Genomic DNA, 55,629 nt, shown 5'->3' on the forward strand with positions numbered 1-55,629 from the left:
AAACTTTCCAGTTCCGTAGAAAAAAGGCGGAAAATCTGATTTTTGGCTTGGTCAAGGTGACTGGGGGAGTCTAAGTGTTGTTTTTGATCAACTTTTTTACTTATACAATAATAAATCCTAAAATATTGAAGTGAGAGTTTGGTTTCAACTAAAAATGTTTCAAACAACCTCTTTTCTAACTCTCCTGAAAATTTCAAGTCAATCTGACACGTAGAAAAGAGCCAGTAAGCTAAAAACTATTACCCCCTGAAAAAAAATAATATCAAAACTTTCCGTAAATCTATGACATAATAATATGATATCCAATCAAATTAGCCGATTTACCTTTGTCAGCGTTTTTCGGACTTCACATAAGCGACTTCCATTCAGTGGAGTGCGCACGTTTTTCTAAAAATCATTCTCTTTCAAGAGAAAGTTTAGAAGCATGCAAGGAAGGAAGAACAGATGAACTCATGGAAATTACTTGTTGTAGATCTTGACAATCATGAAGTAATGATTATATAAAACTAATCAGATCAATTCTGTGGGTTTGACTTTGCTGATACTACAGACACTTGAAAGAATTCCTATGTTTATTCTCCAGATGAAGAAATAGAATTTGTGGAAATGCTTAGAAAATAACTATGTATTTTTGAGTAGTAAAGTTGGTCATATCTGCTTCAGAAATAGTTTTATTTAAACCTGTGTTATCAAAAACTTCTCACCCATTAAAAATACTATTATTTATCTTCTTTTTCCCCAAAAATATACATCATAATGTGTTCAAAAAGTGTTGAATTGAATTACAGATTTTGAATTTTGCTAAATTTGTTCAAAAACTGATTATAATTTGAGCCTTGAGAAGCAATCTTTATGGTTAAATGTGTAGCTAAAACACTTGGCTTTCATCTCCTTTTTACAGAATTTAAAAATATTAATTTTTTCAAAAGTTATGACATTTTTAGTATCTGCATGTCTCTTTTCTGGTTTTGCAAACTTCGCTTCCGATCGTAACGGCCGTGGGTGCTTAGGGGTGACGTCCATACTCAACTTGCCATGAGAAACGGCCATTGGCCGTTTGTGGGAGGGTGTCTTTTTTTAGTGACTGTTTTTAGTGTGGCATTAATGTTCAAATCAAATTTATCCTTCTCTTCATTTTTTTCCTACATAACATCCAACCAAAAAGCTTCTTCTTGAGCCTCTTCTTACACGACCTGACGGATGACCGTACACAAGTATGGTAGCATATGGTCGTGTACAGTCGGGTGGGTTTTAATTCGGAAAAATGTACCGAATTTTTGCGGACTTTCTTTGATGGAGGGGGCAGAGAAATAAGAAGTACATGTTTGTACATGTATGGTAAAAATCTCAAATTCATTTCGATAATGGACCGTACATACATTAAATTGCACTATATTTCATACACTACCGAATTTAATTAAACCCTTTGCGTGCAGTGCACTTTTTGAAAATGGCTGTTTTTAACCCCTTTCCTGTCAAATTATCTCTTGTCGTTTTAATTTTATAGAATTACAAAACTCGATTAATTGTCTTCACAATCAAAAAAATTTGAATTTGAAAAAAAGATTTGAATACACAGGATTCATAACGTATAAATATTATTTCATAATTGTAATGGTTTAAATTTTCCTCGTGCGTGAAATTATTTCTTGTACGGCCCTTGTACGGTCGTTTTGTCAATTTTAATTCCAGATTACGACCGTACTCGACTGTAAATGTACAATTGACAATAAAGTTAGGAAAAAAATTTAATTCAGACTTGCTTGGAACTTAAAAACCGAAGAATTAATTTTATCATTGTTCTTTATAAAAGTTTTTTTTTTTGCAGAGTTGAGGATTTGAAAGAGTTTTATTTCCAAATAGCGAAAAAAAATTTTCTCTTACGACGGTCTTTTTCAAGCACCATAAGCATAAACAAACATCATTATATTAAAGTTTGAATTAAGTCTCGTCTTTTTTCAGAATTATAAGTGTTGCCATAGGAAACCATATGCAAATATTGCCAATTCATCGCAAATTTGTGATATCTTTCACATGAAGTAACCTCACAATTAAATTAGACAAGGCAAAAAATAGGTGCATAAAGCAACGTCAACTTTTTGTCAAATTTATGAATTAAATTAGACACAACCTCTTGAGTTTAATTCAAGTTGCTGCAGATAATTCAGTTTTGCTTTTTTCACCTGTTTTATGTCGTGTCTAATTCAAATACATAGAAATTTTTCGGAAAAAAATTAAATTAGACAAGGCAGAAATTTGGTGTATAAAGTGACACTAAATTGCAGATTGTAGATTGAGTACGTATCAGACAAATTACGGACTTTTCAACCGGACAAAATGAACTGTGTGTAATAAAATATTTGATCCCCCATGAAAAAATGTCCCCCTCCATTGTTTTGAGCAATTAAAGTAAGATTTCCGTTAACGGAAATCTTACGGAAATCTTACTTTAATTACTCAAAACAACGGAGGGGACAGTTTTTCATTGGGGATCATATATTTTATTACATGTGGCTTTAAGATGGCAGTTTAAGAGACAAGCATTAGGCTACAATTTTAATTTTTGGCTTCTATATCTAGTTACCACAAGAGGCCGTTTATAGTATTAGGTGGGTGGGTCTTAAAAGAAACGGCCAATGGCCGTTTCTTGTGGCAAGTTGAGTATGGACGTCACCCCTTATGATCCTGATAATTTACAATACTTTAGCTAAATTCAATTAATTTTTGCTAGCAATTTAATTCATTTTAATACTATGGGGAAAGATATTGAAACCTTGCAAACCTTCATCTTGCTGTCTCACTGTTTAGTGAGTGTATAAGCACTCTATATATCTCTCTCTCACTGTTTTAGTCATTGCTAATGTGAAAGTTACATATTATTTATAATCAGTGATTCGATTTCAGTAATAAAAAGGGGGTACAATAAGGAACACAGTATTTATATCAGTGTTAATGTTTCATCTTATCATTACATTTGTATTATATATATCTTTAGACATAGACCTCATTTTTCAAAAAAATGACACAGCCTTGTTGAGCAAATATGTACTCTATATAATATTCTAAACTATGCTTAAACTAGTCATGTAAATTTTTTTCAATCTGTAGCTACATAATTAAATAGTTTTAAGATTTCAGTGTGAAGTAAGTAGCAGCCTATTACTGTCATGTCATGACTTTTTTTTTGTTTTAAAGTTTTGTAAATAGAAAGCTTTTTCCAGCATAGCAACTAAATCTTTTGTAGCAACTCTACAGAATTCACAAAACTTTTTCCATTTTCACTTTTCTGATTTTTACTGTTTGCTTCCCTAAGAAGCACTCTTCCAGCATTTTTGTTGGGAATGTGCTTCTTAGGGCATCTTAAAGTATCTTTATAATTTAATTTTAGACATGACCCAATCCAATGATAGCATTTAAATTTCTCTCGATTTTTAATACAGATTACAATGTTAGCATATCTTATTCTTAGATTTCAATGTGCTTTTTCAATCAATATATAAAGTATTTCCACTTATGACCCCTTCATTGACAAAAAAGAGTTAAAATTATGTTTCCTTTATTCCATTTAAATAAGGTTTTTGATTAAAAAACCAGTGTGCTATTGAATAAACTCATTATAGTGACACATGAACCTCCATGTTGGGTGTTTTTTCATAGTGTATGTTTTCGTAGAGTGTGTTTTGTAAACTAAGGTGTGATTGTGCATGATGCCATAGTGTTAACATTACATTAATACAGTTCATTTAAAAAAGGATTGTTAAATTTTTCTTCTTCAGCTTTGTTTTCTTTTAATTTTCAGTTGAATAAAATAGATGAAATTATATATAAGCTTACATAAGAAGCAAACTTTTGATCATAATCTCAAACCTATTTTTAAAATACAATAAGTATTACAATGTTTGTCTCAATACAAATAGTTGTAAACCATCAAAACTCAATTTCTTGGTTATCACATACACTATTTTATATTTAGACTTCGAATTAAACCACACTGTGAATCGCAAATTACAATAATACCAAAGAATACTATTTCTAAAACAAAGCATTACACCCTGCAAGAAAAGGAAAAGGGGAAACAACCTACTCTCTTTACGCTAGTTTGCAAAAAAAAGTACTGACATAAATGTCACATCAGGTTTTATGAAATTAAATTGTACATTAAATTTGTATTCTATCAAAATTATTGTTAATTTGGAATTACATGTGAACAAAATTACATTAACAATTATCTTTTGAAATTCTACATGAAAGAATGGGGTTCCTTGTGATTCAAGTATATTCTAGTGACGCGTATTGAAGTTTCCGTTGAAATATCTTTATTTGAGAAGTAAAATACCATTTTAGTTAGTTCTAAATCAAGAATGCAGCCAAAATGTCTTCTTTTGAAGTATTTATGGTACGTGATACATAAATTTATAACATTTAGCAAAAGAAAAAGAAAAATTTAAAAATAGGTCGGCTATGCCGGCCTTAAAGTCTCTTCTTCCCGACATGCCAACCTTGGAAAAAAATGTGACATTAACTTGGCACAGTTTTAGACCGTTTATGTTATTTTCTTTGGCTAAAGATTTTCATCAAAATCTCGGGACGCAAAGGGTTAAAGTTTTCCGTGAGTTATGAACGTAAGAAACCTTATAATATGTAAACATAATAATTCTTGGTAATAATATATAAATAACAGTATATCACTGACATCGCGGAAGACTGTTTAAAAAACAAAAAAATTTTTACTTTACAGCAGGAGGTCACATTCTTTTTTCGCGAAATTTTTGTTAATTTGAGACCTGATACTTTTCAATAAATTTCTAATATTCAACTGGCAATTCAAAGACGGCCTTTGCAAAACGAGCTTTTCAAAAGGCGTGCTGTTTCTTATAAATGTGATATAGTATTTTTGACAATTCAAAACCGCACAAAACTAGAAATGTCCACTAAAAATTACACTCTCTTGTAATTCAAAAATCTTGTTATAAGTATTTTTAGCTTATAATTTTGTTTCATTCAACAGTTTACGGAAGATAAAAAAAGGTAGCAAAACAAGGACGGTTATTAGCAAGTATGTTACAAGTGCAAGAATCTGTGAATGTATTCTATTTAAACAAGAAGCCTTACGGCGTAAAAATTTTGCTTGGCCGGCATTTAAATTGTATAAAAAAGAAAAGCAGAGAAAAGAGACGAAGCGATTAAGATAACATATTTTTTCCATACACTTAGTATAAGTAGAAAAACCTAATCATAATATCATAGGTGTAGCGAGAAACAATAAATTGGTCAGTCAAGTATCCAAGGAGGAGTGTCTGAAATTGAGAACAATGAAGCAATAAACATTAATTTGATCTATATACCATACCCATTCTTGAAATTACAACTCTTCTAAACTTCATAAAAAGTAAAAGAAAAAAAAACAAGGAAGTATAATTTAGTGCACACAACTGTTAAAAATGCCTATAAAAGGAAGACAGAAATTTGTAGGCTGAAAATAAAAGCAATAAAAATGCTGTCAGGTGCTAATTTAAGATATGAGCTTAAAATTAAATATTCTCGTATGAAATGGGAAGATATACCCATAAGCGTACAGAATAGAATACTCAAAGGATTTTATTAATTATGTGTTATTTCACAAAATCAGTAAAAACACCAAATGATAATTTAATTATCTATTGTGATACTAGTTTTTGTTTAAAATATGGTTGTATAATTCGCATAAAATCCCGCGAATGATTTATAATAACTAACTATTAATTATAATTATGAGAATTTGGGATCAAGTAGACTTTAGTAAATTATGTAAGTCTCATTTAACTGGTATGCATAGAGAAATGTTATCAATGGCGAAATGTTTTGTATATGGTACAGGATACCAAAATCACCCCGAAATGGTAAGATTTAGAAATAATATTTCGGCATTTATTAAAACACATGTTTATCTAGTCAAAGAAGCAAACAAACGCGGATATAACTTTAAAAATTTACCCGCATATATTTACACAATACAGGATTTTAATTTTAATATGCCTAATCCTTGGGATGATCAATTAAACAAATTGAAATCTAAAAATTGTAATTGTCAAATATAACACTTATATAATATAAAACCTGGGGAATCTGGTATATAACAGTTTTGTTATATAACAAATTTGTTATCATAATCTCCTATATTATGGATATTATAATATAAAATAGGTCATAAATACGGTTCTCATTATGTCCCCGCATTTATCGGCCTATGGTAACATGTTAGGACGTAAATCCTTTTTTCTTTTTGTTAAGTGGTGTTTCACTACTTTTCACCATTTCCCGAATCCTTTAAGGCCTTCGAGTGTTTTATTAGTGTTATAAACTAACTTAACATTATTATAATATTCAATACCTTTTATAAATGTTTGTGTCATTTTATAATATATTTAAAAGTTCTATACATTTATAAATCTCTATAACTATTTACTAATCATGGAAAACCTAGTTAAAACATTAAGAAACGGGGATCAAGTACTGGAAATATTTTATGATACAAATCCAGCAAGTCCCCGAGAATGGGACAATTTAGGCACAATTGTCACTAAAAAGAATCATCATTATACAATTGGTGATCAACAAGTCGAAGATATAGACGAATTTTTACAAAGTCAAGGCGATATAGTCAAAGTACCAGTGTATATGATTGATCATAGTGGTATATCCTTGAGCACCCGCGATTTTAATGATCCTTGGGATAGTGGAATGATAGGATATATTTTTGCCACTAAGGAAAAAATCAAAAATGAGTACAGTGTCAAAAGAATCACAAAAAAGACTTTAACAAAAGTTGAAAACATATTTAATGGCGAATTGGATACATATGATCAATATGTCAACGGTAATGTATACGGATTCGTATTAAGTAAAGTCTCAGAATGTGATCATAATGAAGAACATAAAAAGCATATAGACTCATGCTGGGGATTTTATGGAGATGATTTAATTTCCAATGGAATCGCTGATTATGTAGAAAACTTTGAGAAATTCAAAGAAATCTAAACACTTTTATTCTCTTTTTTATTTTATTAAACCATGTCTAAATTTACATTTATTGGTGATGATTATCTCAAAGTCCATGATTATATGAATGAATTAGATACAAGTGAACAAATAATGCTTAATCATACGCTCCAAGGCATGTTAATCAGTCCTAGAGAAATAGCTTACATGTCTGGTCAATGGAAGATGTTAATGGCTCAAGCTGCAAGTATTCACGGAATTAACAAAGTCTTAAAGAGTGATCCAAAATATGAAAAGATATTAACTGATTCAAAAAGAAGGCACCCAATACTTGTTTACAAACATGGTAAAGTTTTAGGCGGAATAGCTAATAAATTAGAAAAAAAGCCTAGCTATTTAGCCTAAAATAGCCAAGGAAATTCTTTTCTTACTTGTTCTATTGTTTGTTCTTTTTCATCAAGTAATTTTATACATTTCTTGATTAAATGTTCTGTAGTATTAGCCTCTTTTACGAGACATAATCCCATATTCATTTTTGTATACATGTTATCTGTTAATACAATAATGATTTATTCTAATGGGTGTAATTTTTTCAACACTTTTAGTTGTTCTTCCCAATTACATACAACACATAATATATCTAAATCATCGGTTTTACGTCTACCTTGTATAATATCATCATAAAATTTATCACCTTTTCTATTTTTTCTATCTTCTGAACCATTATTATTTGTATGATGAATTTCTAATATAGATAAATCATTTCTTCCACATTTACAAACTAATACTAATTTAATTTTTAACATAGCTCTAATTCTCCTAGATTCATTAGCATTTTTACTATGTATTTTGTATAATGGACTAGTTTTTCGATAATTTCTCATGTAATTTTTCATATATTCATTACGAGACATAGTTTTGTTAACATGTAACAGTTAATAAACATTAAGTAGTTTTATATTTGGTAAATAATATTAAACTAACTATGAAACACCTAGATTATTTATGGGTACAAGCGTTTTATTTATTGTATTCATACACTAGATATATTCAAAGCCATTATAATTATAGGCATTTGACTGATCTTGATCCTCATAGATACCCCGATATTTTTTAATTCGGGATTCGCCTGGGATTATCATATATAATAGTTTTGATTTTCTCCTTTTAAGGCTTTCTAACCTTTTATAAATCTCTAAAAGAATTACTAATCATGGAAAAAACAATACTTGACAAAATAATAGAATTGTCAAAAGAGATCAAGGAATTAGACATGCGATTAACTCACATGTTTTATAATGACTTGATTAGCAACAAAAACCATACTAGACTAAGTAGTAAAATATTTGATCTTGATATGGATACAAAACGACTATTATTCAAAGTGGAGGAATCCATTTGAATACTTTTTCTTCTGAAACTAGAGATATGATTGAATTATGTAATTTTTGTAAGGAGGAATTAGGTTTATGACATGTAAAGGAATATGTGACAGGTACAAAGCCAAAAAGCCTGTAGGCACGGGTAGATACGCAGCTGGACAGAAACGTTGTCAAGTTTGTGAAATATTCATAAACTGGAACGGTCTTAACTGTCCATGTTGTAATTATAAGCTCCGTGGTAAGCCCCGAAATCTCAAGTACAAAAAGAAATTTAATGATCTTGAGAAAGAAGGCAAAGTCGAAACATTTGGTATCAATATGGAGAATGACGATAAAGAATGAGTTCTCCTTCCCTACTTTTTTCTAATGAAATTATGGAAAATGAAATTAAAATAAGAGAATTAGATCATTTAGCATTTCATTATATGAGAAAAAGAGATTTTAAAAATGAAGATAAAATTCAATTAAAAATAAATGAATTACTACGTAAAAGATATTTTTATAAAATATTTGGTGAAAAACTACCAACGATTATAAGAGGGATACAAGGGAATATTAATTGTGAGATAAATGTATAAAGATATTAAAAATGCATACTTGACAGTTTTATTTAATCAACCAGACGGTTACGTAGAATGTCCATGTTGCTTACAAAATGCGGAAGAGCTAGCAAAGATTGAAAATAAAACCCTAGATGAAATAGGATACAAGCCAAACATGTTCTATAGAAACTCACAAAATTACAGTACTCATATGTTGTTTAGTCATGGTATGTTCATGCCTCAATGTCAAACATTTATGTCCAAAGTCCTAGAGAAAAACTGTATAATTGGCTTTCAATTAAAACCAATGGGCAAGAAACTAAAAGGTCTTTATCGAAGTATGATAAGAAACAGAAAAATAGCATTGTGGAGAAATGGAAAAATAATCAAGTGGTTTAACTATGTTGATTCACAAGATATCAAAGTGAGTTGGAGTAGTTCAAATTGATCAAGGCTCGAAGGTTATTTCTATTACCAAGTCTAACAGCTTGGCTTTGTATAATTCCATTTGGTATATTTGCCTGGATCATGATAGTATGTTATTGGTATATCAAGAATCAAAAGGATATTCACAGTTATTTTCGCGGTCAAAATTACAGATATGATGAAGTAGAACCAGAGTATGATAAGTTATTAAGATAATTACCAAGTACCACTACATATTTGATATATTTCAGAATCAAACTTTGATTTTCTAGGATCTACATGATACTTGTGTGCATATTGTTTAATGTATAGTTGACAGATAGGAGAATGACAAGCTTGCCCGCATTTCTCCTTCATAAGTCCACAAATAACACATTTGCTTATTCCACACATTTTAAAGTACCATAAAAATTCCTCTAGATCCTTCAACGATTAATACCTTAAGTCCCCCTGTCAAGGTAATCTTTTCAATAATTTCAGTAATCTTACTACCCTTTGTAGCAAAGTTATATCTCCTTTGAGAATCTGGTTTGCCTATGATTATGTTAACTAAACCATTCATGTAAGAACTTCCCTTTTATTTCATTGTTAAAATGTGTACCTCTACTTCCCGAATCTCTAAATGCTTCAAAATCTGCCAGGGTTACGCCTTGACATGCATACTTGTTTTTAGTTCCGCCTTTCATAGTAACTACCATTTCATTAGTTTCATCATCATGTTTTACATGGGTGATCCATGAATCATTATAAAATTCTCTAATCATTATAAAATAAAAAAAGAAGAAAGTATTTAAAGGTTTGGAATAACCTTTGATAACTCTCTAATTTGTTCAATGTTAAGATTATGCAAATTAATATTGAAATTTTTATCATATTCATCTGCATATAAATCACCTTCAACGTTTCCAATTAATTCTTTTCTTCGTCTTGGTGCATCTTCCTCTCTAACATTGAGTATTTTAAATGCTTCTTCAACTAACTTATCAAAGTCTTGTGCTTCAGCATCCTCTTTCATAGCTCTTGCGTAATTCTCTTCAAAGATTTTCTGCATATTTGCCAAAGCAATCTCAAACTTACCAACATTTTTGTTATTAAATGTGATATTTGAGCCACCACGACACATACCACAATTTTCAGCATGTGCGTTAATTGCTTTAACTTGCTCCATGTTTTGACATGATTCTGTTACTGATATACTTAAAGAAGGTGCGTTAATTGCATTACTTTTAGAAATAGGTACAAAGATGAGTTTTATTCTATTATTTTCTTCATCTCTATCAACTAATTCTACTTGTGGCAATTCTACAAATTCTTGTACAGCCTCTTTGAATTGAACGAAACATGAATCAATCTGATCATTATTCAGTGATTTTCTAGTACGCTCAAGCAAGGAATTGTCTTGTTTTGTCATTAAAAAATAAAGAATGGTTTGGTTTTATAAATCTATGCTTCTACTTGTGCTAATAGAGTAAACCAGTACCAAATCAGTCCTATATACCATACCGATACAATCAGCAAGTGTACTAGTTGACTAGCTAACATTCTACCATTAGGTTTTTCTCCTTGTGGTATTGCCTTCATTTTCATAGACACATTATTGGCTATAAAAACTATGACTATACTAAGTAGTGATGAAGCAATAAGCCCATACAGTATCTTAGCAATTAATGGATCTGTCATAAATAACTTGATTTTGATACCTTATTTATGTCTATCTCGGTATCTTTCTGGTACATGTGGAAAATACATTTCAATGTCCAAGCCGTCTGCAAATGGAGCTATGGGCTTTTCACTTTCTTTCTTATTCCTATTAATATATACTTCCTTTGGTACATAATGTAACTGTATTGGCCTTCTATAACCCTGATAAGCTGACAGTATCTTACTATAGCTTTCTATTGGTATTCCATATTCTTCCCGCAAAAATTCCTCAATTGTTACACGCTTACCAGATTCCCAATACTTTATCATTACTTTAGAATTATCTTTATAGGCGATAATGACAAGTCCACTATTCGTTTGTTGTAAATAGTCAAGATGATCTCTTTCAAAAGGCTCAATATAATCCTTGGACTTTTGATGTTTGCATTGTACAAGTAATGCTCTGTTATTTCCACATGGATTCCAAGGAGGCGTAAATACCAAGTCTGCCACACCCATACTTGAGTAAGCTCGGATCGAGTAAAACCCAAGCATTTCAAGGACATGTTGGAAATCATATTCAAATCTTGTACCTTTCGCCTTGTTCTTGTGCATCCTCTAATATGAATATGTAATTGACTTCAATTCCTTCATATGTATCCTCTATCCAGCATACTCTATCATCATCGGGGCATATGTAAGGGAAATCATTTCTGTCGTCTATAAGTATGATAATGTATTTTTCACCAGCAAACCAAAAATCAGTAAAATCAATTACTTCCCCGAAACCTGGCGAAATCATACCAGCCAAAATTAGGGCTATAAAAATGTATCTCATATATTTCTAAAATTAGTTACGATATATAAAGGTTTATTAGTAGGACGAATACCATACAAACACATGAAAGGATCACCTGTAGAACTATGTTGTAGAAAATGTGGTGATGAAGGTTTTTATAAGGAATACACAAGCTATCCTACGTGTAGAAAATGTCTAAACAGTTAAAATGTATATTATTATCAGCAGCTTATCAGAATCGTCAAGCTATACTCAAGTTCTATCATCCTGACACTAACAGAGTTATCCTAGTAAAAGACAGAACTAATCATCTTTCTCATTGTTACGTACTTCCTGATACTGCAAACCAGTTACAAGAATGGCCTGGTATTTCCAACATTGAAGAAGTAAAACTACTTAACACTATCAAAGATGAAGAACAAACCTTATTCAAGATATCAACTGACAATCCCCTAGTAATTGGAGGCAGAGATGAATCAATCAGAGAAAGATTCAAGACTTGGGAATCTGATATCAAATACTATCAGACATATATCTATGACAGAAAACTAGTAGTAGGCAAATGGTATATTCTTAGTAACGATGGTAACATACAACCGTTACCAAACGATAATGATACATTTGACCTGTCAAAAATAGACATGGATAGTGTGGTAGATACTGAAAAATTCAAGAAACAACTGAAATTATGGGCTGATATTCTCAGCGAACCCATACCAGAAATCAAAAGAATTGCATTTGATATAGAAGTTGAAAGTTCCAAAGACCAGTTACCAGATCCTCAGCAAGCCAATAACCGTGTTACTGCAATCAGTTTTCACTCATCAGACGGTATCAAGAAATGTTTTACACTCAATAGGCCTGAAATACCAAAGGGTGAAGAAGATAAGGAAAAGGATTATGATCTGGTGTGGTATGATTCTGAAAAGGAAATGCTTGAAGATAGTTTCAAGATCATAGAAAGTTATCCTGTAGTATTGACATACAACGGTGATATGTTTGATATGCCTTATCTGTATAACAGAGCCGTAAACCTTGAAATGGATCATAATCCGTTCAAGATGATGAAGAATACTGCAACCCTAAACCTTGGTATCCATATTGACCTTTATGGTGTGTTTAGTAATCGTTCCCTTAAGATATACGCCTTTAATGCTAAATATGTAGAAGAAGGACTAGATTCCGTATCTTCCGCACTACTTGGCGAACATAAGACAGAATATGAAGGTGACTTGCAACAAATACCATTGAATTTATTGTCAAAATATTGTTATAACGACTCTAGACTAACCTTTGAACTGTCACATTATGACAATAACCTAGTAATCAATCTCTTAATCATATTGTGTAGAATTGGTAATATGCCTATTGATGATATATCCAGGCTTGCTATCAGTAATTGGATTAAGAGCATGTTATACTTTCATCATAGAATTAATAATGAACTTATTCCTAGATCCGATGATTTCCCGCAAATTGAAGCCAGTACCACGGCAGACATTGAAGGCAAAAAGTATCAGGGTGCAATTGTATTAGATCAACAAAAGGGTATTCATTTTGATGTAACAGTTATGGACTTTGCAAGTCTGTATCCAAGCATTATCAAAACCAGAAACGTAAGCTATGATACCATATGTTGTCCTCATGAAGAATGTAAGACAAACAAGGTACCATATACTGAACATTGGTCATGTACAAAAAAGCAGGGAGCAGTATCACTGTTAATCGGCTCATTAAAAGAACTCAGAGTAAACCATTTCAAGCAACTAGCCAAAAGTGCCAAAGATGAAAAGGAAAAAAACATTAATGATACTATTGCTCAGGCTCTAAAGGTATTTCTTAATGCATCTTATGGTGTTGTAGGATTCGAGAGTTTCCCGCTATTCTTCCTACCAGCTGCGGAGGCTGTAACTGCAATCGGTAGAAATATTATCTCAGAGACGGTAGAAGCTGCAAACTCCAAAAATCTTCCTGTTCTGGCGGGAGATACTGACTCCATTTTCGTCAAAAAGCCAACCAAAGAACAAATCGACTATCTTATTGATTTTTGTAGACAACATTATGCTATTGACCTAGAAGTAGATAAAGAATATCGTTATTTAGTTCTTTCGGGCAGAAAAAAGAACTATTTTGGTGTCAAGAAAGACGGATCATTAGACATTAAGGGACTATCAGGCAAGAAATCAAATACGCCTCCCTTTGTAAAGGAATTATTTACCAATGTATTAGATGATCTTAAGACTATTATGAAACCCGATGATTTCCCCGAGATTAAAACTATAATATCAAACAAAATCAAGGAAACGTATCAAAACTTTGAGGAATTACCATTGGAAAAATTGGCCTTTAAGGTAATGATTAACAAAGAACCTCATGAATACAAGGTAAAACCACAAGCATTAAAAGCAGCTGAACAACTTCCAGGCAAACCAGAAAAAGGTCAATTCATACAGTTTGTAAAGACATGGAAAAAACCATTTGTAAAACCAATATCCCTAGTTGAAAGACAGGATATAGACAAGAAAAAATATGTTCTAAGCCTAGAAAGTGTAATGGAACAAGTAGTAGAACCCATGGAAATTGACATTGATGTATTATTGGGTAGGGGTAAGGCACTCAAAATGGATTCGTTTTTCTAGAAACATATATTAACTGATATATAGATCAATTGATATATGAAAAAAGAGATCAATATATTAAAATTATTAGTAGCAAATTGTGGCAAGTTTCAAAACAGTAATGAATCATCCCAAAGAAAAATTAAAGTTCTAAAAGCTGTAAATAATCTGTTAGATTTTGTCATTGAACAAACCTCAAAATCAACAATAGACAGACTAGTTATGGAAATCTATAAGAAAAATAGACTAAAAAAACTTGATAATGAATTGTAGATGTGGTAAATTTCATTGTTGGAAATGTGACAAACATATACCATTAAAAGAAGCTCCTTATTGTCCTAAATGTAAAAAATTAATGACCAATCAAACTAAATTGGATACATCTCTTTAGCCTTTCTTATTGGTATATATGGAAATGATACAGGAAGCCAACCAATTCCCCAAGAAATCCATACTCTTATTCTTTCTTTACTACCATAATAATTATCATGAACAATTACTGTAGCAGCTGATCCCCTAGTTCCTATTCTGCCTTCGGGAGCTCCGTCATATAATCTGGTTACATGAAAAGTACCTACTTGTTGCTGATATAATACATGTAGTAATTCATGAACAAATGGCATAATATTTGATCTGAATATGAAACTGTTTCTGGAATCATTGATAAACATATAAACTTCATTTTGTCCAGTGACTCCCCAGGCAATACCTTCGGCAGTCTCAACATCTAAATGAGCAAAGAAATGTCTAAACTCGTCCAATCTGTCAGCTGGAAATACATGTAATGTGGTATTATCTTTGAAATGTTTCCAAGCTGCATAACCTGATAATCCTCTACCATTATCACCATTAAGCATTATAGCCCTACGCATAATCTTGTAATAATTCTGAATATTGATATTTTTAGTGTGCCAATTAATCATAGAATGAATTAAATTATCAGATATTTAAATTTATTTACCGTTTTCTATTGCTATTTTTATTGCCTCTTTTACAAGTTTAAGATTCTTTTGTGAAATTTTTACATTGTTTTTGGCCTTTTTGACCATATCTTTTTCATTAGGTAAATCAAATTCTTCCGCCATTTTTTCGGCTTCTTTCAATTGATTCTCAGCATACTCCAAATCCTTGATAAAGAAATTTTTCCATTTCTTTAATTGATTCAAACTCAAATCATCTTCTCTAACAAATTTCCATACCATTATTTTTTCTTCCTCTTCTTTTTTAATTCTATCAATTCCTCTCCCAATCCAATCATATCATCGGCTGTAAAATGTTTATCAAATTGTTTAAGACCTGTTTCCACACTTTTTAAATAAAAAACAATTATTTAAGTCTTTATATTGATTCTATTTCTGAGATTTAGTAATTGAGTTTTGTTTTTGATTATCAAAATACAATGAGATTTGATACATGAATATAACACTAAGAGGTAACATCATAATAAAACTAGAAATCATACCAATATTGATCAATTCATTAAACGAGTAACTTAGAGGAATATTCAACATAATTCCAAAAAAGAAACTCATGATTATTCGTGTTAAACTCATTACTCGTTTACCTCAAGTAGTCGCAAGTCAATCATAATAATCATATTTCTCCTCTAATTTTTTTCCACATTGAGGGCAAAACTTCCAATCGTCAGTCCAGCCAATCACAATCGTAAAATCACAATCTTCACATCTTTTTGCTATATTTTTACTCAATGCTTCGCTCCTTCATCTGTAGTTGGGAATGTTTCTTTGAATAATTCTTGTTCTAAATATTGAACAAAATGCCTAAAACTTGAATGTGTGTGGTATTCTTCCATATTTCTAAGTTTTTGCCATAAACTAAAATCTGCTTCAAACTTTGAAATTCCCATCGCTTTTAATCTATGATTTTCTAATGCCTGTACTGATTCTATAGTTGCACTATTTGGTGATTTACCATTGAATACAAACATACCTACTTACTACCTCCTTCTAATGGTGTCGGATTATCTACACATTTTACAGACATGTATAGCCTTTGTGGTAGTGTAATTTAAACCTTCGTTATTAAAAGATGCAACTCTCCCCAAATCCTCAAGATACACAGCACCAGTATGATAAGGATAAATAGGTGAAATATTGGAATCTCCCCACTTTGTAATAGACTTAATATAATTTCTCTTAATCATCCATTTTTCTATCTCATTAATTCGTTCCTGTATTTTTGGTATTCGAGGATCATCAGGCTCTAAAGAATCTAATTCATCAAATAATTCCTGGCGTTCACTACCCATTATGAAACATTCCTCTTATACAATTGTGTATCAGCATCAATAGTTACGGTAGGATAAATAACCTTAGTCCAAGCATCTATAGCCTTCATATGATCAAATCCTTCTTTCTCCGCCAATTTGTTAATGAAATCATCCTTGTCACCATATCCAGTTTCTTTGTCTGCAATCTCTCCCCAAGTTTCCAGAATTACAGTGTTTTTTGTTACATTTGCCTTGTCCAATGGCTTTGTAATTACACCAGTTTCAATGTTTAATCCGAATGACTTGAAAGACTGTATAACAATTCTCTCAATGATTTTAAAATCCTCATCAGTAACCTTGTCCCTCAAATGTGCAGCTGCACTAGCTGTCAACATTCTCTCTAGACCGTAATACTGCCTCCATCCGATAGGAATAGAATCAGGCTTGTTTAATGCTCTCATTTTTTCATGTAAAGCATCAACCTTGTCCCAAATTTCTTCACTCATTTCAGGCTTTAATGATCTAGTGTAACTGAAATATCTTTGAAGTTCCTCATCATCCATGAATTGATCCTTGTTCTTGCCATAGTTTCTGATAATTTTTCTAACTATCTTGTCAGTCTCAGGATCATTAATGTCAAGCATAAGCCAAAGAATATCAAATCTTGATACAAACGGAGTTTCCATACTGAAATTGTCCATCATCTGAAGTTTTGGATTATATCTACCGCCTTTGGGGTTAGCTGCAAACATTATCTCACAGCTTGCAGCTAATGACTTGCCAGGTTTTCCAGTACCAGACTTTACAAGCGTAGCGGTTTCCTGTTCCATACATTCAAGCAAGGAATTTAATACGGAATTGTCAGATTTGTCCCCTTCGTCAAACATTACAGGTTTTCCAGTATGTGTAGGAAGCAGACCAGCTTGAGGTACGGAAGTACCATTGAATAATTTAACCATACTCATAGTAAGACCAGCACCAGATACCTTGCCACCTACTGCCATACCTGAACCCAATACCAGAGTATGCATCTTCTTTAACAATTCTGATTTTCCAGTTTGTGCATCACCGAGCATGCATACATGTATCAATGCCCTTTTACCGTTAAACGAAGTACCACCAATTGCAGAAAGCATAAGGCTCTCCTTAATTGTAGGATTCAAATAAAGTTCTGGTGAAATACTGTCTCTAACCCTTGTAAATATGTCACCTTCAGTTTTCCATTTTTCAATTTCCGTATCATCGGGCATACATCCTTCCTTTTGATCCAAGTCACGCATACCCATAATCTCAATTATGATAATATTCTTACCTCTAGCTGGAATACTTCTGAATTTTGCAACAAATGTCTTTCTGTCAGAAATAAATGCCTTACCTATGCTTTTATCAATGATTTCCGCGTCATATTCCACTGGTGTATTATTAACTGTATCATCCAAAAATTCCTGTATTCTTAATGGCTGAATGAAACTGGTTTTCATGGTATCCCTGATAACTTCGCATTGTAACTTACATTTCAAACAGAATGGAATTACAGTGTTTCTGAACTGATCATGCCCACCTTTCTTTATCTTGTTACATTTGGGACACTGATAATCAGCCTCTACAGTATAGGTACCTCGTTCACCTACAGCTATAATCATGGCATCAAACTCTACTGGTATTCCTTCATGAACATCAGCCTCCAAGTCCCTTAGTTTTACCCTTTGTACTGTTGTTATTTTTATATCTGGTATGTATTTTTTAAGCATAGTAGTAACCGTCTCTTCCCCGAGTTGTTTTACATGATCAGGGAAATCCTTTGACAGATTAACAGAATCAGTATCTTTAGGAAGATTCAGTATCTTTGTCTTTAGTGTCTCAATTCCAATAATTTCGGGACTTTGTTCTATGTTACTTGACTCATATCTCATGGCCTGTTGGATAATTACATCTAGTTCAGTCTCATCAAGCGGAGGCTTGTGCCTTGCATTTACTTCTTCCAGCTTGTATCTTAGTGCCTCACCATGCAATTGTAAGTCCCTAACGTAATGACATGCCAATTTGAAAGTACCGTCATTTCTACCGCCTTCAGCCAAACCCTGTTCAATATCATCATAGGTTTTACTTTCAGTATTAAATCCCAAATCCTTTAATTTTTCTAGAATCTTGTTTGCATTTACTCTAAGTATCGACTTGTCAGAAATTAACTTGTATTCAAATCCATTCTCTTTTTCCTTGGGATACTTGCCAGCCTCTCTTTCCTTGTCTGTTGGAACATAAAATGAGCCAGGTGCAAGTACGTATCCACCCTCGGATTTCAAATCAATTGTTCTTCCGCGTTTATCCTCAAGCTGTCTGTTTGGAGGACAAAAGCCCAATGCTCTAAACCAGATATGGTATCCCTTACCAGTTTCAGTAACCCTAGTTCTGTCTACATAATCTTGCCAATCATCTAAGAGACTAGCATCATCAAGATCAACTACAAAAAGTCCACCAGAAACCTCACCACATATAATCGCTACGTTACAATTGTCAGGAAAATCACCAGTATATTTTTTTGACTGAAGTTCAGTCCATGAAGCAACCATGGGAACCTTTGTATCTTTTTTCAACGGCATTAAATTTATGCCAGCCTTACTCAGTCCTTCAATATCTATGTTAGTCATAACTGCTTCATTAATTTCCCGTGTAACTTAGTTATTAATCTATCCATTTCTAGAATTTCTTCCTTGTCCATTTTACTGATAATATCATTCCAAAACTTTTCATTAACAATTAAATTAGGTTCATTCTGTATATTATTTTTAACAAATTCTTGAACAGCCAAACAAATAAAATGACTGAAACTTTCATCCTTCATATTCTGATATACATTTAGTGTATCAAAACAATCTCTAAAGTCCTTACTGATAGATAAATCCATGCGTCTTTGCATATAGTTATCCCTCTACTTTGTTATGTAAAAGTGTTTGTTGAAAATCTTTTAATTTTTTCATTTTATCATATTCATCTTTAAATCCTTTATTACATAATAAAGCCAAAGCATATACAAAATCTATATCAATTATTAATTCTCTTAATTTCTGATTTTCTAAAATTTCTTGTTTAAGTTTTTCTGCTTTTTTTAGATCAGACCAAATAATTTCTATATTTGGTCTAATTCCTAAATTACATGCGGATGGCGTTTTAATATCTTCATTTTTTATTATATACATTAATTATCACCCTTTAGATATGGCTCTATCTTGTTATACATATCATCAAACTTGCTTACGGTTATATCCCGCTTGTTGGTAACTGTCAATGGCAACCTGGCATTTTCATACTGTTGATTTCTCTTCTCAGTATCAACTACATGTACATCATGAACTGATCCGTCAACCTCATGAATAACAATTGGTCTGACCTTCACCATTACATGTTTCTGATAAACTTTAGGAAATACAATCAAGTCAGGGTGCCTGTAATTTCTCTCTCCTATTGGCTGAGATTCCTGAGATCTAACATAGTTATCTTCTTGGTCAAATACTATAAACCAATCCCTTTTGACTGTTACGTTTGGAAATGCATCCCTGATAAATTGTGCAAGCTCTACTAGCTCTGCATCATCATGTTTTCCGCCTAGGAATTTTTTCTTATTGGGCTTGTATCTTCTCATGATATTTTATATTCCTCAGTATGTCTATTGCATGATACATATTATAAACCCTTTTAATTCCGCCAAATAACGGATTATTAAGTAGGCTTGACATTTCAATAACTCCACGATTCCAGGCATGGTTATAGACCAGAGCAATCTTGCCAGCATCATAAATTTTTTCTATATTACTTGGTGAATCATCAATAAATACATCATAGTCAAGATTCCATTTCTCAGAAGAAAATACCAAGTCATTGTAATGAATATTATGTTCTGCAAGCCACATCTTTAGATACTTTTCAGCCTCGGGACTTGCATTAGTTACAATATCAGTCTTACCAATATTGCATAACATCTTTGTCTTTTGCCACATATCTTGTTCCATTGGCTCTAGTTTCGTCCAATCCCGCCAGGTTTCAGAAAATATTTCCATACATTCGTTCAAGTCAATTCCCAATGGCTCATAAAATCCCCAACGATCTATTGCACGGGTAGTTATTTCTTCACCGTGTTTGTCATTGAATTTTTGAACCCATAATTTAGTAGTATAGGCAGTTACACCATCAAAGTCTAATGCTATTTTCATAATACACTATCTCCTGAAATTACAAAATCCTTAGTAAATCTTAAAAATGTATTTAATACCTCTCTATAATTTTTCATATAATTAAAATTTTCAATAATTCCAAAATCAAATTCATTATAACCTCTGAGTTTATCAAATGTTTCAATATTATTAACAAAATCAAAAGTAATAATTTGATCATCAACTGTCAATTTACAAGAATTGCCTCTACTACCATATTGAATCTTTGCAGAATTTGGGAAGAAATTTTGTTTTGATAATCCAAATATCATATTTTTAAGATTATTAATCATACTCAAATTTGGTGTCATAACCAATATATGATATTCATTTTGTTCTGATTCAAAAGCTCTAATAATTGAACCCATCATATTAGCAGTTGTCTTACCAGTTTGTCTATCACCAGTAACCAAATGTTTACCATCAGTACGAGAAACTTTTGTTTTCTCCAAAATATGATTAGAAATTACTGTTCTTGCTTTCATGTGTTACTCACCACATATGCCACATATAAACCTATCATCAAGGTAGCTGCACTAGTCCAAGTTCTGATATGTTCTAAAACATTATTCATTTAAATAACATCTCCACTACTTTCTCTAATCCTTCTTTAGTTTGATATTTATTTATAAATATATGGTATCCTCTATCATGATCCATATCATATTCATTTGGCTGAACTATCTCTACATCATCAATATTTACATCATCAAAAGTTTCAACTTTCTTTTTTGAACAATTATCATTATGATCATAATCATTATCAATAGTTTCTCTACATTCAAAACATCTATTAGAACATGTACAATTATCAACTCTAGTTTCCATTCTTTCCCCACACATACTACAAAAACATTTTCCTAATTCTCCCCATTCAACATATCTATCAACAGAATCTTTAATATCATTACTTCTATTATAAACATCATTAAAAAATGGCCATTCAGTAAGATTAAACGGTTCTTCCATTACCAGAACCTCCCCAGGCATTGAGGTACAATTACATTAGTATCAATTAAATACATTTTAGCATTTAAGTAATCTATACCCGTTATAAATCCTTCGTTCATCCATTCCCGCACAATTAAAAACCAATCAGGAATACAACCCTGTTGAACATGTTGAAAAAAACTCATTTTTCTTCATCTAATATTTTATCAATCTTGGTTATTAAATAAAGATCTATGTTAGAACTTTCATCAATCTGTCTAGGATTTTCTTCTAAATTATATGGTTTTCTAATATTATCTCTCCATTCCTTCAATCTATTAACGATTTCTTGTTCTTTAGAAACTGGCGGAGTCATTTTCATTAATCTATAAAACCATGGTGCAAACTTTGAATCAACCTTTACAGTTAACCATCCTATATAGAGTGAAGTAAATACTGACATGTATATCCAGTCATAAAGCTGAGTCTCATCCACTCGTACCCATAAAATCATGAATGGTATAAGACTTGGTACGACTACAGCCCAATTAAAATAGGTAAATGCAAAAAATTCCACTAATCGTTTCCAGATAGGTATTCTCATGTCTTATTTCCTGTTAGGATTGATTGAAGTCGTTTTAGTATTTCTAATCCTTCATGTTTTTGGAGTGTGGCATATCCACATTCAGGTTTAAATGATTTCAATGATTCTAAATCTTCTATTTCTTCTTTCAATCTATCTACTATCTGTTCTCGTTCTTCTATCTTGGATTTTAGAGATTGATATTCTTTTAATAACTCATCAGTCGGTGATAATTCATATTCTTTTATGACTAACAATAATCGGTCTAGGTCTTTAGTCATGTCTTACACCTATGCTTGATTATTTTCTCTCTGACTTCTTCATTAGTAAGGTACATACTGCCGTTCTCTACGACTTCCCCGCATTTTTTACACTTAAATCTCATACACCGTCAGTCCTCTTTAATTCTTCAAGTAATACCAATGCCTGATCCAATGATTTCATCTTTTCAGAATAAAATTTATACTTACCCCAAGTTATTTTTATCCAATATCCATTAACAAAACATTCGTCATGTTGACTGCCTTCAGTCCAAACAACTTCTTCAAGTTTGTAATCTGTCATTAACGGCATATTATTCTCCCTTTTCCAAATATTTTCTAAGTGCTTCCTTATCTGATTCAGTCAAATTGTTAATCTGTATTCCAGCACCATAATCCCATTCACAATCTGATCTTTGAAAATGTATATCAAGTGACTTTGTATTAGGATCATATCCAAATGCTATACAACCTGTATATTTTTGCAAATGTTTCATTTGAGGATAACTACTTTTTATATCTGTAATCTGAGCCTTACCTACGGTAAAATGAGGACTAATTGCACAAGCAACATGCCATTCATCATCTTTTTGACATTGACATGGTTGACTAGCACACATTACTTCAGGTTTTTTACAACAAATATCATCTTTAGTGTGTCTTATTCTACCGTCATTATGACATTCACAATCACATTTTTCAATAGGAAAATTTAACTTTTCTTCAGTCATTTCTTTTTCTTTGCTCCTTTCTTTTTCTTTGGTAATTCTGATATTTTCTTCCACATTGTTTCAAATGTCTTAGATTTATTCTTAACAGGATATAATTCCATCCAAAACATTAGTTCACAAGCTGCATGAGCTCTATGGTCTAATCCTGTTTCTTTATCGTACTGTTCCCCGCTTCTGAACTGTTCAATATGTCTGAGCATGGCACCAATTACTTCCTCTTCTGGTAGTCCTTGTTTCCAATTGCCAGGTGCATACTTGTTAGCACCATAAGTCATTACAGCTGCTACATCTTTCATCCATGACATAGGAACAAGTTCCATCATAATCTTCTGAGCATTATGCTTACTACCCTTGAATTTTGGATTAGCGTCTGTCATAGTTTATTCAATCCTAGTTACGTTATTTAATCCTTTTGGTAATTTCATATTTGTAGTTACAAGTGTTTTCGGAGTTTTCCCGAATACCAGATAGTCACCTTCAACAAGATAATTATCATAATCAGAATCAAGCATACGCTTGTTGTCCTTCTTTGTACAGATTATAAATTCCCCTCGGAATCCGCTTAACTGTTCAAGAATCTCATTGTCATAATCCTTGATATTCTTACGATTAAAACATGAATATCCTTGATCATAAAACGAACGATTCCAAGGGGCATCAATAAGTTGAAAAGCAGACTCTACACCTTTGAATCTGCTCATCATTGGTATGAAATCAACATTAAATATGTATGCATCCTTTGAAAATTCTTGCATTAGCCAGTTATAGATAAATTCTGACTTGTCATTAAGTATGGCTGTCTCATATCTGTCTTTTGATAGTTCCTGAAATACCTTCACAGTTCCCGCAAAAGGCTCTATGTAATAATTACATTTAGGAACAAGTGAAGCAAGTTGCTTAGCTGTACCCGCTAGGCCTGGATATCCCCATAATCTCTTATCCTCGGTAAATCTTGGTAATGAAATTGTCTTTTGTCTATATCTGTTAATTGTAGTAATTGCCTTATCCTCTCCGCGAGTAGTCTTATTTTTCCATTTATCTATACTAGGCATTAAAATCTACCCCTAAAATTATAATCTAATTTCTTTATTGGTGATCCACAGTGGGGACAAAAACTAAATTCATCTTTTTTATATTGATGAACTTTACCACCAGATAATTTACATCTAAATACCCATACTATTTCATCCTTCCATTCACCTGTTCTTCGTTCTAACATAGGTATTGTATATTGAGTAACACTATGTTGATCATCTATTTGTGTAATCATATCTTTCTATGCACTCCCCCACAATCATTATGACATAAATTACCATCTCCCATTCTGTCTGATTCATTACCGCATACGGTACATCTAGTTTTTTCATACATTATGTACAACCCTCAAGTGACCATAAAAATTGTTGTAATCTAGAATCATAAAACTTGTTACAATTATCACAAACTAGTCTATCATTTTCAATCCTAACATCTCTAGTTTTAGTACATACACAATACGTAGTAAAATCAATGTGTCCCATTATTTATTTTCCTCAAAAGTGTATCCGTTATTATTCATCCAGTTCTTGATTTCCTTAGCAGAAAGACCTACATGTTCATACCCCATTATTTCCTTTCCAAGCACATAATAATAAAATGCAACCCAAAACTCATTATCCTGTACAAATGGATTAACTGTATCCCAGCCCATGCCAGGTACGAATATCTTGGCTTCTACAGCAAATCTACCCTTGCCATTCCCGCCTCTTACTGGTGCATATGTAGAACTTTGAAAACTGTAAGGATAATGCTGAGTGTGTCTCATTTCACGTACAGATTTATCTTCACTCAATTCCATCGATCCTCCGCTCTCCAACATACACAAGAATAATGTTTACAATCATCACATAAACCTTCATCATTTTGACCAAATCTTACTTTTTGTGCTTCTTCAAGTGACATAAATTCCTTGATTCCATGGTGTTCTACAATTATGGGAGTACCTGGCTCATGATTTTCAGGTACAAATTCTTCTATATTTTGATAACAAATTTCATCGTATGGCATTATATCACACTCTATTCATTATTTGCGAATATCCCCGCAACATTATTTTTTTGACTTGTTTGTTGGAAATCTTGATTCCCAAGTCTCTTTTTTTCTTGATATCCTCAAGAGTATTTTTTTGCCAATCCTGAAATCGGCCAAAGTTTTCTGGAAACATTAAGTTTAATGTAATTTAAACATCTTATAAACCTTACTAATATATTTCAAATCCATGAATTTCTGAATGACATTTTTCACATAAAGTTATTCCATTATTCAAATCCAAACTTAGTTCAGGAAAATCTTTTTTCGGTTTAATATGATGAGCATTAAGATTTTCTTTTGAATCACAATTTTTACACATATTATTATCTAATTTCTTAATTGAATTAGCCCAAGAAATTAATGCATATTGATATTCAATAGAAGTCATATTAAATATCTTACCTAATTTTTCTAATCTTTTTCTTAATGCCTTTAAATTTACTTCAGGATTATTTTTAACATATTCTTTTCTTTTATCTTTATTATTTCTATACCAATTTTTATGCCTTTCATTTATCTCATTTTTATGTTCTTGATGATATTTTCTATTAAGATAATCTTTTCTGTCTTTGTTTAATAAATTATATTTCTTATTATAAATCGAACGTTCTTTTTTATTCATATAAAATCTAAAAAAATCTTATATTTAAACATAAAAAAAAGGATAGAGAATATAAACCTTTAGTTACAGGTACAAGCTACACTGTCTTTGTGTTCTTCACAGGTTTTTTCTTGACTTTCTCTAAGTAGAGGATTTTGATTTAAAAATTCCTCAACTCTAAGGGCTTCTTGTTGATCTACAATTAGAAACTCATCACCTTTAATGACTTTCCACATGTATTCGCCCTTATGTTTTCCCTTAAGCAATTTCTGATCAGTCTTAACAACTTGGATTCCCGCCTTGTTATCTTTTGACCAAATTGGCATTACATTTGACATAATCTAGAACTATTTTTGCCTAATATAAATGGTACTACCAAATTGTAATCCAATGTGGTTTTATTTTTGTATTATTTGGAACAATTACACGACCATCACGCTCAGATACTATAGTGTGTTCCTGATATCGTTTCATATGTTTTTCCTTTACATGGTAATATTCTGGATCATCTCCATGTACTACAAATCCACAGTTAGAACATTTAATATCTTGTTTCATTAATCATCAATTTCTCCGCGACCACACCATTTACAGATAAACATTGTATTTCCAGCCAAGCCAGGTACACTTTCAGTATCCTCATGAACGCCAGTAGGCGACTTTGGACAATAATTACTCATTCTTTTAATATTTCCTTAATTCTTTCTATCTTATCATAATTATCTTCATAATTAGGATCTCCATGATTTATAACATAATCAATTGCATTTAATTTCTCACTACTGCTTGTCATTATTTCGTTCCTCTAAATATTTCATATAAAATTCTGGAAATCCTTTGACAGCTCTACCTTTAATCTTTGGCCACATAATCTTCCATAATTCCTCCTTAATGGTTTCTCTTTCCTCTTCTTCTATGTCCTGTACTACAGCTGGTGCAAGTTTCGCCATATCCCGCATATGAAATTCCAATTCATCATCCTCTAGTTTGTGCTGGATTGATTTTCTCCATCTAGCCTCAGAAGTGTAAGTATTGACAAGTGTTTCAAGCTTGTCACCTTGGCCTGGATTTTCAACCTTGTTTTTCTCCTGAAATGAGGCATTTACAATTTTTATAGTCATATGCTTGCCTTCAAGATTTCTGTATCTCTCATCATACAACTTGCCATAATTCTTTATTACAATACCTTCTACCTTGTCATAACCAGCTTGGTGTCCCAAAAATGATGTTGATTTCAACAGTTTCTCACGAATTTCATCAGTAAAGTCCTTGCCTTCTCCCTTCCATAAAATAGGAACTACCTCTAGTCCAAGTCCGAAAGCAAATCTCTCTTTCTCTTCCCTATCGAGGTATTTCCCGTTGACTACAACATCAAATACTACAATATTATGATTAGGTACGCGTTGATATGCTATTGTGTTTTGTTTGGGTTTTGCCAAAAATTCCCCGAAAACTGAAATATTTTCGCCAGGATCAGCCTTTACACCTTCAAATATCTTCAAAGCATTTTCAATACCGACTGCAAATCCATTAGAACCTGTCTCATGGATATTATCAACATTATGAGAACCTATGGAAATTATTCCCTGATCATCAATCTGTATTCTAAACTGAGAACCGTCAACCTTTTCCTCAACAATAATATATCCTTCATCGAAACCCTTGGCCTCTTCCTTATGTACACCTTGAATCTTGGGATACTTTTGCATTATCATAAAAAAACATAATAGTCTATAAATAGGTTTCTAATTATTCTTTGATATTAATATTAAAATCTTGCTGGTCTACTACCAATGGAGTAGTGTTACTAATTTCTATTTCACCCTTCCAATTTCCCGCATTAGCAGCTAGAGTTTGTGAACTAGCCAAAACTGTAAAAGTTACCAATCCAGTTAATCGTTGAGATGCATCACCAAAACTTATAGTCATATTTGCTCCTACCTGAGTACCATCAGCCTTGATAATCTTGGCTATTCCCGTAGCGTAAACGGCAGTATCAGCCAATGATTTTGCTTCACCAGTATCAGGATCTACAATAATTACCTCTAATGTCTTTGTACTTCCTACCTTAACATCATATGTTACTCCATAATCCGTTCTTACTGTACTCATTCTACTCCCTCACTTGTCACATTATTTCTCTTGCTATTAAGGTTTATTCTCTTAGACTTGTCGTTAAGATTCAATCTTCTACGAACTCTAAGCAGATTGGAAGCTAGAATATTATGCTTAAGTATTGACAGTTTTTGAAGTACTGAACTTATGTTATGCTTGAAGATAATATCCTTAGTAATTATTGATGAAATACTATGTTTAAGTATATGGTTAGCAACAGATATTCCGCGAATATTATGTTTCATAATAACTTCCTTGACTACATTACCAGCCAAAGTATGCTTTAGTATTGTATTATTTATGATTGTCTCAATTATATTATGCTTCAAGATATCAGATTTTACAATAGCTGCACGAATATTATGTTTCAAGATATCACTACTTGTAACTACATCACGAATATTATGTTTCAAGATATCAGATTTTGCAATAGCTGCACGAATATTATGTTTCAAGATATTTGAAACTGTTACTGTACCAGCATTTCTATGCTTAAGTATAACATCTTTTGACACTGAATTAAATACAGTGTGTTTAAACACTCTAAAGTTAGTAGTGAATTTTCTGATATTATGTTTTAGTATCTTGTTACTTACTATTGAAGAAATTATATTATGTTTCAATATAACTTCCTTGACTACACTACCACCATTTGCATGTTTAAGTATTACATTGTCTATGATTGCTTCAATTGTATTATGTTTCATTATTACATTGTCTACTATTGCCTCAATAATATTATGTTTGAAAATAACATCTTTCGTAACACTTCCCGCAAGTTGATGTTTGAATATTGTATCCTTTTGTGCCAATGTCCTAATATTATGTTTCAAAATATTTGAGACAGTTGTAGCATTTCTAATATTATGTTTAAAGGTATCAGCAGTATCCTCTATTACCAATGGTGTAATTCCATCCTCCAATGTAAGCAAAGTTGAATCATCCTCAAGTGTAAGGAATAATAATTCCTTGGCTACTGCTTTTCTTATATTATGTTTCAATATATCAGATTTGATAATGGCTTCCTTAATGTCATGTTTAAACACTATATCTTTCGTAACATTTCCCGCAAGTGTATGCTTTAAGACATTAAAATTAGTAGTAAACTTTCTAATGTTATGCTTTAGTATTTCACTACCTACAATAGTTTCTATAGTATTATGCTTGAGTATCAAATTCTTAATTATTGCCTCAAAATTTGTATGTTTGAATATTACAGTCTGTACTACAGAATCGCGGATATTATGCTTAAAGATATCCGAATGAACAATTGAAGTATTGATATTATGTTTGGCAATTACACTATCAACAATAGATTCAATTGTATTATGCTTAAGAATGACATTATCTGTAATAGCCTCTATTGTATTATGCTTTAGTATATGACTAGCAATAGTTGTAAAATTTACAGTTAATCCAGTTGTTCCATCCTCTAGATGAAGTAAGGTACTATCATCCTCAATTGTAAGAAAATTCTCTATGGTAGTCAATCATTTCCCCTCACTGTGTTTCCTCAGTTCCAACAGTTACAAAGTCAGAGTTTGCTTTTCTTGAGTTATATCTTGTTATTGCTACTAATGAAGATCTTTGTTTGTCTGATAATCCAACATATCCAATATATCCATCAAAGGTTGAAGCTTGTGAAGGTTCATTTCCTATTACTAAACTTGTAGCTGCATCAGATTCTTTTGTTCCTACTGGTGTTTGTACTTCATCAAGACCGTTTCCAACAGTATATTTTATTCCATTAATGATTATTACAGGATCATTAGTTACAGAATCAGGGTTATAATCAATAACACATTCAGTGACTTCACCTATAGGAATAACTGCGTTAGTTGTTCTCCATCTGCCATCTGTTGAATCAAATCCTACATACATATTTAATTTCATAAATCCACCTGATTCTCCCTCGACATTAACATATCCACCAAGTCCACCAGATCTTTTGTAAATTACTGCACCTACACTTCCCTCTCCATCTGATTTAGGATTGATTGTAAATTCTAAATGTCCATCATGTAATAAATCATCTATACTAGAATCAGAACCAACATCAATCTTTGTGTTTGAACCATCAGCAACTAATCCAACATCGTTATTCTGTTCTTCCCAATCTACACTTGTTTCAGTTCCATCATTTCCATAAACTGTAGAGTCTAGAGAGTTTCCGTTTAGATCATAGATTGCCTTGTAGTTTGAATCGTATGTTGCTCTCTCTCTATGTGTTTGTGTGTCATTCCAAATCTGAACTCTTCTTAATGAAAACACACTCCCAGATCTTGCACTATCACTAAAATTCCTCAAAAACAAATATCTCATTCCAGTAGGAGAAGCATGAGTTACACTGCTTGTTTCAACTAATCCTGTTTCATAATCTGAATTTGTATATACATTAACGTGTAAGTTATTCCCATCACATTTAATCTCAAAATACCATGTAACACCAGCACCCCAATCAGTAATTGCTTTTGCAGGGGCATCTCCTTGATGAGTAAATTGTCCATCTGTACTAAATGCAGAATATTGATTAGTTCCTGTTTTGCTAACTTGACATCTAAACCCTATAGAATCTTGGGCATTAGACCATCCATCGGTAGTAGCATCAGACACTCCTAATTGTATTTCATCACCATTTGTTGTATCTGCTGGATCTGAATCTCTGTAAATTTCAGCTCGAATTACAAAGTTTTTGTCATGAAGATTGTTTCCACTTCCAAATACATCAGAATCTTGCAAATCAAGAAATGCTATATCAAAACTAGACGAAGTGGATGTAAGGTCTATCTCATCGTTTGCAACATCAAATGAAACATTAGTATCTGTAACATCCCATCCATTATCAACAGAGAAATCATCATCATATGTTGCTGTAGAAAGTGGCATTTCTTCTGGAACATAACTTGGATTAGAAGCAGGCTGATAATCATAATACATCAATAGAGTTGTATCAATTCCAGTTGTAAGACTTGGAACACGTACATCAAGTTCTAGATCTCCATTAATAGGATCATACATTTTTGTTCTAGTTGCGTATTGAATAGCAGAATCAGAAGTTATATTGTCAGTAATTACAAACTTTCTTGCTGTTGCGTTTGGTGATGAGATTCCATCCCAAAATGAAACATCATCTATTATTCCAACTAAATCAAGTGAGCCTGTATTTCCATTGTAATTTTGGAAAGTCAAGTATCTAAGATTTTGAGGATCTCCCGAAATTGTATATGTTGTAGAATAAACAACTATGCTATAATCTGAATCAGAATACCAAGTAATTTTTAGATCATTTTCATCTCTAATGATTTCAAAATAATGATTTCCTGTTGCTTTTGCTTGTCCAGTATCACTAGAAGATCCTATAGTATATGCTGCACCATCAGTATCAATTTCGTAAAATGATGTATTTGCTCCAGATTCAAAATAGAATTGCAATCCAAGTCTATCAGCACTTGTATCTGTGTCTGCGTTCTGTGTTGATGATAAGTGCATTAAGATTGTTGTATCAATACCGTATGAGGTAACGTTAATCTTGCTTCGCCATGTCCATTTTTTATTATCTGCAAATTTGCCTGAACCTAGAACATCTTGTAAATCATAACTGATTGAATCAACATCAGAGGCTAATCTTCTAAATGTAAAATCAATATCATCATCTGTAGGATTTCCCCTTGCTTTTGCTGTGTCGCTTGTTGTCCAAGCATTATCATACGCTGTTTGATCTGCATAACTTGTTCCATCATCCTCAAAGGTCGCTGTTTCTTGATCTATTGGATTTGTAATTCCACTCCAAACTACAACTCTACTGATATATCCAGATAATTCTCCTGCTGTTGTCACATTATCTATGTTCATTAATTTTATGTGCTGTAGGCTTTGAGTAGTAGAGGCACAAGTTCCATCAAATTCTTGCCAAAGGATTGTTCTAGCTTTGTCTTTGTATAATTCAATTCTATATGATGTTGTACTTAATCTCAAAATTGTTGCATAGAGTGTAATTCCATTATCATCTATTGCAAAGGTCTTAGGATCATCCCCTGCATTTGACCACATATCAATAACTGCTCCATCAGTATCTAATCCTCGAACCCTGAGATTTCCTGTGCTTACCTTATCGATTCCCATTCCAAGAAAATCTTGAGTGCTGTTGTTTCCGTTTGATGAATCATTACTGGATAAACCAAATGCAAGATTTCCATTTGTTATGAAATTTGTAAATACAAAATCAACATCTATTCTGAATTTACTGTCACTAACTGTTGAACCCAAGTCATAAGATATTGCATCATTTGTAGAATCATTATCAAGATTAATGTCCATTCTGTCTAGCGTTCCATTGACTAGATTTTTCGTATGGTCTTGTGCTAACCAACCCCCAACCGTACTTGGACTTGAAGAATGACTTGTTGCTCCTGAATCAGTAAATAGATCCTCTCTTGTTGGAGTTGTTCTTCTTTGAAGATCTGAATCTCCTAGTATTTTGATAGTATGATATTCATTGATTAGATGTGTTGGATTTACTTCTGTAATGTTATCAAAGATTTTTAGATTGTCAATGTATCCGTTTAATTCCCCTGAGTTTGATACATTACATCTGTTCCAAATACCAAACTCATCTAATGATTGAACACTTGAGGCACATGTTCCAGAAATTGAATCAACTAAAACAGTTCTTGCTGAATCAGAATGTATATCAACTCTATAAGTAGTTGCAGATAATCTAACAATAGTCACATAATGAGTTGTTGTAGTTACTGTATCATTTGTACCAGTAGTATCTGTTCCAGTTGCAGACATTGCTTGTCCATCAAGATCATACGTAGAATATCTATGTGCTCCCGAGAAATAATCAACTCTAAAGCCAATGAAATCTCTATTTGCAGTACAAGAACTAGCAGAGTTAGTATCACTCATGCCAATGTAAAAACTAGTATTTGCAGCTTCTACTAATGTTTCATAAGTAATATCGAATTGTATCGTCCATCTTTCATTACTGAGAGCTGTCATGTTGTATGAGATTGCATCATTTGTCGAATCCATAGCATTGACAAATTCAAGTCTGCCATTTCCTGTGTTTACATCAATTTTTGTATCATCTTGTGGAGTCCAACCCGAATCACTTGTAAAATCAAAATCATGAGTTGCTGTCTGTTGTCCTGAAATATTTTGAACTACTGATTCATTATTGTAAAATTCAATATCATCAAGTGTTCCTATAATGTCAAGTGATCCAGTATTGCCATTGTAGTTTTGATAAGTAAGATAACGTAATCCTGTAATGTCTGCCGATACTGTCCAAGTGTAAGAAAATAAAACTTCTGAATAATCTGAATCAGCATATAATGTTCCAGTTAGTTTTGTTCCATCTTTTTTAATTTCAAAATAATAAACATCAGTTGCTTTTGCAATTCCTGTATCTTGTCCAGTTCCCCAAGTAAATCCAGCACCATCTGATTCAACTAGATATAACGAGTAATTTGCACTAGATTCAGCATACAAAGCAACGCCTAATCTATCAGCATTTGAATCTGTATCTGCATTTTGTGTTGACGATAAGTGGCAAACTATTGCTGTATCACTATTTACTGTTGTTACATCTATCTTTGTTCTCCAACTCCAATAATCATCTGAAACGCTTGTTAAATCTCTAGAAATAGAGTCAACATCAGAAGCTAATCTTCTAAATGTAAAATCAATATCATCATCTGTAGGATTTCCCCTTACCTTTGCTGTGTCGCTTGTTGTCCATGTTGCATCATAAGCTGTTTGATCTGCATAACTTGTTCCATCATCATCTATTGTTGCTGTTTTCTTTGCTCCATTAAGTGTAACAGAGGCTCGTTTCATCCAATCCACAAGGAATGAAGGCCATTCTACTCCACTGACACTAGATGATATAATTCCAAATAATGTATGTGGAGAATGATATTCTCTAATACTTGTAATACTATCATCCAATCTCATTCAATATCACCGACTATTATCCATTCATCGGTTGCAATTTTAATGGCAGTTGCACTAGAATATTGAGATCTTAATTTTGGAGCATCAGAAGTACCACCTGTACTGTTTATAGTTACACCTGAACCTTCACTGATAGTAACCTGGCCAGCACCTTTTTGTATGATATTAATTTGTGATCCTGTTCCATAAGCCACTGAAGAGTTTGGAGGAATTGTCACAGTTATTGCAGCTGCATTATCACAAGTAATTACTTTCTTAGCATCATTAATATCAGGAGTATATGTAGTACCTGTTTGTGCATTTAATGTATATGTTATAACTGGTGCTGTTAATGTCTTATTAGTAGCAGTTTGTGTATCTGATAATGTCATAGCAGTATTCGTAACTCCCGCAGCTGGCAAACCAGTACAGTTTGTTAAAGTACCACTTGAAGGTGTTCCTAATGCTCCCCCCGATATAACTACTCCATCACTTGTATATACAAATGTATCACCTTGTAATGCAGTATCAAATTCTGCTGGTGTACCAGTAATTGTATTATTTGTAAGTGAAATAGACTTATTTGTTAAAGTCTCTGCAACTGCTTTGAATAAATCTTTAATTTGTTGTAATGTAGCCTTACGTGGTAATTTTGTACTTGAAGGATCATCAACAACATATATATTATCCTCTAAAGCGGGTGTCCCTATTGGTGTAAGTGCTGTTAGGTCGGTCATGCTTCACCAACTCCGCCAAATGGCAACATGGAAATCACTCCTTGCCAGGATACGAAACGTTCACGGTAACTTCTTTCTTGCATCCTCTACAAGTCAGTTTCTCACCGTCTTGATATATGAAAACAAAGTGTGGAGTACTACATTTAGTCTCGAATCCTTTGCTATTATGTCCAGTTATTTCAGGACAATAAAACCAAAATCCAGGCACAGCACTATCTACGCCAAGTACCCAAGTCTTACCATTCTCATCAGGTTCAGACTCGAAATGATCACCATTCCATTTATATTCTCTACCATGAGGATCTTTTTGTATAGTCTTACTAATTCTTGCTTCATCAGCTTCCGCAATTTCTCTTAAAGTTTTACCATTTTTGGTAAGTTCTTTACAATATTCAATCAAAGTGGTCATGGGTTAGTGTCCCCCTGAATTCCTAAAGTATATTGATCAAATACGGCAGCTGCGGAGCTACCTACGATATATTTAACCCAAATTCCTCTATAATCAGAAGCCTCTAAATCACCCAATGCTATACCAGCTGCGAAATTTGCTGGTGTACTAAATGCTGGGCCACTTGGAGCAGTTTCCTCGTCAGCAATTGTTTCTATTGCAGTATTCTTAGCCTCATCAGCAATTGCTACTTCTACTGAAGTATCACCTGAAGAAGTTTGTGAAGCAATATAGAATTTTGGCCCAATATAAGTTAATGATCCATGGTTATTTTCATAGTAATAACCATGATAAATTGTAATACCAGCACTTGCTTCTGAAGAAGTAATATCATCCATATCATTATTTAAAGTATCAGAAGTAATAATTCCACCAGCTACCGTAGACATAGCTCCACCTAGAGCCAAGTTAGGATCTGTAACAGAAGCCCCACCAGAAATTCTTAAATTAATATCGGAAGCTGCAATTGCCATATATTAAAGTTAGGATTTTAGTATTTAAATTTAACTAACTTTAGGCCTATATTTGAAATGAACCGAAATATAAGCGTTCCTAGCAGAACTATCCTTCTCTCCCATAAACAAGAATGGGACTCTATGATATAGTGGTTTATATGTTATCGGCTCTCCCGCATCTTTCGGATTTTCAATATTATCCCACCATCCATCACTACTCATTACATTTACTGGTAAAATTACTATAGCTGAAAATCCTAATTTTAACCATTGTTCCCGCAATTTATAGAGAAATTCCTGTTGATTTGCAGTTGGACAATTCATCCAAATACCAGGCGGAGCTTGTTCAATATAGTATGATCTAACTTTACTTGATCTATTTCTATCTTTTATCATAATAGTCCAATCCTGACTCAAAGAATCAGATTTTTTATCATAATAAAAATTAATGTATGGTGACATATTATGATTAGGTGTACCAGCTACATCTAACATAGGAATAAAACCATATCTATTACACATGTCTACAAACGTAGTTCCAATTGGCGTATACCATTCACCAGATTCACTTTTAAGAGTCACTTTTCTTTATCTCCATTTGTCTAGTCTTTGTATCATAAACTGCATAATATTTTAACCAAGTATCCAAACAAATATGACTTCCTTCTATTCTAACATCTGAAGCATGAGTATGTCCAAATATTTGTCTAACGCCAGGTATATCTACAAATTCATCATAATCACACCATACTATACCAGCAATTCCATCTTGACCTCCGCGATATGGACTACATTGATAAAGTCTTTCTTCATTATTATGAATCATCCATTCTAAAAATTTTTCAATTTCAAAATAATGATAATTATGAGCATTATAAAATTCATTTGACAAACCAGCATGAGTACATAAATAATCATCAACCCAACAATAATGTTTCAATTTTGTAAGATCAACCTTTACAACATTTTTAATAATGAAAAGTTTACCACCATCAAATCCTCCACATCTCATTTCTCCCTTTAGATAACTCAAATCATGATTACCTAACAAATGTATTCTATTAGGTTTCTCTAGTGATTTTTTAAGCCACCATGCAGTCTGTTCAGTAACTTCCATATTATCCCCGATAGAATCAAAATAGTCACCCAAAAATACTACTTTATCGGCACCTTCTTTTTCAATCATTTCTTCAGCTTGATACCACTTGTTATGAATATCAGGAATTATCTGTATTTTCATTTTTATCTCCTTTCCATGAATGAGATCTTAAATCTAATCCATTTAATTGATATTTTTCGTCACTCATCTTTTACTATCCAATACATTTTTAATTGCTTCAACGTTATGATGTGGTATTAAGTTATTATCACATATTTCTTTTATTTTTTCTAATTTTTCTAAATCAAAATCTATATCTTTTTTAAAATCAGTAAATCCTTTAAATTCTGAAGGTGATTTTGCATCATATCTCTGTAATAATTCATCTGTTCTAGTCATGTATTTTTAGGAACATATGTCTTTAATAAACCTAACCTTTTTCGTATATAGTTAAATTCTCCACAAAATTTCCCCGCACTTTCACACATATTAAAGTAAATATACGCCCTATTGTACCAAATCATATTCATATTTAAAAGTTCAAAAAATATCTTAAAAGGATTATCGTACGATGATCGTTATTCAACAACTACCAGACATTGTTTAACTCTACGAGATTTCAATAATTTGGTAGTTTCTCTTCTTATAGTTCCTTCATTCGGATCTAAATGATATAAATCACTTAATGAACAATTAGGATTTGCTTTAATATAAGAAAAAATTTTATCCTGTATAGTTTCTGGTGTGTTACCTACAGGGATATCGGAAGTTTTTATTGTACGTCTTTTCATATCTATCAGTAATGTTTTACTATTGGTTTTATATCCATTTCTGCGATATGTTTCTCGACTACCAAATCACCATTTGGCTCTACTATAACTTCAACCATTCCTATGTCTGGTGTAGTTCCAGCTGTTCCGCCCCTGAATAAGTGTCCATCAGGGAATTTCCAAGCTGGTGTAGTAAATCCATGTGTATGTACAAACTCAATATGGACAAAGTAATGAACATGGCTTCTAACAATAACATCGGCTTTACCCATTTTGTCATTTTCAAATACCATTCCAGCCATTTCTCTAGCCAAAGCAGTTGTTCTATAAGCTGCCCATTTATTGAATCCTACATGATGAGTGAAGTTGAACTTTTTACCATGCAACTCCAATAGAGCATAATAATCAGTATATCCACTTCCTCCAAATGCCTTATATCTGTCAGCCTTCATTTTCTGAGCGATAATTTCCTCAAAATTGGTACCTTGCTGGTCTACATGATATCCACTTCCTCTAGTGAATAGAAGATTTTGATATGGAATCTCACCTAACAATTTTTCAGAATCATTTAATTGATCCTGTAAATTGGTTGACCATGATTGTTTTCCCAGGCTTTTCGGATTTCCCCCATCACAAGGTTCACCATTTACAACTAAAACGGTAGGCTTTTGATGAAGTTCGTCAATACATTCTTGCCAAACTGAATATAATTCCTGTTGAAGTTTATTTGGATTATGTGTCGTATTCAAATCTGCTATCTCTGGTTCAGGTGTACATACGGCAGTTGCACTACCTACATGCATATCTGAAACAATTAAAACAGATTTTGAAGATTTTGATCTTGTCATTGTTAATGTAGATTAAATTGCCATATATTAAGTTATTGAAATAAAAAAATTTATTTAGTCAACATAATAAGTTGTAATCTTATTGCATTGACAATTGTACCAAACTTGTCACCTTGATCATTGAGTGCTGGGTGCTGTTTCTTGGCTATTTTATATGCTACTGCTGTCCATTTGTCTAGTAATTCTTCCTCTTTTTTCCCGAAAGATCCTTTAATAGTTGGCCATATAACATCGGGTTTATCTTCATCTTTATTGATTTTTTCAGCTGAACCTGGCAATTTACCCTCAAGTAATGAAGCATATCTAGTTTGTTTGAAATCAGTTACATTAAATGTTTTATCTAATTCCTCCAAATCATTACTTAATTCAACTATATTCTCGGCAGCTGCTTTTCTATCTGCAAGTTTAGCATCTGAGTCTTTTACTACAACCCAACTTTGTTTAAGGAGTTTCTTCTTTTCGATGATAACATCTTGTTTAGTCATTGACATTTAAAATATTAACTCAAATATAAACGTATAAAAATAAAAAATGTTGTGCTTATTAAGCATCAACTAAGACGAAATATCTTTTACCTTTAGGCTGTTCACACTTTACCTTTAAGGTTTCACCATTGGCGAGATCTTCTCTCAATTGTTTATTTGACAGTGTTTCAACTACAACTTCTCTGGTAGTATGGAATTTATTAGCTTCAATATCATCTCCTTCGATATTTACACTAAAAGTTTCTTCGGTAGTTATTACTACACTTGGAACTTCTTTATCATCGTCTTTGTAAACATTATCCTGAACATCTGTAATAGTAAATGGTTGACCGTCAATCAACGATAATTTTACAGAGTCGCTAGGTGCTTTGTATTTACTGAGGTTTGTCATTGGTAATCTGGTACTAATAACGTTATTTATACGTTTGTATCCCCAATAGATTTATATAGTATACCAAGTTTTGAAATATAAATGGCTAAAAAACAAAGTCCAGACAGAAAAGATACTACTATTAGTATACCAAAAACATTAAAAGCAAACATTAGATTGTATGCAAAACCACTCAAAGACGGTAAACGATATGAAAGTGACGCTATGATTTTAGATAGAATTGTGGCAGAATATATGAAGAATAATCCACCAACTAATGCAGTACCTAAATCAACTTACAAACAAAAGAGTCCTTAATCTTCTTTTTTCTTTTCTATTAATTCAAAAACATCATTTTCATTACAGTTTATTTCATCCAATCTCTTAATCTTTTCTTTTTCATTTAAGAAACTCCAAGTTTCGGCCAATCTATCCAGTTTCTTAGAATCAGGCAACATACCCCAACTGTCTCTACATTCTGGTTCAAAGAAAATTTTTTCTCTACCTTTGTATCTTGGAGGCAGTTCCCTATTACAAGGGCATAAACATCGTTTAATCTGATTCCTTCTCTTTACCATTTTTTCCTTTAGCCTCTTTTATTCGTTGGGAAATCGTCTTATCATCATTTACAGGGTTATAAACTCCTACAGTTGTTGTACTGGTTGATCCACTGTATCCAGCTGGGTGAGCTCCCTTTTGAATCATTGTCTGAATCTTTGGAGAAATTTGACTCCAATCATTATGAATATATGTTCTACCAACACCTGAAGCCTTTGTTAATTCTAATCTGTCATTTCTAGAAAGCATGTCCCAATGATATTCGCCTACAAGTTCTGCTTTCTTGAATACCTCATAGAATTGCCTGGTAAAAGTTGTACCCTTGCTAAATATTTTTAATATGCCTACATCAATTCCGCAAACTGTACCTGATTTTTCAAAATTATCAAAAACTACTTCATCCCTCAAATTAAATTTACTTTTAAGAACATTATAACGTTTAACAAATGATTTTTTGACTGCCTCTTTGGTATTTTTTTCTTTTTCTCCGCGAGTATCTTTTGGAAGTTTTTCCCTAATTGCATCCTCGGCTGATTCATCAGGTTTTACCTCAACTTTTCTACCATTTACGGTAATCCACTTAGAACCTTCCTCTTTAACATCGTTTTTTTTCTCAGGCATAACACTTATATTAGGTTTACTTTTACTATTTAAGAATTTCTATGAGAATGAATATCCTTCGTGCCAAAAATCACTAGGTAATTCCTGTATAAAGTCCCCGCTTTGCTGTCCAAAACATGATAAAACCAGACTGTCAGAATAATCATCAGGATTATCAGATCTTGCCTTTGGTATCTGATCCTTATATTTACCATAATCCCAATACATATAGGCCACCTGACTAGTCATTTTTTCCCTGTGAAATTCCTCTAAAAGTGTAAAGTTTATCTTTCGTTCACCAAACAGTCTTTCAAGATTGACATAAAGTTCAGTCTTATCAGTTTTGAAATTAATTCCGTATACTGGTAATTCTGGATATCTGCTTCTACAAATATCTCCCAAAGTATCTCCCATTCCAGTTTCATCATAGTATATTCTTCTATAATTATAATCCTTGTTCAGTTCATTTATCTTGACTGCTAATTTTGTCTGATCAGTTGTCAACTCTACATAAACATCAACTGGACATACCGTACCGTTTTCTGTTACTCCTACAGTTGTCAATACTGTCTCATCCTTGCCTTTTCCCGAAGTATCAACACCCAATTCAAAATACTCGAATCTTGGTCTTTCTTTAAACTCCATTAATGATTCCTGAAGCAAATTATATGATACAATTGCATTTCCACCGTCAAGAAACTCACCATAAAGTTCCTGTTTTTCAGCTGCTTTTGAAGTATTCTTAATTACATTAAGGACTGCTTTATCGTTAGCTGCATATGGATTATCAAATGTAGTAACATGGAATTGAACCCATTGATACTTGTCTCTATCTTCTCTTCCTTTGATATACGTAGCTTTACCCTTCCTGTAAATTACGTATGAGTGTTCACAAGCCTCAAAGAACTTACCAGACTTGCCTTTTGGTGTACTGGTTAATAATATTCTAGGTTTTGTAGTTACAGTACTTGGTAAAAATGCATCAAATACAGGTTGAGGAATATAACCAGCCTCATCCAGAATGGCCATATGTGTAGTATATCCTCTTAATGATTCACCAGTATCCCCTATAGGTCTTACAACGAAATTGGTTACACCTGAACCGTCAAACCATTCAAGTTTCAAATCCTGTTTTGTTTCATTTAAAATCTTCTTTGAAAGTGTAGGACTCTTATGTATAAAATTAGAAATCTTGTTAAAAATAAGATATGCCTGATCCTTTGAAAGTGAAGCAATTACAACATTACAAACTCCCTCATCAAGATTAGAGGCCTTTAATGGGGCAAAATATCCAAAGTGAATAGCCTTGATAGCTGCATTTCTTGACTTGCCACACTGACGGCCTGAACGATATACAATAAATCTCTCTTCACAATTTAGATATGGAACATTATAATCAAATATTTTTAAATCCATAAACTGTTCTGCAAAATAGGCACATTCGTTTGAACTTCTAATTAAACGCTGAGCATATTCTGTCTCATCTTCTACTGTTTCAATTGGAGGTAATTTATGTAGACTCATCACTAGACTCCGTATGGATTCTAATTATTTGAGCAATCTCATTCTTTTTATCATCAGTTAATGTTTTCTTTTGTTCAAGTTCTATGGTTGATTTCTTTGATTTTAACTCATTAATTGTCTTTGCCAGGTTATTAACAGCGTTCATACGTTTAGTTACTTCAGGATCAAGTGCAGCTGACATATTTTCAAGACTTCCGAAAAATTTTAATTTCTCATAATTTGATTCAAAATCTTCCTCTAATAATGGCAATATCTTATCAGGATTTCTTGTTGAATACCTTTGTACTGCATTTCTGATATCCTTTCTAATTATACATAATTCTCCTTCCTTGTACACTGAACAAATTCCATTTCCTCCCGCCTGTTTTGAACGGTATGGACAATCATCACATTTTGTAGGAAGTTTCCTTGAGTATCTTAGATGTTTGACATTTGGAGGCTTGATAGTTTTTGGTAATGTCCTTTTATCAATTTTAATTTCAGGAGGCTTGCCATCAGTCTTTTTGTTATCGACCACTCTTAGTTCCATATATAAACGTTTGGATTCTGATATTTAAACATTTATACGTCTAACATTTCATATTTAATAGCCCAATTCCATAACTTTGACTCGTAATCTGATAATTTTACCTTAAATGGTCGTACTTTTCCATCCCAAGATACTACCAAAATAATTCCATATTCTATTTTTTCTCCCGTACAAAATTCCCACATTTTAGCATATGCACACATTTGTTCAAAATAATGATTATCTTCACATTTCTTTGGAGTCTTTGGTTTTCTCGAATTTTTAAAGTCAATAATAACCTTTGTTCCATCGTTTAATTTTGCAACTACATCTACAGTACCAGCAAGTCCTAATTCATCAGAATATAATTTAAATTCAGTTCCATTGACCTCAGACAAATTTTCATCAAGCCATTTTTTCAATACTTCAAATAATTCATAAGGTTCTTTTTCTAAACCTGAAGGCCTAACTTTTTGAGGTAATTCACCTGTTGTTAAATAATCTTCAGCATATTTATGTAATGCAGTACCTACATCTGTAGAAGATTTACTATATTTTTTACACCATTCTATAGCTTCAGTTCTTCCAATATTATTCTTATTCATAGCCCAAGTTACAAAAGCTTCATATCCATCAGTCTTTTCAAATGGATCAATTAACTTGAAAATAGTTGTAATACTAGGATATCTCTTACCCTTGTCAGTCAGATAATAATGTCCAGTTTCATCATAATCTTCCTTGGCAAACGGTCTATCTATTGCATCATGAAAATTTCTAGAAAACATTAATATACAGGTATTTTTGGATTATTTAAATGTTATTTGCCTTGACAATTGAATCATCAAGTCCAACCAACCTGTCAGTATTGGTTTCCATTATATCAAAATAATCAAATTTATGCTCACCAAATGTCAATATGGTTATTCCATCTGGATAAATCCATTCTATTGATTTTAATTCAAATGCTGAATCTATTGATTTTAATGGATATACTATATCCATCTCCAAACCTTCCCGCACAAAATTGATTAACTTGGGTGCCTGAACTACTATTCTTCTTTTGATAGTTTTTCTATCAGTAACTATACTGCTAACAAGTGAAGCAAGTTGATTCTGATCAAAGCCAGGTAAATATATTCTACCAGATATTCTACCATTATTTGTAATACTTGTTGCATCAGAATTTCTAAAATACAGTGTAGAAGTATTTTCAAATGTATATTCAACTGAAATATTATTTGAACCTGAAGCTGGAGCACTATAAAAAATTATTTGAGCTCCTGAACTTGAACCATCAGTATATTCAATATAATAATCATTACCAGCACTATCAGAACTATCTATACCTCTAATTTGTTCAGTTCCACCTACCGAAACTTTTGTAGTAATTGGCATATCAGAAAGTGAAAATGCAGTCAATGAACCATTACCACTGAACAATTCAGTTCTATTATGAACCTGAACTTCTCCTACTGCTTCCAAATCATTAATCAATAATGTAGTATCTTTTCCATCTACATTCATATTATAATCTTGACTTAATAATGAATGAGTAGTTGAAATTGGTGAATTTTCCTTTATCAAAACTTTTCTTGGTGTTATCCAAAATGATCTACTATCCAATGCAAATAAATTACTTATTATTGAAATTAATGTACCTCTAGCAACATATCTGTTCATTATAGTTCCATTTGAAGTATCGTTTACAAATATAAATTCAGAATCAATCTGCTCAAGTATCTTTTCAACTATTGTATCTGTTCTCATCCTGTTTGTAGCATCATCCAAAAATATATTATCAATACCGTTATTGTCAGAACTATCATCTCTAGAATCCATATTTGATTTTGAAATTTTTGTATTGATTGCAACCTCAGTATCACTTTGAGCATATACGGTCTTTACCCCGACATTATCCTCATAATGTGAAACCTTGCCACGGAATTTCATAGTCAATGGCTGTCTCTTTGCATTTAAAACTTTAGTAAAATCAGAATCCTTTAGATATCCTCCACTATAGATTCTTAATTGTGCAATATTTCCACGGAAATGTTTTGAACCAGCACCAAAATTCTTGCCAATTAACAAATCCACACCGCTTGCAGTATAATCATCGACAGCTGCACTTTTAGTCGCAGTACCTTCACTAGTTCCATCAACAGATACAGTTATCAAATCATTTTCATCTCTTTTTACCCTGACAAAATGATAATCACCATCACGAAGATCAACATTAGTTCCCGTAATTTGTGTAAGTATTCCAGCAGTACTGAATAACTCAACATCTACATAGCCTGGATCTGCTCCTGAAATTCCAATTTCAATTCCTCCGCCAACTCCACCATTTGACTTGCTAAAAAATGTTCTAGCAGTTGATGAACCAACCTCGGGAGTTACAACTACAATAATATCAAATTGTTTTGAAAAATCAAATCTGGAATTATCTGACACGGTTACTTTTTCATTATCTGCATTGAATCTAATTACTGGTTTGACACTTTTGGCATAATTTCTACTTGTATCATTGGCATAATCAGCTGTATAAGTACCATCATCACCATCCAAATCATATCCACCCTCATCCCTTGCTGAGTGTTGGAAATTATAAATTGCAGTCAAAAATGTTGTATCAGCAACATCTTGAATATATGTTACCTCATCACCTTCATCAATTGAATATTTTGGAGGTATTGAAAATTCCATAGAATCTACTGTTCTAGAACCGTTTCTTCTAGTCTTTGCAGACAGTAAATTAGACTCTAATCCATTTACCATAAATTTAATTAAATTGGTCATGGCCTTGTATGTTTCACCAAATTAGTAGCTTTACCAGCACCAGCACTATTAACGGCACTAACCCTATACTTGTAAATCACACCAGTAGTATCACTTGCACCTGTATCATCATAAGGTGTACTTGCAGCTGAAGTCAAAGTTTCCCATGAACCTATTTGTGAGCGTCTTTCAACCTTATAACCAGTAATTGAACTTCCACCCTCATCCGCAGATGCTACATTAGTCCAAGTCAATCTAGGATTTCCTGATACATCAGAAACAGACAGGTTTGTTGGAGGTCTTTGTGGTACATTTTCATCAATTGTAGTCTGAACATCACCAACTACAAAAACCATATTACAAATTGGATTAACTGGATCATCTTCCTCAAAACTAATATCAAGATCCTCTAATGTACATATTCTGTTTAAAATACTAGGACTTATAATTTCAAACTGATAACTATCCTCAATACCAGTAGGTCTAAATTCATTTAACAGAAATCCCATTTGACCGTCTACAGTTGTAGTATCAATTCCTGAAGCCAAACCTGAAGTAACTAGATTGGTATCTAACTTGTTTATTGGAAATGAATAATAGATTCTTTGAACGTTTCCAGTTACCTTGATTACAATAGTTTGTTCCTCACTTGTTTGTGGAATATCCTGAACAAACATTGGTGTATTAAGATTTATTCTGAGTGTCTTAAATTGATTTGATTGCATTATGAACGTTTCTGTCCCGAAATCTTCAACTGAGGTTTTTGTTATTCTTACTGTTGCCATTTTTATCTACGCCCTGGGAGTTTCTTCAATTCTTTTTGTACTTCATCCTGAATTTTTCTACCCAAATTTGGATCATCTAATTTCGGATTATTAATATTTACGGTTATTCCCATACTACCAGATCTAGGATTTCTAGCAGTACTTCTAGGTGATTCTACTCCTGTAAATCCTCTAGATTCCATAAATCTTTCTGTAAAGTCCTCGCCTCTAGTCTGAATAAATTTTTCATATATGTTTCTTGGCATTAACTTAGGTGTACTTGTACTCCTACCACTTCTACTTGATCTACCAGCACCAGCTCCTCCACCGATTACTCCCGCATTTTGACCACTTGACAGTCTCTTATGAAGTTCTACAGCTGAATTAATTATAAAATCAGCTGCCTGAGCAAATATATCACCTTGTTCCATTATCTTATTATTATAATTATCAATATCACTACCAGTATCAGCATATGCTTTTCTCATTATACTACCAGAAGAACTAATATTCGAAAAGAAATCAATTATTCCCTGACCTAAATCAGATAATGCCTGTTGATTACTTCTCCAATTATCACCAGCACCTTCACCAAATATAGTATCTAATATTCCTCCACCTACATTAGCAGAACCACCAAATACATCACCTTCCGCAATTTTTTCTCCACCTTCTAAAATTTCTGGAATTTGTTGAGAAAATTTCTGATAAAATGGTACAGCCCATTTTATCATCATTAATGCAAATGGTCTTAAAACAAGTCCAATAGTATCACCAATTGGTCTAAAAATCATTCTTATTGAAGTATCCCAAAGTTTAGCGGTAGCTGCAAAGTGTCCAGAACTTTCAGTAGATATCTTTAAGATTTGAGATAATATTGTAGTACCAGCTGTTACACCAGCTGCAATTCCGCCCAATTTTGCTAGATTCTTACCAGCTTCACCAGATTGACCAAAAATACTAGCAAGTACTCCCTGTTGTTTTTCAGCACCAAAAGTCTTGCCTAGTCGAGTCTCTAACTCTCTTATCTTAGAATCATCAATTACAAGTTTAAGGGTGTACGATATAGTTCCTTCGCCTCTGTCCAAGCTTTAGGAAGAATAGCTTTTAAATATTCTGTTCTTTGACTATTTACTTTTTCCTCATCCCATCCAAATAATAAAGCTGCACGGGTGTACATTAAGGCTTCTGATTCGTCAAACTCATTTCCTTCAGCATCACCGAATGACTCTGTAAAAATCTTCCTAAAGGGAATTGTTCCATCAGTACTAATAATATCTCCTGTACCGCATCATCTGGAAGCTCATAAATCTTGGTATAATCCTTTGGATCAAATGGTGCCTTGACAATGGCATATTCCATAATTAATCTCTGATATAATTGACCATCAAATGTAGGTGATAATGGATTCTTGGCATTATATGTCTGTTTTAAAATATCTTGAACTTCACCAAAAGTCAAATCAGACTTGTATTCAATAGTTTCTTTTACACCGTTAATATTAACTTCAAATGTCTTAGTTGAAATATTCATATTTTATTAGAAAATAAACAAGTATAAAAGGCTTTTCTATGGAGGCGTAGCCGTACTGTTTACTGCGGTCACAAGCATTGAACGAATATTCCATTTCAAATTTTCAAATATAATTTCGCCAGGTACCAAATCCTTGTCATGATCAGCTGGTGCTACACCAGTTCCCAAAAGTGTAATGCTTCTTTCATTAGAACCAGATAATCCATTTGATAAAGTGATTTCAAGTGTTGCCAATTCCTGTCTGTCAATTACATATTGTAACATGGTTTGATCAACAATTGCTTTTTTGAATCTTCCTGACATTTCAATAATTTTCTTACCAGACTTACCAGAAGGCTCAGCACTTCCAACTCCCCAAATTAATTCAACATTTGGCTCAAAGTTTAATTCAAAATCTTGAATCTGTGCAATTACAGTTCCATTTGGCAATTCCAAACTTGCATGAACAAAAGTATATGGAAATTGAATATCATCCGAAGCTGGTGTACTGTCAAGTGTAGTACTTAGAGAATCTTCCTTACCCCAAATCAAAGACATTGAAGCTTTTACAGCGTCATTAATTGTAGTTCTTAATGTTAATGAAGGAACTATGACACCTTTGGCATTTCTTACAACATTTTCAGTTTCAGCATCAATACCAATTTCCAAATGTCCCGATTTTACATTTCTAACAGAAGTATTATCAAATGCACCAGCACCAACAAAGTCAGGATCAGAACTCCATTTATGTTCATAAGGATCTGAACCAGTTGATTCAGGAGTTGTAAATATAAAATCAAAAAACCATGGATTTGAAATTATCCATTCTGCCTGAGCAAAACCTTCAGTCTTACCAAAAATCCATTTCTTTATCTCAGGTGTATATAATTCCTTTACACCTATTGTATTATTAATAAGACGTAAACCTGTTAATTTATTCTCGCAACCGAAAACCTTTGTTTGGGTAGCTCCACCCTTGAAGGTAGATTCATACCCATATTGAACATAAGCACTAGCACCTGTAACTGGCATAATTATTTAAGTCTGACTATAGTTTTTAAATATTATGCTTATGAGGACATTCCTTCTTTGTTCCTTTAGCTATATTACAAGTACCACATAATACCTGAAATCCTTCTGGATAATCATTTTTAACCAACCATTGATATAATGCTTGACCGTGGCCACAACCCGTTTCTCTATGTTTTTTACCATCTCCATTAATATGATCAATAGTTAATCCTTCAAAAAGTGATTCTTCACAACATTTACACTTCATAGTACCATCAGAATAATAAAAAATTACTCTATGTTTAAAACTACGTTCTCTTTTACTTAATGGGCTATTAGGATCATTCCTATATTTTTTCATTAATTCTAATATACGCTCTCTATTTTCTTGATAATATTTCTTATTATACACAATATTTTAAATATCTAAACATTTAAAAACATTATGGATTCAATCTCATGGCTTCAACATCTACTACATATCTGAAATAATTCTTAAAGTCCTCAAGCATTGGTTGGGCTTGGCCTGGCAAAAGTTGAACATATTGTCTATTATTTACCGTTGGAGCAGCTACATTTGTCTTTAATATTCTATAAACCTCATCTACCATCTGTTCTACCCGATCTTCACTTTTGCCAGTCCTAACGTCCAAACTGACAGAAAGATCATGAAGCCAATCAAAAATAGGATTACTATCTGCATCCTTATATTGCAAACTGAAAATATTAGGATTATCAGAATCAAGCATTACTATAATATTCTCATCAGAATTGGTACCTACATTGACTGTTTTTGTCCTCCAAGCCTTAGAAAATGTCGGTCTTTTTCCGCCTGATCCTGGCCTCCATTTATCACTTAACAACTTGATAATATCATCTGCAAATTTTAATCCAGCCAATCCACTCATGATTTCATCTTACCTTTCATTGATATAAATTTTGATACTTTCTTTCTAATTCTATTAATACGTTTAAGTATCTTCATTATTTTCTTGAATTTGCTTGTTTTCTTGCGATTTCCACTGACTCTAGCACCATCAGCCTTGACTAGTCTAAGTATTGCTTTTTTAAAGAATCTGGTTGGTTTTATTCCCTTTGACTTGATTTTATTGGCAATTTTTAATGTTACTTCATAAGACTCAGAATGTGGTACTCCAAGCTTACCTTCAACCCAATTTCTTAATGCATCAAAATTAACAGTTCTGCCAGGTGTAAGACCAAACTCAACAGGCCATCCATAAGGTGACTTTACAACTACAGATACGTTATTATCCTGAACAACTACTTCAATTGACTCAGATAATTCACCAGTAAAATTCTTGTCACCTTCCTTTAGATTTTCTCTAGCATAAACTACAACTTTTGCACATATGTCTTTTTTCAATCTGTTCATCTCTTCCCGATTTTCCGCAAGCAAGTATTGACTGTTAATTTTTTTGGGTAATGCCTTATCTATTGCTCTTTTACCAGAACGAAATATCTTGGTTACTGTTTGTTGAAATGGCAACCTACATCACTACTTGAATCTCAGAATAATTCCATATAATCTTGTCAATCTCCTTTTGCCATATTTCAATAATATCTTTCTTAGCTACATTACCCATTCCACCATAGGAAATTTCAGACATTTTAAAATCAGTTGTTAACATATCAATACAAGTCATTAACTTGCAACATTTTTTAATATCTCTAGGAATAGGCTGTCCATCAACAACCTCTTTAGTTCCGCCATATCTGTAAGTTACTCTAAATCTGTTCTTTCTTAAAATTGTATAAATAAATCCTCTAATGTATAATAATCCTTTTGATTCCTCAAAATGTACAAGATTATTACCAGTAACAGTTTGTGGAGTCCATTCTATTCCATTCCAAATTTCAAACAAGTCACCTTCTGATTCATCCCAAGGTTTCAATTGTCTATGTTTTAACGGAATATACATACCATGACCATAATCATAAATGTCTGAAACATTATGAACTTCAGCAGTATACACTTTTTTAGTCAACCATGAATGACCAGTTTCCCTGTCAATTTTATCCTCGTTATCCATGATAAATTCCTCAACCATGGTAGTATTAGGATCAGTATTTGCATTGATATCAATTCTAAACCAATCGGCAATATTACCTACAGAACAATATTCAGGACTACGAACCATATATAAACTTAAATTAGAAACTTTTAAACTTTATCAGTTCATTCCACGGTACCAATACTTAAATGCAGGGGTATCTGAATCAGCCTTGGCTTGTATAATAATAGTATCATATGGCTTTGTAATAACTGCACTAACATTAACATCTCTAGTTAACGCTGTACTAGCAGTTTCTTCTTGCCATTCATCACCAGAAACATCTGTATCAGCATTTGGTTTGTATGTACCATAAACTCTATAATCACCATCAATGGCTCCGCCATCTATTCTAATTGTAAATCCTAAATTTCTAAAATCTTTATTCTTAATTACAACTTTGTTAGCCCATGAAGTAGTTAAAGTATCTGCCTCATCATAACCTGTTCTATGAAAATCTTGAGCAATTTTTCCCGAAATAGATTTTTCTACTAAAGCCATAATGTTTAATATAAAAAATCGTGGTATTTATTTATTATTATGAGGACAAATACCTCCATTTCTAGCCTTACCCCAATTACAATTCATACAATAAACTTGAAATCCTTCTGGAAAATCATTCTCAACTAACCAAAAATATATACTATATCCTTTACCTATTTCACGCCTATGCTCAGCACCATTATTATCAATATGATCAATTGATAGAAATAAAAATTCATTCTCTCCACAACATTGACATTGGTTTTTTCCATTAGTATAATGATTAAAAACTAAAATCTTCTTTTCTTTAATTTTTTCATTTATTTGTTTATTAATCTTATTTTTATTTCTTTTTACATAATTTCTTTGATATTCTCTTATTTTTTCTTTATTTTTCTCATAATATTCTTTATGTTTTTTATCTATTTTATCTTTATTTCTAGAATAATAAGTCTCACTCAATAAAAATAATAAAAAAGTTTGGTATAAAAATATTATGTTTAGTTACCACGGATTCTTACTCTACAAGTTGCTCCATCCATAAGGGTTGAAGCCACAGGTAATTCAGAAAACAATGCTACTGCACTATTTTGAATACCGCTATTTGCACCTACATTAAGAGTTACATTTCCAGCCTCGACTTTAACTAAATTATCACTGGAATCAATACCCAAGTTACCATCAGTTACAATAGTACCTCCACCAGTTACATTTAAGTCATGGCTATGTGCGGTTAATCCGTAAACTTTCAATTTTCCTAAAGCTGCATCATCACCAGCACCAGGCACATATTGAATCATAGCACCTACTGAACAATGTAAAATTTCACAAGAAATTATTTTCTTGAATTTTCTAATTGCTGAAAAGTCTACAATTGGGCCATCAACTGCGTAATCACCATCATCGAAAGTTACATCGACAATTGCTTCACGTTCTCTACTAGCTGCGTTAGGTTTTACTGCTAAACTAACATCGTCATTGAGATTATTCCATGTCGAGTTAATTGCTACAGAAGTAGTTAAGTCTGCCATGTTTATCTACAAAAGAAATTACTATTTAAGTTTTATCAAAATTTCCCGAATAAATTTTTGTATAGTTTACACTAGATAAAATAAAAAATAAAAATAAAAGATTTTGGAAATCTAGTTTCCTTTGAGAATGTTGATAACCTTTCCTTGTGCTTTAAAGTTGCGACAAGTTGTTTCGGCTAGCATTTCATACAAAGCACGGTCAACGAATGAATCAACGATGAATGGCCATCCTTGCTGTCTCTTACTTGCTTCATAATAAAGAATTGGTTTCAATACTTGAAGTCCTAAGAGTGGCTTGTTTGGTGCCATTTTATCGGCTGAAGTGTTTAAGATGAACAAGTCACCAGCGTTGGTACTAGTTGAGCCAGGTGAATCCTTTGTTGGGATAAATGGTAATCCATAAACAGTTGAGATATGGAGTCCTACGCCTTGGCCGTCAAATGTGTTAATACCATTAACACTTACGTTAAACTCGGATCTTGCTTCTGAAGCATTTTGAATACGAACTGCGTTAAAGTATGCTTTTTGAACTTCACTATAAGTATCCTGACCTCCAACCAAAAGATTTGGTTCTTTACCACCAGCAATTCTGATATCACTAAGGGTATCAGTAAATGTACTGTTTGTAATTACGTCAGAAGTAGTTAATGAAGCACCAGCTGAATTAACGGTAGAGTCGTATGTAGTTGCAGAGTCTCTATCAATACTTGCTGTACCTCTCCATGGATCGAAAGCATCGTTCCATCCGAGTGCTACTGCATCCTCTTCAGCATCATTAGAAACAATTCTAGGAATTGATTCCAAGTCTAAGAGTGTAAGATCATCAGCTGCTTCGTTTGCGAGGACTGCTGGATCTAATGTAAGCATGTTGTTTAGATTCTCTTTAAATTGATCAGCTGCATAGATTCTTTGATGTGCTAGAGAACCGAATAGGTCGTCTCTAGAACCTTCTACTAAATGTTCATGAAGTTCGGAAACTTCGAACGGATAAACTAGAGTCTTTGGTTTGAACTGTACTTCCTCAATGGTTGGTTTAACTGAATCTGGAATTAATCCACCTTCAACGTTACCACCTTTTGCGGTGTTATTGCTAGAACCTTTATCAGTTAAAGTATCACCTTTTGCTGTAAAGATACGAGCACCAGAGTAGTCCCATACGAACTTTGGAAGAGCTGCGAAGAGGTTTGCTTCAAGGTTGAAGTTTGCCCAAGCGATAGCTCCGAAAATTGGGTTATATGCACCAGCATCACCAGTTGTATAACCAGCTTTCATAATTTCATCAGGTGTTCTACCGTAGTAGTAATTAGTTAGTTCATCAAGTGTTTGTAAACCTAAGAAAGTTGTCATTTTAGAAACCTCCTTGAGGTAGACCTGTGCCTAACTCACCTTTCAGTAATCTATTCCAACCCTCAATGAAGGATTGTTCATAATTGGTATGTTTTCCACCCCATCCTTTGTTGATGGCATCAAGAACTTGAGCTCCTGTTGGTGCTCCTTTTGGTGTTTCAGGATAAATACCTTTTGGTCTTACTGCTTTAAGTACTGTATATTCAAAACCGTCAGATTTGGCTTCACCAGTAATGGCTTTTTCCATATCTTTCTTCTCATCTTTATCGTCTTTCTTATCCTCAGATTTAGCTACATCGTCTTTCTTATCATCCTTTTCATCCTCTTTCTTATCATCTTCAGCTTTAGCAACTGCATCATCTGGTTTCTGATCCTTTACGGTATCAGATGTTCCACCTTGTGCGTCACCAGTTGGAGCGTAAGTTTTAGCCTCGTCAGGAGCAGCTTCAGTTTTTGCACCAACATCTGAACTATCAGTTACAGCTGGTTTTTCTTCTTTAGTTGCACCATGTTCTACAGGATTTGCATCCTCGGCTTTTTCGAGTTTTTCATTAATACCTTTCAAAACAGACTCAATAGAATCAAGTTTGTTTTCATGGCCTTTAACGAGAGTACTAAGTAAAGAAATTTCTGAGCTATGATCTACAGAATTAGTAGAATTTTCAGATTTTTCAATAGGTTTGTCAGAATTGTCGTTAGTCATGTTATTAATATTCGTTTCGGATTTATCTATATAAAGATTGTTATCTTTCTCCGAATCACTTATATTACCATCACTTTTTTCAATCTCTTTCTTTTCTACTTCTGCTTTTTCAAATTCACAATTAACTCCCGAACATTGGATTCTTTGTTTTCCGCCATTCTCCATAACTCCCAAATTAGAAGCCTTGGCAAATTCATTAACATAATCAATAACTGCTAACTGATTAATTGGCATTGGACATACTGATATTTCATATAGTTCCAATGCTTTTAAATTCATTACAAGTTTTCCGCCTTTTACAATTGGCTCACGAACTTTTGAAGCTCCACCCATTGAAAAACCAGCATATTCACCTTTTACAATTTTATCCCAAACATTATCATAAAGTTCAACACCTTTTTTCTTAAAAATTTCAGCTTCGATATAGACTGAAGGGTGTCCATCAATTTCAGATTTCTTGTATGATAAAGCCTTACCTACCATTCTATTAGAGTGCCAATCATTGATTGCTGGGAATACATCAAAATAACTTTTAATTACATCAGTAACTTCACTTACAGCTACAAATTCATCCTGTTTATCTACAACCTCAACAGTGATATGACCTTTAATAATTCTACGATCATCCTTTTCCTCGGTTTCTACACCTTTAGTAACAAAATTAGTAAAATTCCCAAATTCAGGCATATATAAAATTTTGCAAAAAAAGTATAAAAAGATAATGGTTTGACTATTTCTAGCCAGGTTTTGTCAGATCTGAAGTATTAACTATTCCACCTGAAGCATTATTAATTACTATTGAAGGCGGAATTACGTTATTACCATTTTGTCTGAGTCTAAGACCTATCAGTATCGCTCCCGCCATACCTAGGTATAGAATCAAATCAAATGCTCTATCAAAGTGATCCTGTCCCATAGCTGGACAAGCTATAGTCGAATCAGTGTAACATTGATAAAAACCGAAACCTGTAATTGAACCTAACAACAGGAATACACCTATTGTAGTTGCAAGTGCAATATCGGTTTTTGAAGCACCGCCAAATGTATCATTGGACATAATCTTCTACAACTAAACCCTATATTTAAGTGTATACGGAATCTTATATATACCAGTTCTTATATTAGAAAAAATATGGATTTTCATGTTTATGATAATATTTACAAATACAAGCGTATGTATCCAACAACTCATCATTACCCCGAAAATCATTATCCAATAAAACGAATAGCAATTACTGAAGAAAATTCATTCTGGTTTGAGACAGATATGAAAATGGAAGATCATAATGTCAATGTAAACAAAAGATATCTACATCTTCATCAAGGAATCAAATCAATTGCAAAAATGCAATTTGACAAAGAACCTCGTTTTATTGATACCCAATCTGACGTAATTTATGATCCTAAAGACAATTGTATTAAAATTTTCAAACCTGGCAGAATATGGCCATGGTCTAAACCAATATTTATCAAAG

At 32.7% G+C, this 55,629-nt stretch carries 77 protein-coding genes (1 of these 77 only partly in view); 11 read left to right on the forward strand and 66 right to left on the reverse strand.

The genetic code is table 11. From position 1 onward, the window contains the following. Positions 1-197: hypothetical protein (locus ACQY22_RS00040; protein ID WP_428323605.1), on the reverse strand; the 197-nt coding region annotated here is incomplete at its 3' end. A 5,553-nt stretch (positions 198-5,750) separates the two neighbouring features. Between ACQY22_RS00040 and ACQY22_RS00045 the strand changes: the two genes are divergently transcribed. The 3 genes from ACQY22_RS00045 (at position 5,751) to ACQY22_RS00055 (ending at position 7,383) form a co-directional block, all read left to right on the forward strand. Then, on the forward strand, positions 5,751-6,077 hold the full coding sequence (locus ACQY22_RS00045) for a pyrimidine dimer DNA glycosylase/endonuclease V (protein WP_428323606.1): 327 nt from the start codon (positions 5,751-5,753) through the stop codon (positions 6,075-6,077). 373 nt (positions 6,078-6,450) lie between these two features. Then, the gene (locus ACQY22_RS00050) at positions 6,451-7,017 is read left to right on the forward strand and encodes a hypothetical protein (RefSeq protein WP_428323607.1); all 567 of its coding nucleotides are present in this window, start codon (positions 6,451-6,453) and stop codon (positions 7,015-7,017) included. Positions 7,018-7,050: 33 nt separating this feature from the next. Further along, positions 7,051-7,383: a hypothetical protein gene (locus ACQY22_RS00055; RefSeq protein WP_428323608.1), complete on the forward strand. Its 333-nt coding sequence runs from the start codon at positions 7,051-7,053 to the stop codon at positions 7,381-7,383. On the opposite strand, the gene ACQY22_RS00060 is transcribed toward ACQY22_RS00055, so the two are convergent. Both ACQY22_RS00060 and ACQY22_RS00065 read right to left on the reverse strand, forming a co-directional pair. Further along, positions 7,380-7,523 carry a hypothetical protein gene (locus ACQY22_RS00060; protein ID WP_428323609.1) on the reverse strand — a complete coding sequence of 48 codons (144 nt, stop codon included), beginning with the start codon at positions 7,521-7,523 and terminating at the stop codon, positions 7,380-7,382. The two genes, ACQY22_RS00055 and ACQY22_RS00060, sit on opposite strands and share 4 nt — an antisense overlap. 24 nt (positions 7,524-7,547) lie before the next feature. Beyond that, positions 7,548-7,892: a hypothetical protein gene (locus ACQY22_RS00065; RefSeq protein ID WP_428323610.1), complete on the reverse strand. Its 345-nt coding sequence runs from the start codon at positions 7,890-7,892 to the stop codon at positions 7,548-7,550. Positions 7,893-8,191: 299 nt separating this feature from the next. Between ACQY22_RS00065 and ACQY22_RS00070 the strand changes: the two genes are divergently transcribed. The 4 genes from ACQY22_RS00070 (at position 8,192) to ACQY22_RS00085 (ending at position 9,350) form a co-directional block, all read left to right on the forward strand. Continuing rightward, positions 8,192-8,380 carry a hypothetical protein gene (locus ACQY22_RS00070; protein WP_428323611.1) on the forward strand — a complete coding sequence of 63 codons (189 nt, stop codon included), beginning with the start codon at positions 8,192-8,194 and terminating at the stop codon, positions 8,378-8,380. Positions 8,381-8,447: 67 nt separating this feature from the next. Beyond that, complete coding sequence (locus tag ACQY22_RS00075; protein WP_428323612.1) at positions 8,448-8,702, forward strand: hypothetical protein; 255 nt, start codon at positions 8,448-8,450, stop codon at positions 8,700-8,702. Continuing rightward, positions 8,699-8,938, forward strand: coding sequence for a hypothetical protein (locus ACQY22_RS00080; RefSeq protein ID WP_428323613.1), 240 nt, complete (start codon positions 8,699-8,701; stop codon positions 8,936-8,938). Before ACQY22_RS00075 ends, ACQY22_RS00080 begins: the two co-directional genes overlap by 4 nt. Continuing rightward, positions 8,931-9,350: a hypothetical protein gene (locus ACQY22_RS00085; protein ID WP_428323614.1), complete on the forward strand. Its 420-nt coding sequence runs from the start codon at positions 8,931-8,933 to the stop codon at positions 9,348-9,350. Before ACQY22_RS00080 ends, ACQY22_RS00085 begins: the two co-directional genes overlap by 8 nt. 523 nt (positions 9,351-9,873) lie before the next feature. On the opposite strand, the gene ACQY22_RS00090 is transcribed toward ACQY22_RS00085, so the two are convergent. From ACQY22_RS00090 to ACQY22_RS00110, 5 genes are all read right to left on the reverse strand, one after another. Continuing rightward, positions 9,874-10,092, reverse strand: a complete 219-nt coding sequence (locus tag ACQY22_RS00090) for a KTSC domain-containing protein (RefSeq protein ID WP_428323615.1) — start codon at positions 10,090-10,092, stop codon at positions 9,874-9,876. Positions 10,093-10,118: 26 nt separating this feature from the next. Next, entirely contained in the window at positions 10,119-10,739 is a 621-nt protein-coding gene (locus ACQY22_RS00095) for a hypothetical protein (RefSeq protein ID WP_428323616.1), read from the reverse strand. Positions 10,740-10,771: 32 nt separating this feature from the next. Further along, positions 10,772-10,909: a hypothetical protein gene (locus ACQY22_RS00100; RefSeq protein WP_428323617.1), complete on the reverse strand. Its 138-nt coding sequence runs from the start codon at positions 10,907-10,909 to the stop codon at positions 10,772-10,774. Between the two features lie 120 nt (positions 10,910-11,029). Then, on the reverse strand, positions 11,030-11,482 hold the full coding sequence (locus ACQY22_RS00105) for a hypothetical protein (protein ID WP_428323618.1): 453 nt from the start codon (positions 11,480-11,482) through the stop codon (positions 11,030-11,032). Positions 11,483-11,549: 67 nt separating this feature from the next. Then, positions 11,550-11,807, reverse strand: a complete 258-nt coding sequence (locus ACQY22_RS00110; RefSeq protein ID WP_428323619.1) for a hypothetical protein — start codon at positions 11,805-11,807, stop codon at positions 11,550-11,552. Between the two features lie 152 nt (positions 11,808-11,959). On the opposite strand from ACQY22_RS00110, the gene ACQY22_RS00115 reads away from it, so the two are divergent. Together ACQY22_RS00115 and ACQY22_RS00120 are read left to right on the forward strand one after the other, a co-directional pair. Next, the gene (locus ACQY22_RS00115) at positions 11,960-14,407 is read left to right on the forward strand and encodes a DNA-directed DNA polymerase I (RefSeq protein ID WP_428323620.1); all 2,448 of its coding nucleotides are present in this window, start codon (positions 11,960-11,962) and stop codon (positions 14,405-14,407) included. A 36-nt stretch (positions 14,408-14,443) separates the two neighbouring features. Further along, positions 14,444-14,659, forward strand: coding sequence for a hypothetical protein (locus ACQY22_RS00120; RefSeq protein ID WP_428323621.1), 216 nt, complete (start codon positions 14,444-14,446; stop codon positions 14,657-14,659). Positions 14,660-14,754: 95 nt separating this feature from the next. On the opposite strand, the gene ACQY22_RS00125 is transcribed toward ACQY22_RS00120, so the two are convergent. The 38 genes from ACQY22_RS00125 to ACQY22_RS00310 all read right to left on the reverse strand — a co-directional run bounded on the left by ACQY22_RS00125 (position 14,755) and on the right by ACQY22_RS00310 (position 39,287). Continuing rightward, complete coding sequence (locus tag ACQY22_RS00125) at positions 14,755-15,309, reverse strand: hypothetical protein (RefSeq protein WP_428323622.1); 555 nt, start codon at positions 15,307-15,309, stop codon at positions 14,755-14,757. Between the two features lie 30 nt (positions 15,310-15,339). After that, entirely contained in the window at positions 15,340-15,588 is a 249-nt protein-coding gene (locus ACQY22_RS00130; RefSeq protein ID WP_428323623.1) for a hypothetical protein, read from the reverse strand. A gap of 378 nt (positions 15,589-15,966) precedes the next feature. Beyond that, positions 15,967-16,095 (reverse strand): hypothetical protein, encoded by a 129-nt coding sequence (locus ACQY22_RS00135; RefSeq protein ID WP_428323624.1) that lies wholly within the window; start codon positions 16,093-16,095, stop codon positions 15,967-15,969. Next, positions 16,092-16,334 (reverse strand): hypothetical protein, encoded by a 243-nt coding sequence (locus ACQY22_RS00140; RefSeq protein WP_428323625.1) that lies wholly within the window; start codon positions 16,332-16,334, stop codon positions 16,092-16,094. The genes ACQY22_RS00135 and ACQY22_RS00140 overlap by 4 nt, the downstream gene beginning before the upstream one ends. Before the next feature lie 33 nt (positions 16,335-16,367). Continuing rightward, positions 16,368-16,655, reverse strand: a complete 288-nt coding sequence (locus ACQY22_RS00145) for a hypothetical protein (RefSeq protein WP_428323626.1) — start codon at positions 16,653-16,655, stop codon at positions 16,368-16,370. Continuing rightward, on the reverse strand, positions 16,655-19,264 hold the full coding sequence (locus ACQY22_RS00150) for a bifunctional DNA primase/polymerase (RefSeq protein WP_428323627.1): 2,610 nt from the start codon (positions 19,262-19,264) through the stop codon (positions 16,655-16,657). Before ACQY22_RS00150 ends, ACQY22_RS00145 begins: the two co-directional genes overlap by 1 nt. Then, positions 19,261-19,533, reverse strand: a complete 273-nt coding sequence (locus tag ACQY22_RS00155; protein WP_428323628.1) for a hypothetical protein — start codon at positions 19,531-19,533, stop codon at positions 19,261-19,263. The genes ACQY22_RS00150 and ACQY22_RS00155 overlap by 4 nt, the downstream gene beginning before the upstream one ends. A 4-nt stretch (positions 19,534-19,537) precedes the next feature. Beyond that, positions 19,538-19,813, reverse strand: coding sequence for a hypothetical protein (locus ACQY22_RS00160; protein ID WP_428323629.1), 276 nt, complete (start codon positions 19,811-19,813; stop codon positions 19,538-19,540). Continuing rightward, positions 19,813-20,256 carry a hypothetical protein gene (locus ACQY22_RS00165; protein WP_428323630.1) on the reverse strand — a complete coding sequence of 148 codons (444 nt, stop codon included), beginning with the start codon at positions 20,254-20,256 and terminating at the stop codon, positions 19,813-19,815. Before ACQY22_RS00165 ends, ACQY22_RS00160 begins: the two co-directional genes overlap by 1 nt. Continuing rightward, a complete protein-coding gene (locus ACQY22_RS00170; protein ID WP_428323631.1) occupies positions 20,234-20,824 on the reverse strand; it encodes a 5' nucleotidase, NT5C type in 591 nt (196 codons plus the stop codon). The genes ACQY22_RS00165 and ACQY22_RS00170 overlap by 23 nt, the downstream gene beginning before the upstream one ends. Continuing rightward, a complete protein-coding gene (locus ACQY22_RS00175) occupies positions 20,821-21,309 on the reverse strand; it encodes a hypothetical protein (protein ID WP_428323632.1) in 489 nt (162 codons plus the stop codon). The genes ACQY22_RS00170 and ACQY22_RS00175 overlap by 4 nt, the downstream gene beginning before the upstream one ends. Positions 21,310-21,394: 85 nt before the next feature. Further along, on the reverse strand, positions 21,395-21,793 hold the full coding sequence (locus ACQY22_RS00180) for a hypothetical protein (protein WP_428323633.1): 399 nt from the start codon (positions 21,791-21,793) through the stop codon (positions 21,395-21,397). A 163-nt stretch (positions 21,794-21,956) separates the two neighbouring features. After that, positions 21,957-22,250 (reverse strand): hypothetical protein, encoded by a 294-nt coding sequence (locus ACQY22_RS00185; protein WP_428323634.1) that lies wholly within the window; start codon positions 22,248-22,250, stop codon positions 21,957-21,959. 104 nt (positions 22,251-22,354) lie between these two features. Then, the gene (locus tag ACQY22_RS00190) at positions 22,355-22,618 is read right to left on the reverse strand and encodes a hypothetical protein (RefSeq protein ID WP_428323635.1); all 264 of its coding nucleotides are present in this window, start codon (positions 22,616-22,618) and stop codon (positions 22,355-22,357) included. Positions 22,619-22,718: 100 nt separating this feature from the next. Continuing rightward, positions 22,719-22,910: a hypothetical protein gene (locus ACQY22_RS00195; RefSeq protein WP_428323636.1), complete on the reverse strand. Its 192-nt coding sequence runs from the start codon at positions 22,908-22,910 to the stop codon at positions 22,719-22,721. Position 22,911: 1 nt separating this feature from the next. Then, positions 22,912-23,328 carry a hypothetical protein gene (locus ACQY22_RS00200; protein WP_428323637.1) on the reverse strand — a complete coding sequence of 139 codons (417 nt, stop codon included), beginning with the start codon at positions 23,326-23,328 and terminating at the stop codon, positions 22,912-22,914. Next, the gene (locus ACQY22_RS00205; protein ID WP_428323638.1) at positions 23,325-23,705 is read right to left on the reverse strand and encodes a dATP/dGTP diphosphohydrolase domain-containing protein; all 381 of its coding nucleotides are present in this window, start codon (positions 23,703-23,705) and stop codon (positions 23,325-23,327) included. The genes ACQY22_RS00200 and ACQY22_RS00205 overlap by 4 nt, the downstream gene beginning before the upstream one ends. A gap of 3 nt (positions 23,706-23,708) precedes the next feature. After that, entirely contained in the window at positions 23,709-24,380 is a 672-nt protein-coding gene (locus ACQY22_RS00210) for a DNA adenine methylase (RefSeq protein ID WP_428323639.1), read from the reverse strand. Further along, positions 24,380-24,598: a hypothetical protein gene (locus tag ACQY22_RS00215; protein ID WP_428323640.1), complete on the reverse strand. Its 219-nt coding sequence runs from the start codon at positions 24,596-24,598 to the stop codon at positions 24,380-24,382. Before ACQY22_RS00215 ends, ACQY22_RS00210 begins: the two co-directional genes overlap by 1 nt. A 249-nt stretch (positions 24,599-24,847) precedes the next feature. After that, positions 24,848-25,159, reverse strand: a complete 312-nt coding sequence (locus ACQY22_RS00220; protein ID WP_428323641.1) for a hypothetical protein — start codon at positions 25,157-25,159, stop codon at positions 24,848-24,850. Beyond that, positions 25,156-25,374 (reverse strand): hypothetical protein, encoded by a 219-nt coding sequence (locus ACQY22_RS00225; RefSeq protein ID WP_428323642.1) that lies wholly within the window; start codon positions 25,372-25,374, stop codon positions 25,156-25,158. The genes ACQY22_RS00220 and ACQY22_RS00225 overlap by 4 nt, the downstream gene beginning before the upstream one ends. 193 nt (positions 25,375-25,567) lie before the next feature. Next, positions 25,568-26,020 carry an HNH endonuclease gene (locus ACQY22_RS00230; RefSeq protein WP_428323643.1) on the reverse strand — a complete coding sequence of 151 codons (453 nt, stop codon included), beginning with the start codon at positions 26,018-26,020 and terminating at the stop codon, positions 25,568-25,570. A gap of 59 nt (positions 26,021-26,079) precedes the next feature. After that, on the reverse strand, positions 26,080-26,337 hold the full coding sequence (locus ACQY22_RS00235; RefSeq protein ID WP_428323644.1) for a hypothetical protein: 258 nt from the start codon (positions 26,335-26,337) through the stop codon (positions 26,080-26,082). A gap of 34 nt (positions 26,338-26,371) precedes the next feature. Continuing rightward, entirely contained in the window at positions 26,372-26,557 is a 186-nt protein-coding gene (locus ACQY22_RS00240) for a hypothetical protein (protein ID WP_428323645.1), read from the reverse strand. After that, positions 26,557-26,679 (reverse strand): hypothetical protein, encoded by a 123-nt coding sequence (locus ACQY22_RS00245; protein WP_428323646.1) that lies wholly within the window; start codon positions 26,677-26,679, stop codon positions 26,557-26,559. The genes ACQY22_RS00240 and ACQY22_RS00245 overlap by 1 nt, the downstream gene beginning before the upstream one ends. 99 nt (positions 26,680-26,778) lie before the next feature. Further along, on the reverse strand, positions 26,779-27,708 hold the full coding sequence (locus tag ACQY22_RS00250) for an RNA ligase family protein (protein WP_428323647.1): 930 nt from the start codon (positions 27,706-27,708) through the stop codon (positions 26,779-26,781). Positions 27,709-27,748: 40 nt separating this feature from the next. Continuing rightward, a complete protein-coding gene (locus tag ACQY22_RS00255) occupies positions 27,749-28,111 on the reverse strand; it encodes a hypothetical protein (protein WP_428323648.1) in 363 nt (120 codons plus the stop codon). Beyond that, positions 28,108-29,604, reverse strand: coding sequence for a hypothetical protein (locus ACQY22_RS00260; RefSeq protein ID WP_428323649.1), 1,497 nt, complete (start codon positions 29,602-29,604; stop codon positions 28,108-28,110). The genes ACQY22_RS00255 and ACQY22_RS00260 overlap by 4 nt, the downstream gene beginning before the upstream one ends. Before the next feature lie 10 nt (positions 29,605-29,614). Further along, positions 29,615-34,075: a hypothetical protein gene (locus ACQY22_RS00265; protein ID WP_428323650.1), complete on the reverse strand. Its 4,461-nt coding sequence runs from the start codon at positions 34,073-34,075 to the stop codon at positions 29,615-29,617. After that, a complete protein-coding gene (locus ACQY22_RS00270; protein WP_428323651.1) occupies positions 34,072-34,791 on the reverse strand; it encodes a hypothetical protein in 720 nt (239 codons plus the stop codon). The genes ACQY22_RS00265 and ACQY22_RS00270 overlap by 4 nt, the downstream gene beginning before the upstream one ends. A 34-nt stretch (positions 34,792-34,825) precedes the next feature. Then, a complete protein-coding gene (locus ACQY22_RS00275) occupies positions 34,826-35,200 on the reverse strand; it encodes a hypothetical protein (protein ID WP_428323652.1) in 375 nt (124 codons plus the stop codon). Beyond that, positions 35,197-35,712, reverse strand: coding sequence for a hypothetical protein (locus ACQY22_RS00280; protein ID WP_428323653.1), 516 nt, complete (start codon positions 35,710-35,712; stop codon positions 35,197-35,199). The genes ACQY22_RS00275 and ACQY22_RS00280 overlap by 4 nt, the downstream gene beginning before the upstream one ends. Before the next feature lie 30 nt (positions 35,713-35,742). Beyond that, complete coding sequence (locus tag ACQY22_RS00285; protein WP_428323654.1) at positions 35,743-36,276, reverse strand: hypothetical protein; 534 nt, start codon at positions 36,274-36,276, stop codon at positions 35,743-35,745. Then, positions 36,266-36,934 (reverse strand): metallophosphoesterase, encoded by a 669-nt coding sequence (locus ACQY22_RS00290; protein ID WP_428323655.1) that lies wholly within the window; start codon positions 36,932-36,934, stop codon positions 36,266-36,268. The genes ACQY22_RS00285 and ACQY22_RS00290 overlap by 11 nt, the downstream gene beginning before the upstream one ends. Positions 36,935-36,997: 63 nt before the next feature. Then, the gene (locus ACQY22_RS00295; protein WP_428323656.1) at positions 36,998-37,192 is read right to left on the reverse strand and encodes a hypothetical protein; all 195 of its coding nucleotides are present in this window, start codon (positions 37,190-37,192) and stop codon (positions 36,998-37,000) included. Between the two features lie 397 nt (positions 37,193-37,589). Beyond that, positions 37,590-38,411 carry a hypothetical protein gene (locus ACQY22_RS00300; RefSeq protein ID WP_428323657.1) on the reverse strand — a complete coding sequence of 274 codons (822 nt, stop codon included), beginning with the start codon at positions 38,409-38,411 and terminating at the stop codon, positions 37,590-37,592. Between the two features lie 50 nt (positions 38,412-38,461). Next, the gene (locus ACQY22_RS00305) at positions 38,462-38,896 is read right to left on the reverse strand and encodes a hypothetical protein (RefSeq protein ID WP_428323658.1); all 435 of its coding nucleotides are present in this window, start codon (positions 38,894-38,896) and stop codon (positions 38,462-38,464) included. Between the two features lie 58 nt (positions 38,897-38,954). Then, positions 38,955-39,287: a hypothetical protein gene (locus ACQY22_RS00310; protein ID WP_428323659.1), complete on the reverse strand. Its 333-nt coding sequence runs from the start codon at positions 39,285-39,287 to the stop codon at positions 38,955-38,957. Between the two features lie 81 nt (positions 39,288-39,368). Between ACQY22_RS00310 and ACQY22_RS00315 the strand changes: the two genes are divergently transcribed. Next, positions 39,369-39,584, forward strand: a complete 216-nt coding sequence (locus tag ACQY22_RS00315) for a hypothetical protein (protein ID WP_428323660.1) — start codon at positions 39,369-39,371, stop codon at positions 39,582-39,584. Here the strand turns inward: ACQY22_RS00315 and ACQY22_RS00320 are convergent. From ACQY22_RS00320 to ACQY22_RS00415, 20 genes are all read right to left on the reverse strand, one after another. Continuing rightward, a complete protein-coding gene (locus ACQY22_RS00320; protein WP_428323661.1) occupies positions 39,581-39,844 on the reverse strand; it encodes a hypothetical protein in 264 nt (87 codons plus the stop codon). The genes ACQY22_RS00315 and ACQY22_RS00320 overlap by 4 nt on opposite strands. After that, positions 39,819-40,445, reverse strand: coding sequence for a hypothetical protein (locus ACQY22_RS00325; protein WP_428323662.1), 627 nt, complete (start codon positions 40,443-40,445; stop codon positions 39,819-39,821). Before ACQY22_RS00325 ends, ACQY22_RS00320 begins: the two co-directional genes overlap by 26 nt. 39 nt (positions 40,446-40,484) lie before the next feature. Further along, a complete protein-coding gene (locus tag ACQY22_RS00330; RefSeq protein ID WP_428323663.1) occupies positions 40,485-41,948 on the reverse strand; it encodes a terminase large subunit domain-containing protein in 1,464 nt (487 codons plus the stop codon). Continuing rightward, positions 41,935-42,477 (reverse strand): hypothetical protein, encoded by a 543-nt coding sequence (locus ACQY22_RS00335; protein WP_428323664.1) that lies wholly within the window; start codon positions 42,475-42,477, stop codon positions 41,935-41,937. Before ACQY22_RS00335 ends, ACQY22_RS00330 begins: the two co-directional genes overlap by 14 nt. Before the next feature lie 32 nt (positions 42,478-42,509). After that, entirely contained in the window at positions 42,510-43,241 is a 732-nt protein-coding gene (locus tag ACQY22_RS00340; RefSeq protein ID WP_428323665.1) for a PD-(D/E)XK nuclease family protein, read from the reverse strand. A 25-nt stretch (positions 43,242-43,266) separates the two neighbouring features. Then, on the reverse strand, positions 43,267-45,252 hold the full coding sequence (locus tag ACQY22_RS00345; RefSeq protein ID WP_428323666.1) for a hypothetical protein: 1,986 nt from the start codon (positions 45,250-45,252) through the stop codon (positions 43,267-43,269). Further along, a complete protein-coding gene (locus ACQY22_RS00350; protein WP_428323667.1) occupies positions 45,249-46,016 on the reverse strand; it encodes a fibronectin type III domain-containing protein in 768 nt (255 codons plus the stop codon). Before ACQY22_RS00350 ends, ACQY22_RS00345 begins: the two co-directional genes overlap by 4 nt. A 2-nt stretch (positions 46,017-46,018) precedes the next feature. After that, on the reverse strand, positions 46,019-47,083 hold the full coding sequence (locus ACQY22_RS00355) for a hypothetical protein (RefSeq protein ID WP_428323668.1): 1,065 nt from the start codon (positions 47,081-47,083) through the stop codon (positions 46,019-46,021). A gap of 91 nt (positions 47,084-47,174) precedes the next feature. Next, complete coding sequence (locus ACQY22_RS00360) at positions 47,175-47,528, reverse strand: hypothetical protein (protein ID WP_428323669.1); 354 nt, start codon at positions 47,526-47,528, stop codon at positions 47,175-47,177. 36 nt (positions 47,529-47,564) lie between these two features. Further along, positions 47,565-48,539, reverse strand: coding sequence for a phage tail tube protein (locus ACQY22_RS00365; RefSeq protein ID WP_428323670.1), 975 nt, complete (start codon positions 48,537-48,539; stop codon positions 47,565-47,567). A 25-nt stretch (positions 48,540-48,564) separates the two neighbouring features. Beyond that, complete coding sequence (locus ACQY22_RS00370; protein ID WP_428323671.1) at positions 48,565-48,930, reverse strand: hypothetical protein; 366 nt, start codon at positions 48,928-48,930, stop codon at positions 48,565-48,567. Positions 48,931-48,961: 31 nt separating this feature from the next. After that, positions 48,962-49,426 carry a hypothetical protein gene (locus tag ACQY22_RS00375; protein WP_428323672.1) on the reverse strand — a complete coding sequence of 155 codons (465 nt, stop codon included), beginning with the start codon at positions 49,424-49,426 and terminating at the stop codon, positions 48,962-48,964. Beyond that, positions 49,423-50,025 (reverse strand): hypothetical protein, encoded by a 603-nt coding sequence (locus tag ACQY22_RS00380; RefSeq protein ID WP_428323673.1) that lies wholly within the window; start codon positions 50,023-50,025, stop codon positions 49,423-49,425. Before ACQY22_RS00380 ends, ACQY22_RS00375 begins: the two co-directional genes overlap by 4 nt. A 1-nt stretch (position 50,026) precedes the next feature. Further along, entirely contained in the window at positions 50,027-50,677 is a 651-nt protein-coding gene (locus ACQY22_RS00385; protein WP_428323674.1) for a hypothetical protein, read from the reverse strand. A 33-nt stretch (positions 50,678-50,710) separates the two neighbouring features. Beyond that, on the reverse strand, positions 50,711-51,091 hold the full coding sequence (locus tag ACQY22_RS00390; RefSeq protein WP_428323675.1) for a hypothetical protein: 381 nt from the start codon (positions 51,089-51,091) through the stop codon (positions 50,711-50,713). A 27-nt stretch (positions 51,092-51,118) separates the two neighbouring features. Beyond that, complete coding sequence (locus ACQY22_RS00395) at positions 51,119-51,535, reverse strand: hypothetical protein (RefSeq protein ID WP_428323676.1); 417 nt, start codon at positions 51,533-51,535, stop codon at positions 51,119-51,121. A gap of 38 nt (positions 51,536-51,573) precedes the next feature. After that, positions 51,574-52,104 (reverse strand): hypothetical protein, encoded by a 531-nt coding sequence (locus ACQY22_RS00400; protein ID WP_428323677.1) that lies wholly within the window; start codon positions 52,102-52,104, stop codon positions 51,574-51,576. A gap of 111 nt (positions 52,105-52,215) precedes the next feature. Then, positions 52,216-53,451 (reverse strand): hypothetical protein, encoded by a 1,236-nt coding sequence (locus tag ACQY22_RS00405; protein ID WP_428323678.1) that lies wholly within the window; start codon positions 53,449-53,451, stop codon positions 52,216-52,218. A gap of 1 nt (position 53,452) precedes the next feature. Beyond that, complete coding sequence (locus tag ACQY22_RS00410; protein ID WP_428323679.1) at positions 53,453-54,841, reverse strand: hypothetical protein; 1,389 nt, start codon at positions 54,839-54,841, stop codon at positions 53,453-53,455. Between the two features lie 49 nt (positions 54,842-54,890). After that, positions 54,891-55,211, reverse strand: a complete 321-nt coding sequence (locus ACQY22_RS00415) for a hypothetical protein (RefSeq protein WP_428323680.1) — start codon at positions 55,209-55,211, stop codon at positions 54,891-54,893. A 75-nt stretch (positions 55,212-55,286) separates the two neighbouring features. Here ACQY22_RS00415 and ACQY22_RS00420 point away from each other — a divergent pair, with 75 nt between their 5' ends. Beyond that, on the forward strand, positions 55,287-55,629 hold the 5' portion of the coding sequence (locus tag ACQY22_RS00420) for a hypothetical protein (protein WP_428323681.1). 146 nt of this gene lie beyond the right edge of the window; the window shows 343 of its 489 coding nt (coding positions 1-343); the start codon lies at positions 55,287-55,289; its stop codon lies beyond the right edge, outside the window.

Origin of the sequence: Candidatus Nitrosopumilus sp. (assembly GCF_965263415.1) — an archaeon.
Lineage (GTDB): Archaea > Thermoproteota > Nitrososphaeria > Nitrososphaerales > Nitrosopumilaceae > Nitrosopumilus.

Excerpts from the sequence above, each read along its gene's own strand:
- ACQY22_RS00045 (WP_428323606.1), top strand. The coding sequence starts at position 5,751 with ATGAGAATTTGGGATCAAGTAGACTTTAGTAAATTATGTAAGTCTCAT.
- ACQY22_RS00050 (WP_428323607.1), top strand. The coding sequence starts at position 6,451 with ATGGAAAACCTAGTTAAAACATTAAGAAACGGGGATCAAGTACTGGAA.
- ACQY22_RS00055 (WP_428323608.1), top strand. The coding sequence starts at position 7,051 with ATGTCTAAATTTACATTTATTGGTGATGATTATCTCAAAGTCCATGAT.
- ACQY22_RS00060 (WP_428323609.1), bottom strand. The coding sequence starts at position 7,523 with ATGTATACAAAAATGAATATGGGATTATGTCTCGTAAAAGAGGCTAAT.
- ACQY22_RS00065 (WP_428323610.1), bottom strand. The coding sequence starts at position 7,892 with ATGTCTCGTAATGAATATATGAAAAATTACATGAGAAATTATCGAAAA.
- ACQY22_RS00070 (WP_428323611.1), top strand. The coding sequence starts at position 8,192 with ATGGAAAAAACAATACTTGACAAAATAATAGAATTGTCAAAAGAGATC.
- ACQY22_RS00075 (WP_428323612.1), top strand. The coding sequence starts at position 8,448 with ATGACATGTAAAGGAATATGTGACAGGTACAAAGCCAAAAAGCCTGTA.
- ACQY22_RS00080 (WP_428323613.1), top strand. The coding sequence starts at position 8,699 with ATGAGTTCTCCTTCCCTACTTTTTTCTAATGAAATTATGGAAAATGAA.
- ACQY22_RS00085 (WP_428323614.1), top strand. The coding sequence starts at position 8,931 with ATGTATAAAGATATTAAAAATGCATACTTGACAGTTTTATTTAATCAA.
- ACQY22_RS00090 (WP_428323615.1), bottom strand. The coding sequence starts at position 10,092 with ATGATTAGAGAATTTTATAATGATTCATGGATCACCCATGTAAAACAT.
- ACQY22_RS00095 (WP_428323616.1), bottom strand. The coding sequence starts at position 10,739 with ATGACAAAACAAGACAATTCCTTGCTTGAGCGTACTAGAAAATCACTG.
- ACQY22_RS00100 (WP_428323617.1), bottom strand. The coding sequence starts at position 10,909 with ATGAAGGCAATACCACAAGGAGAAAAACCTAATGGTAGAATGTTAGCT.
- ACQY22_RS00110 (WP_428323619.1), bottom strand. The coding sequence starts at position 11,807 with ATGAGATACATTTTTATAGCCCTAATTTTGGCTGGTATGATTTCGCCA.
- ACQY22_RS00115 (WP_428323620.1), top strand. The coding sequence starts at position 11,960 with ATGTCTAAACAGTTAAAATGTATATTATTATCAGCAGCTTATCAGAAT.
- ACQY22_RS00120 (WP_428323621.1), top strand. The coding sequence starts at position 14,444 with ATGAAAAAAGAGATCAATATATTAAAATTATTAGTAGCAAATTGTGGC.
- ACQY22_RS00125 (WP_428323622.1), bottom strand. The coding sequence starts at position 15,309 with ATGATTAATTGGCACACTAAAAATATCAATATTCAGAATTATTACAAG.
- ACQY22_RS00130 (WP_428323623.1), bottom strand. The coding sequence starts at position 15,588 with ATGGTATGGAAATTTGTTAGAGAAGATGATTTGAGTTTGAATCAATTA.
- ACQY22_RS00140 (WP_428323625.1), bottom strand. The coding sequence starts at position 16,334 with ATGTTTGTATTCAATGGTAAATCACCAAATAGTGCAACTATAGAATCA.
- ACQY22_RS00145 (WP_428323626.1), bottom strand. The coding sequence starts at position 16,655 with ATGGGTAGTGAACGCCAGGAATTATTTGATGAATTAGATTCTTTAGAG.
- ACQY22_RS00150 (WP_428323627.1), bottom strand. The coding sequence starts at position 19,264 with ATGACTAACATAGATATTGAAGGACTGAGTAAGGCTGGCATAAATTTA.
- ACQY22_RS00155 (WP_428323628.1), bottom strand. The coding sequence starts at position 19,533 with ATGCAAAGACGCATGGATTTATCTATCAGTAAGGACTTTAGAGATTGT.
- ACQY22_RS00160 (WP_428323629.1), bottom strand. The coding sequence starts at position 19,813 with ATGTATATAATAAAAAATGAAGATATTAAAACGCCATCCGCATGTAAT.
- ACQY22_RS00165 (WP_428323630.1), bottom strand. The coding sequence starts at position 20,256 with ATGAGAAGATACAAGCCCAATAAGAAAAAATTCCTAGGCGGAAAACAT.
- ACQY22_RS00170 (WP_428323631.1), bottom strand. The coding sequence starts at position 20,824 with ATGAAAATAGCATTAGACTTTGATGGTGTAACTGCCTATACTACTAAA.
- ACQY22_RS00175 (WP_428323632.1), bottom strand. The coding sequence starts at position 21,309 with ATGAAAGCAAGAACAGTAATTTCTAATCATATTTTGGAGAAAACAAAA.
- ACQY22_RS00180 (WP_428323633.1), bottom strand. The coding sequence starts at position 21,793 with ATGGAAGAACCGTTTAATCTTACTGAATGGCCATTTTTTAATGATGTT.
- ACQY22_RS00190 (WP_428323635.1), bottom strand. The coding sequence starts at position 22,618 with ATGACTAAAGACCTAGACCGATTATTGTTAGTCATAAAAGAATATGAA.
- ACQY22_RS00195 (WP_428323636.1), bottom strand. The coding sequence starts at position 22,910 with ATGCCGTTAATGACAGATTACAAACTTGAAGAAGTTGTTTGGACTGAA.
- ACQY22_RS00200 (WP_428323637.1), bottom strand. The coding sequence starts at position 23,328 with ATGACTGAAGAAAAGTTAAATTTTCCTATTGAAAAATGTGATTGTGAA.
- ACQY22_RS00205 (WP_428323638.1), bottom strand. The coding sequence starts at position 23,705 with ATGACAGACGCTAATCCAAAATTCAAGGGTAGTAAGCATAATGCTCAG.
- ACQY22_RS00210 (WP_428323639.1), bottom strand. The coding sequence starts at position 24,380 with ATGCCTAGTATAGATAAATGGAAAAATAAGACTACTCGCGGAGAGGAT.
- ACQY22_RS00215 (WP_428323640.1), bottom strand. The coding sequence starts at position 24,598 with ATGATTACACAAATAGATGATCAACATAGTGTTACTCAATATACAATA.
- ACQY22_RS00225 (WP_428323642.1), bottom strand. The coding sequence starts at position 25,374 with ATGCCATACGATGAAATTTGTTATCAAAATATAGAAGAATTTGTACCT.
- ACQY22_RS00230 (WP_428323643.1), bottom strand. The coding sequence starts at position 26,020 with ATGAATAAAAAAGAACGTTCGATTTATAATAAGAAATATAATTTATTA.
- ACQY22_RS00235 (WP_428323644.1), bottom strand. The coding sequence starts at position 26,337 with ATGTCAAATGTAATGCCAATTTGGTCAAAAGATAACAAGGCGGGAATC.
- ACQY22_RS00240 (WP_428323645.1), bottom strand. The coding sequence starts at position 26,557 with ATGAAACAAGATATTAAATGTTCTAACTGTGGATTTGTAGTACATGGA.
- ACQY22_RS00245 (WP_428323646.1), bottom strand. The coding sequence starts at position 26,679 with ATGAGTAATTATTGTCCAAAGTCGCCTACTGGCGTTCATGAGGATACT.
- ACQY22_RS00250 (WP_428323647.1), bottom strand. The coding sequence starts at position 27,708 with ATGCAAAAGTATCCCAAGATTCAAGGTGTACATAAGGAAGAGGCCAAG.
- ACQY22_RS00255 (WP_428323648.1), bottom strand. The coding sequence starts at position 28,111 with ATGAGTACAGTAAGAACGGATTATGGAGTAACATATGATGTTAAGGTA.
- ACQY22_RS00265 (WP_428323650.1), bottom strand. The coding sequence starts at position 34,075 with ATGAGATTGGATGATAGTATTACAAGTATTAGAGAATATCATTCTCCA.
- ACQY22_RS00270 (WP_428323651.1), bottom strand. The coding sequence starts at position 34,791 with ATGACCGACCTAACAGCACTTACACCAATAGGGACACCCGCTTTAGAG.
- ACQY22_RS00275 (WP_428323652.1), bottom strand. The coding sequence starts at position 35,200 with ATGACCACTTTGATTGAATATTGTAAAGAACTTACCAAAAATGGTAAA.
- ACQY22_RS00280 (WP_428323653.1), bottom strand. The coding sequence starts at position 35,712 with ATGGCAATTGCAGCTTCCGATATTAATTTAAGAATTTCTGGTGGGGCT.
- ACQY22_RS00290 (WP_428323655.1), bottom strand. The coding sequence starts at position 36,934 with ATGAAAATACAGATAATTCCTGATATTCATAACAAGTGGTATCAAGCT.
- ACQY22_RS00295 (WP_428323656.1), bottom strand. The coding sequence starts at position 37,192 with ATGACTAGAACAGATGAATTATTACAGAGATATGATGCAAAATCACCT.
- ACQY22_RS00300 (WP_428323657.1), bottom strand. The coding sequence starts at position 38,411 with ATGACAAGATCAAAATCTTCAAAATCTGTTTTAATTGTTTCAGATATG.
- ACQY22_RS00305 (WP_428323658.1), bottom strand. The coding sequence starts at position 38,896 with ATGACTAAACAAGATGTTATCATCGAAAAGAAGAAACTCCTTAAACAA.
- ACQY22_RS00310 (WP_428323659.1), bottom strand. The coding sequence starts at position 39,287 with ATGACAAACCTCAGTAAATACAAAGCACCTAGCGACTCTGTAAAATTA.
- ACQY22_RS00315 (WP_428323660.1), top strand. The coding sequence starts at position 39,369 with ATGGCTAAAAAACAAAGTCCAGACAGAAAAGATACTACTATTAGTATA.
- ACQY22_RS00320 (WP_428323661.1), bottom strand. The coding sequence starts at position 39,844 with ATGGTAAAGAGAAGGAATCAGATTAAACGATGTTTATGCCCTTGTAAT.
- ACQY22_RS00325 (WP_428323662.1), bottom strand. The coding sequence starts at position 40,445 with ATGCCTGAGAAAAAAAACGATGTTAAAGAGGAAGGTTCTAAGTGGATT.
- ACQY22_RS00330 (WP_428323663.1), bottom strand. The coding sequence starts at position 41,948 with ATGAGTCTACATAAATTACCTCCAATTGAAACAGTAGAAGATGAGACA.
- ACQY22_RS00335 (WP_428323664.1), bottom strand. The coding sequence starts at position 42,477 with ATGGAACTAAGAGTGGTCGATAACAAAAAGACTGATGGCAAGCCTCCT.
- ACQY22_RS00340 (WP_428323665.1), bottom strand. The coding sequence starts at position 43,241 with ATGTTTTCTAGAAATTTTCATGATGCAATAGATAGACCGTTTGCCAAG.
- ACQY22_RS00345 (WP_428323666.1), bottom strand. The coding sequence starts at position 45,252 with ATGACCAATTTAATTAAATTTATGGTAAATGGATTAGAGTCTAATTTA.
- ACQY22_RS00350 (WP_428323667.1), bottom strand. The coding sequence starts at position 46,016 with ATGGCAACAGTAAGAATAACAAAAACCTCAGTTGAAGATTTCGGGACA.
- ACQY22_RS00360 (WP_428323669.1), bottom strand. The coding sequence starts at position 47,528 with ATGAATATTTCAACTAAGACATTTGAAGTTAATATTAACGGTGTAAAA.
- ACQY22_RS00365 (WP_428323670.1), bottom strand. The coding sequence starts at position 48,539 with ATGCCAGTTACAGGTGCTAGTGCTTATGTTCAATATGGGTATGAATCT.
- ACQY22_RS00375 (WP_428323672.1), bottom strand. The coding sequence starts at position 49,426 with ATGAGTGGATTGGCTGGATTAAAATTTGCAGATGATATTATCAAGTTG.
- ACQY22_RS00385 (WP_428323674.1), bottom strand. The coding sequence starts at position 50,677 with ATGGTTCGTAGTCCTGAATATTGTTCTGTAGGTAATATTGCCGATTGG.
- ACQY22_RS00390 (WP_428323675.1), bottom strand. The coding sequence starts at position 51,091 with ATGGCTTTAGTAGAAAAATCTATTTCGGGAAAAATTGCTCAAGATTTT.
- ACQY22_RS00400 (WP_428323677.1), bottom strand. The coding sequence starts at position 52,104 with ATGGCAGACTTAACTACTTCTGTAGCAATTAACTCGACATGGAATAAT.
- ACQY22_RS00405 (WP_428323678.1), bottom strand. The coding sequence starts at position 53,451 with ATGACAACTTTCTTAGGTTTACAAACACTTGATGAACTAACTAATTAC.
- ACQY22_RS00410 (WP_428323679.1), bottom strand. The coding sequence starts at position 54,841 with ATGCCTGAATTTGGGAATTTTACTAATTTTGTTACTAAAGGTGTAGAA.
- ACQY22_RS00415 (WP_428323680.1), bottom strand. The coding sequence starts at position 55,211 with ATGTCCAATGATACATTTGGCGGTGCTTCAAAAACCGATATTGCACTT.